This window comes from Nonomuraea sp. NPDC049695 (assembly GCF_040674955.1).
GTDB classification, from domain to species: Bacteria; Actinomycetota; Actinomycetes; order Streptosporangiales; family Streptosporangiaceae; genus Nonomuraea; species Nonomuraea helvata.
On record NZ_JBFANV010000027.1, the window covers coordinates 1 to 57,671 of the forward strand.

At 70.2% G+C, this 57,671-nt stretch carries 47 protein-coding genes and 3 pseudogenes (1 of these 50 running past the window's edge); 24 read left to right on the top strand and 26 right to left on the bottom strand.

Translation table 11 applies throughout. The features are described 5' to 3' along the window. Positions 1–101 precede the first annotated feature (101 nt). Both AB0J64_RS23430 and AB0J64_RS23435 read left to right on the top strand, forming a co-directional pair. Positions 102–875: a DUF4184 family protein gene (locus AB0J64_RS23430; RefSeq protein WP_364030256.1), complete on the top strand. Its 774-nt coding sequence runs from the start codon at positions 102–104 to the stop codon at positions 873–875. A 682-nt stretch (positions 876–1,557) separates the two neighbouring features. After that, positions 1,558–1,713, top strand: a pseudogene (locus tag AB0J64_RS23435) (IS110 family transposase); the annotation flags it as partial. A 107-nt stretch (positions 1,714–1,820) separates the two neighbouring features. Here AB0J64_RS23435 and AB0J64_RS23440 read toward each other — a convergent pair. From AB0J64_RS23440 to AB0J64_RS23480, 9 genes are all read right to left on the bottom strand, one after another. Next, the gene (locus AB0J64_RS23440; protein ID WP_364030259.1) at positions 1,821–5,321 is read right to left on the bottom strand and encodes a hypothetical protein; all 3,501 of its coding nucleotides are present in this window, start codon (positions 5,319–5,321) and stop codon (positions 1,821–1,823) included. 2 nt (positions 5,322–5,323) lie between these two features. Next, positions 5,324–7,129 carry an FAD-dependent oxidoreductase gene (locus tag AB0J64_RS23445; RefSeq protein WP_364030262.1) on the bottom strand — a complete coding sequence of 602 codons (1,806 nt, stop codon included), beginning with the start codon at positions 7,127–7,129 and terminating at the stop codon, positions 5,324–5,326. A gap of 82 nt (positions 7,130–7,211) precedes the next feature. Next, a complete protein-coding gene (locus tag AB0J64_RS23450) occupies positions 7,212–8,651 on the bottom strand; it encodes an ABC transporter substrate-binding protein (RefSeq protein WP_364030265.1) in 1,440 nt (479 codons plus the stop codon). Beyond that, entirely contained in the window at positions 8,633–8,989 is a 357-nt protein-coding gene (locus tag AB0J64_RS23455; RefSeq protein WP_364030268.1) for a metalloregulator ArsR/SmtB family transcription factor, read from the bottom strand. Before AB0J64_RS23455 ends, AB0J64_RS23450 begins: the two co-directional genes overlap by 19 nt. 41 nt (positions 8,990–9,030) lie before the next feature. Next, the gene (locus AB0J64_RS23460; protein WP_364030271.1) at positions 9,031–9,282 is read right to left on the bottom strand and encodes a serine hydrolase domain-containing protein; all 252 of its coding nucleotides are present in this window, start codon (positions 9,280–9,282) and stop codon (positions 9,031–9,033) included. 196 nt (positions 9,283–9,478) lie between these two features. Continuing rightward, positions 9,479–10,516, bottom strand: coding sequence for a Gfo/Idh/MocA family oxidoreductase (locus AB0J64_RS23465; RefSeq protein WP_364030274.1), 1,038 nt, complete (start codon positions 10,514–10,516; stop codon positions 9,479–9,481). A gap of 7 nt (positions 10,517–10,523) precedes the next feature. Continuing rightward, complete coding sequence (locus AB0J64_RS23470) at positions 10,524–11,249, bottom strand: ThuA domain-containing protein (protein ID WP_364030277.1); 726 nt, start codon at positions 11,247–11,249, stop codon at positions 10,524–10,526. A gap of 32 nt (positions 11,250–11,281) precedes the next feature. After that, entirely contained in the window at positions 11,282–13,360 is a 2,079-nt protein-coding gene (locus AB0J64_RS23475; RefSeq protein ID WP_364030280.1) for a beta-galactosidase, read from the bottom strand. 11 nt (positions 13,361–13,371) lie between these two features. Then, positions 13,372–14,412 (bottom strand): LacI family DNA-binding transcriptional regulator, encoded by a 1,041-nt coding sequence (locus tag AB0J64_RS23480; protein ID WP_364030283.1) that lies wholly within the window; start codon positions 14,410–14,412, stop codon positions 13,372–13,374. A 188-nt stretch (positions 14,413–14,600) separates the two neighbouring features. Here AB0J64_RS23480 and AB0J64_RS23485 point away from each other — a divergent pair, with 188 nt between their 5' ends. The 6 genes from AB0J64_RS23485 to AB0J64_RS23510 all read left to right on the top strand — a co-directional run bounded on the left by AB0J64_RS23485 (position 14,601) and on the right by AB0J64_RS23510 (position 22,335). Then, a complete protein-coding gene (locus tag AB0J64_RS23485; protein ID WP_364030286.1) occupies positions 14,601–15,860 on the top strand; it encodes an extracellular solute-binding protein in 1,260 nt (419 codons plus the stop codon). Continuing rightward, the gene (locus tag AB0J64_RS23490) at positions 15,827–16,726 is read left to right on the top strand and encodes a sugar ABC transporter permease (RefSeq protein ID WP_364030580.1); all 900 of its coding nucleotides are present in this window, start codon (positions 15,827–15,829) and stop codon (positions 16,724–16,726) included. The genes AB0J64_RS23485 and AB0J64_RS23490 overlap by 34 nt, the downstream gene beginning before the upstream one ends. Further along, positions 16,716–17,546 (top strand): carbohydrate ABC transporter permease, encoded by an 831-nt coding sequence (locus tag AB0J64_RS23495; protein ID WP_364030289.1) that lies wholly within the window; start codon positions 16,716–16,718, stop codon positions 17,544–17,546. Before AB0J64_RS23490 ends, AB0J64_RS23495 begins: the two co-directional genes overlap by 11 nt. 127 nt (positions 17,547–17,673) lie before the next feature. After that, positions 17,674–18,246 carry an RNA polymerase sigma factor gene (locus tag AB0J64_RS23500; protein ID WP_364030292.1) on the top strand — a complete coding sequence of 191 codons (573 nt, stop codon included), beginning with the start codon at positions 17,674–17,676 and terminating at the stop codon, positions 18,244–18,246. Next, positions 18,239–19,120 carry a CU044_5270 family protein gene (locus AB0J64_RS23505; RefSeq protein ID WP_364030295.1) on the top strand — a complete coding sequence of 294 codons (882 nt, stop codon included), beginning with the start codon at positions 18,239–18,241 and terminating at the stop codon, positions 19,118–19,120. The genes AB0J64_RS23500 and AB0J64_RS23505 overlap by 8 nt, the downstream gene beginning before the upstream one ends. 137 nt (positions 19,121–19,257) lie before the next feature. Then, the gene (locus AB0J64_RS23510; RefSeq protein WP_364030298.1) at positions 19,258–22,335 is read left to right on the top strand and encodes a S8 family serine peptidase; all 3,078 of its coding nucleotides are present in this window, start codon (positions 19,258–19,260) and stop codon (positions 22,333–22,335) included. A 139-nt stretch (positions 22,336–22,474) separates the two neighbouring features. Here the strand turns inward: AB0J64_RS23510 and AB0J64_RS23515 are convergent. From AB0J64_RS23515 to AB0J64_RS23540, 6 genes and pseudogenes are all read right to left on the bottom strand, one after another. Then, positions 22,475–22,621: pseudogene (locus tag AB0J64_RS23515) on the bottom strand (cytochrome P450); the annotation flags it as partial. 27 nt (positions 22,622–22,648) lie between these two features. After that, complete coding sequence (locus AB0J64_RS23520) at positions 22,649–23,764, bottom strand: glycosyl hydrolase 53 family protein (protein ID WP_364030301.1); 1,116 nt, start codon at positions 23,762–23,764, stop codon at positions 22,649–22,651. Positions 23,765–23,950: 186 nt separating this feature from the next. Beyond that, entirely contained in the window at positions 23,951–24,925 is a 975-nt protein-coding gene (locus tag AB0J64_RS23525; protein ID WP_364030304.1) for a glycine betaine ABC transporter substrate-binding protein, read from the bottom strand. A gap of 47 nt (positions 24,926–24,972) precedes the next feature. Beyond that, positions 24,973–25,743, bottom strand: coding sequence for an ABC transporter permease (locus tag AB0J64_RS23530; protein WP_364030307.1), 771 nt, complete (start codon positions 25,741–25,743; stop codon positions 24,973–24,975). Continuing rightward, positions 25,733–26,719 (bottom strand): ATP-binding cassette domain-containing protein, encoded by a 987-nt coding sequence (locus tag AB0J64_RS23535; RefSeq protein WP_364030310.1) that lies wholly within the window; start codon positions 26,717–26,719, stop codon positions 25,733–25,735. Before AB0J64_RS23535 ends, AB0J64_RS23530 begins: the two co-directional genes overlap by 11 nt. Continuing rightward, positions 26,706–27,359, bottom strand: a complete 654-nt coding sequence (locus AB0J64_RS23540) for an ABC transporter permease (protein ID WP_364030313.1) — start codon at positions 27,357–27,359, stop codon at positions 26,706–26,708. The genes AB0J64_RS23535 and AB0J64_RS23540 overlap by 14 nt, the downstream gene beginning before the upstream one ends. A gap of 123 nt (positions 27,360–27,482) precedes the next feature. On the opposite strand from AB0J64_RS23540, the gene AB0J64_RS23545 reads away from it, so the two are divergent. Continuing rightward, a complete protein-coding gene (locus tag AB0J64_RS23545; RefSeq protein WP_364030316.1) occupies positions 27,483–28,298 on the top strand; it encodes an IclR family transcriptional regulator in 816 nt (271 codons plus the stop codon). Positions 28,299–28,364: 66 nt separating this feature from the next. Here the strand turns inward: AB0J64_RS23545 and AB0J64_RS23550 are convergent, their stop codons facing one another. Continuing rightward, complete coding sequence (locus AB0J64_RS23550) at positions 28,365–29,330, bottom strand: Gfo/Idh/MocA family oxidoreductase (RefSeq protein WP_364030319.1); 966 nt, start codon at positions 29,328–29,330, stop codon at positions 28,365–28,367. Between the two features lie 244 nt (positions 29,331–29,574). Here AB0J64_RS23550 and AB0J64_RS23555 point away from each other — a divergent pair, with 244 nt between their 5' ends. The 6 genes from AB0J64_RS23555 to AB0J64_RS23580 all read left to right on the top strand — a co-directional run bounded on the left by AB0J64_RS23555 (position 29,575) and on the right by AB0J64_RS23580 (position 39,816). Next, complete coding sequence (locus AB0J64_RS23555; protein ID WP_364030322.1) at positions 29,575–33,534, top strand: metallophosphoesterase; 3,960 nt, start codon at positions 29,575–29,577, stop codon at positions 33,532–33,534. Positions 33,535–33,599: 65 nt separating this feature from the next. Further along, entirely contained in the window at positions 33,600–34,733 is a 1,134-nt protein-coding gene (locus tag AB0J64_RS23560; RefSeq protein WP_364030325.1) for a HupE/UreJ family protein, read from the top strand. 110 nt (positions 34,734–34,843) lie between these two features. Beyond that, the gene (locus tag AB0J64_RS23565; RefSeq protein ID WP_364030328.1) at positions 34,844–35,614 is read left to right on the top strand and encodes an SDR family oxidoreductase; all 771 of its coding nucleotides are present in this window, start codon (positions 34,844–34,846) and stop codon (positions 35,612–35,614) included. Positions 35,615–35,639: 25 nt separating this feature from the next. Next, positions 35,640–38,546, top strand: a complete 2,907-nt coding sequence (locus AB0J64_RS23570; protein ID WP_364030331.1) for a BTAD domain-containing putative transcriptional regulator — start codon at positions 35,640–35,642, stop codon at positions 38,544–38,546. A 35-nt stretch (positions 38,547–38,581) separates the two neighbouring features. Next, entirely contained in the window at positions 38,582–39,301 is a 720-nt protein-coding gene (locus AB0J64_RS23575; protein WP_364030334.1) for a methyltransferase, read from the top strand. A 38-nt stretch (positions 39,302–39,339) separates the two neighbouring features. Then, the gene (locus tag AB0J64_RS23580) at positions 39,340–39,816 is read left to right on the top strand and encodes a hypothetical protein (protein WP_364030337.1); all 477 of its coding nucleotides are present in this window, start codon (positions 39,340–39,342) and stop codon (positions 39,814–39,816) included. An 18-nt stretch (positions 39,817–39,834) separates the two neighbouring features. On the opposite strand, the gene AB0J64_RS23585 is transcribed toward AB0J64_RS23580, so the two are convergent. Genes AB0J64_RS23585 through AB0J64_RS23595 form a run of 3 tightly spaced genes read right to left on the bottom strand, consistent with a single transcriptional unit; the run spans position 39,835 to position 42,667 of the window. Beyond that, on the bottom strand, positions 39,835–41,241 hold the full coding sequence (locus tag AB0J64_RS23585) for an FAD-dependent oxidoreductase (protein ID WP_364030340.1): 1,407 nt from the start codon (positions 41,239–41,241) through the stop codon (positions 39,835–39,837). 4 nt (positions 41,242–41,245) lie between these two features. After that, positions 41,246–41,440, bottom strand: coding sequence for a ferredoxin (locus AB0J64_RS23590; protein WP_364030343.1), 195 nt, complete (start codon positions 41,438–41,440; stop codon positions 41,246–41,248). Between the two features lie 15 nt (positions 41,441–41,455). Then, positions 41,456–42,667, bottom strand: a complete 1,212-nt coding sequence (locus AB0J64_RS23595; RefSeq protein ID WP_364030346.1) for a cytochrome P450 — start codon at positions 42,665–42,667, stop codon at positions 41,456–41,458. A gap of 154 nt (positions 42,668–42,821) precedes the next feature. On the opposite strand from AB0J64_RS23595, the gene AB0J64_RS23600 reads away from it, so the two are divergent. From AB0J64_RS23600 to AB0J64_RS23610, 3 genes are all read left to right on the top strand, one after another. Then, complete coding sequence (locus AB0J64_RS23600) at positions 42,822–43,376, top strand: TetR family transcriptional regulator (RefSeq protein ID WP_364030349.1); 555 nt, start codon at positions 42,822–42,824, stop codon at positions 43,374–43,376. Positions 43,377–43,929: 553 nt separating this feature from the next. Beyond that, a complete protein-coding gene (locus tag AB0J64_RS23605) occupies positions 43,930–44,934 on the top strand; it encodes a pectinesterase family protein (RefSeq protein WP_364030352.1) in 1,005 nt (334 codons plus the stop codon). Between the two features lie 139 nt (positions 44,935–45,073). Next, entirely contained in the window at positions 45,074–45,541 is a 468-nt protein-coding gene (locus tag AB0J64_RS23610) for a hypothetical protein (protein WP_364030355.1), read from the top strand. A gap of 304 nt (positions 45,542–45,845) precedes the next feature. On the opposite strand, the gene AB0J64_RS23615 is transcribed toward AB0J64_RS23610, so the two are convergent. Further along, positions 45,846–46,169 carry a hypothetical protein gene (locus AB0J64_RS23615; RefSeq protein WP_344988200.1) on the bottom strand — a complete coding sequence of 108 codons (324 nt, stop codon included), beginning with the start codon at positions 46,167–46,169 and terminating at the stop codon, positions 45,846–45,848. 455 nt (positions 46,170–46,624) lie between these two features. Continuing rightward, a complete protein-coding gene (locus AB0J64_RS23620) occupies positions 46,625–47,665 on the bottom strand; it encodes a glycerophosphodiester phosphodiesterase family protein (protein ID WP_364030358.1) in 1,041 nt (346 codons plus the stop codon). A gap of 497 nt (positions 47,666–48,162) precedes the next feature. Between AB0J64_RS23620 and AB0J64_RS23625 the strand changes: the two genes are divergently transcribed. Further along, positions 48,163–49,893 carry a tachylectin-related carbohydrate-binding protein gene (locus AB0J64_RS23625; RefSeq protein WP_364030361.1) on the top strand — a complete coding sequence of 577 codons (1,731 nt, stop codon included), beginning with the start codon at positions 48,163–48,165 and terminating at the stop codon, positions 49,891–49,893. An 82-nt stretch (positions 49,894–49,975) separates the two neighbouring features. Here the strand turns inward: AB0J64_RS23625 and AB0J64_RS23630 are convergent, their stop codons facing one another. From AB0J64_RS23630 to AB0J64_RS23640, 3 genes are all read right to left on the bottom strand, one after another. After that, a complete protein-coding gene (locus tag AB0J64_RS23630) occupies positions 49,976–50,977 on the bottom strand; it encodes an arabinan endo-1,5-alpha-L-arabinosidase (protein ID WP_364030364.1) in 1,002 nt (333 codons plus the stop codon). 159 nt (positions 50,978–51,136) lie between these two features. Beyond that, positions 51,137–52,054: a transglutaminase-like domain-containing protein gene (locus AB0J64_RS23635; RefSeq protein WP_364030367.1), complete on the bottom strand. Its 918-nt coding sequence runs from the start codon at positions 52,052–52,054 to the stop codon at positions 51,137–51,139. Positions 52,055–52,191: 137 nt separating this feature from the next. Beyond that, complete coding sequence (locus AB0J64_RS23640) at positions 52,192–52,665, bottom strand: Rrf2 family transcriptional regulator (RefSeq protein WP_364030370.1); 474 nt, start codon at positions 52,663–52,665, stop codon at positions 52,192–52,194. Positions 52,666–52,760: 95 nt separating this feature from the next. Between AB0J64_RS23640 and AB0J64_RS23645 the strand changes: the two genes are divergently transcribed. Further along, positions 52,761–53,504 (top strand): NAD(P)H-binding protein, encoded by a 744-nt coding sequence (locus tag AB0J64_RS23645; RefSeq protein ID WP_364030373.1) that lies wholly within the window; start codon positions 52,761–52,763, stop codon positions 53,502–53,504. A 10-nt stretch (positions 53,505–53,514) separates the two neighbouring features. On the opposite strand, the gene AB0J64_RS23650 is transcribed toward AB0J64_RS23645, so the two are convergent. Further along, positions 53,515–53,778 carry a hypothetical protein gene (locus tag AB0J64_RS23650; protein ID WP_364030376.1) on the bottom strand — a complete coding sequence of 88 codons (264 nt, stop codon included), beginning with the start codon at positions 53,776–53,778 and terminating at the stop codon, positions 53,515–53,517. Between AB0J64_RS23650 and AB0J64_RS23655 the strand changes: the two genes are divergently transcribed. After that, a complete protein-coding gene (locus AB0J64_RS23655) occupies positions 53,744–54,184 on the top strand; it encodes a MarR family transcriptional regulator (protein ID WP_364030378.1) in 441 nt (146 codons plus the stop codon). The two genes, AB0J64_RS23650 and AB0J64_RS23655, sit on opposite strands and share 35 nt — an antisense overlap. A 64-nt stretch (positions 54,185–54,248) precedes the next feature. On the opposite strand, the gene AB0J64_RS23660 is transcribed toward AB0J64_RS23655, so the two are convergent. Continuing rightward, a complete protein-coding gene (locus AB0J64_RS23660) occupies positions 54,249–54,899 on the bottom strand; it encodes a TetR family transcriptional regulator (protein WP_364030381.1) in 651 nt (216 codons plus the stop codon). Positions 54,900–55,068: 169 nt separating this feature from the next. On the opposite strand from AB0J64_RS23660, the pseudogene AB0J64_RS23665 reads away from it, so the two are divergent. The 3 genes and pseudogenes from AB0J64_RS23665 to AB0J64_RS23675 form a co-directional block, all read left to right on the top strand. After that, positions 55,069–56,472, top strand: a pseudogene (locus AB0J64_RS23665) (MFS transporter); the annotation flags it as partial. A 351-nt stretch (positions 56,473–56,823) separates the two neighbouring features. Next, the gene (locus AB0J64_RS23670; RefSeq protein ID WP_364030583.1) at positions 56,824–57,435 is read left to right on the top strand and encodes a carboxypeptidase regulatory-like domain-containing protein; all 612 of its coding nucleotides are present in this window, start codon (positions 56,824–56,826) and stop codon (positions 57,433–57,435) included. Positions 57,436–57,481: 46 nt separating this feature from the next. Then, positions 57,482–57,671: the start of a YceI family protein gene (locus AB0J64_RS23675; protein ID WP_364030384.1), read on the top strand. Its footprint extends 686 nt past the window's final position; 190 of the gene's 876 nt are visible here — the first part of the coding sequence; the start codon lies at positions 57,482–57,484; the stop codon falls past the right edge of the window.

Here is a 57,671-nt window from a genome sequence, read left to right on the forward strand (position 1 = left end):
GGCCGCAACTGCGGCCGACGCACGGGTGGAGGACGGGGGCGGGGTGCCACAATTTTCCGATAAAGATCATCGTCTCGGGTGGCGACTGCCGATAATGGCGTGTGCCGTTCACACTGAGCCATGTCGCGGCGATCCTGCCGGTGCGGCGGTGGTTGCCGCCGTCGGCGCTGGCGGTTGGGGCTATGGTGCCCGATCTGCCGTACTACCTGCCCCTGCCGTTCTCGTCGGCGAGCACGCACGCATGGTGGGGGCCGCTACTGCTGGGGGTGCCGGTGGGCGCGGTGCTGCTGGTGTTGTTCCACCAGGTGGTCCGGGCGCCGCTGACCGCGCTGGCTCCCGCCGGGCTGCGTGCCCGGCTGCCCGACGCGCCGCGGAGGGTGCCCGCCCGGGCGGTGGCGGAGGCGGTGGCGGCGCTGCTCGTAGGGATGGCCACGCACCTGGTCTGGGATGGGTTCACGCAGACCGGCGGGTTCGCGGTCGCGCACTGGCAGGTGCTACGGCTATCGGTCATCGGCCCGCATCGGGTGTTCAACGTGCTCATGTACGCCAGCTCGGCAGGCGGTCTGGCGGCCCTGGCCGGATGGTTCGCGCTCTGGTACCGGCAGACCCCTGTCCGGCCGGGACGGCTGCCGGGGGTAGCGGGCCGGGTGCGCGGCGCGGTGCTGGTCATGGTCGGGATAGCTGCGATCGTCGGTGCCGCCGCCGGGGCGGGGACCGACCGCGCCGCGGTGAGCGGCTACGACCTGGTTCGGAGCGTGATCCTGGGAGGCGCCGACGGGGCCGCTTTCATACTTGCCTGCTACGTACTCGCCTGGCACGGTCGGAACGTAGTGAAGGCCCGACGGGTGGTGCGTGACGCAGGCCCGCCAGCCTGAGCGCGCAGGGAAGCGCATGACGAGGTCTCGCTGTTCGCCGACCAGCAGCCGCCAGCCAACCCGGTCGCGAGCGGCCGGGTGGGACGCGGGTGTCAGCCGGCGCGTTGGGGCGGCGGTTGAGACTTGACTCGCCCGGGAGAGCCTCAGCCGGGATCATAGGAGTAGCCGTTTGCGGCCTGAGCGGCACTGCAAGCGCGTTCAGCGGGCAGTAGGGGAGGCGCCCATGGCCGCCACGGGCTCCATATCTGCACCCCGGACGGCTGCACTCGGGCGAACAAGCAGTCCCCGTCCGGCTCTTGCAGCGCAATGCCGATCTTGCCGTCGAACTCGGCGACTTCCTGGCGGATCCGCGGGTCCAGGTTCAAGCCACGCACCGCGCGGCGGGCGGACCGGGGTGCCGTCCATCAGCCGGATCTTCTCGGGGTGGACGGGCACGTGACGGCCAGCCAGCGCAACGCGGCCTCCATCAGGTCGGCCGTCTGCCGCAGTCGCAGGTTGTCGGCGCGCAGCTGCGGCATCAGCTATCGTCACGCACCGCTACTAATCACTCTTAACGAGTCCAGCCGCTCCGGCAGACTCGGGCCTGGACAGCCGCCGGTGGGTGAGCACTCATAGCTACTGGACCTTGAGTCCCGCCCAAAGATCGTGCCCCCACTGGTCGGCCGGGAGAGTTGATCGCCGCTACGACCGGCTCCGCGCCCGCGACGTCTGCCATCACGCCGCCCTCCGCCAGGTGGCCAACCGACTCGTCGGCATCCTGCATGGATGCCTGAAGACCAACACTCTCTACGACGAAGCAACCGCCTGGTCACACCACACCAAACCCCTCGCCGCTTGACACCCTAAGCACCTGGGATGTCTTTGGGGCTGGGCGCGAACCCGAGCAACCCGGGGCTGACGGCGACGCTCTCCGGGTCCCCGCCGGGGGGCGGGGACCCGGAGCGGTCAGGACGTGGAGTCGTCCTTGAACGTGCGCTGGTCCATGCTGGTCGTCAGGCCCGCGATCGTGACCTTCTTGGTGCCGTTCGGCAGGTCGATGCGACGCCAGATCTGCCGGGCGACCGCCATCCCCAGGGGGTCGTCGGGCAGGTCGGTCAGCGTCGGCCCCGCCTTGCCGCTGATGGTCAGCGGTTCGGACCAGGGACCGATCGGCGAGGGGCCGCTGTGGTTGGAGAAGGCCACCGCGTAGGAGACCTGGTTGCCGTCCACCCAGTACGTGCCGCGCGGCGTCGTGTACCGCCAGCCGTCCGGGCTGATCGTCGGCGCCTGCGTCGGCCGCTGCGGCGGCAGGTGCTCGTTCCACTGCTCGATGGCCGTCTGCCAGGCCTTGGCGGTGGTGAGGTGCTTGCCGTACTGGGTGTCGAGTTGCTGGTTGACCGTCGCCCTGTGCTGGTCACGGGCGACGTGGACCTCCGAGCGGTGTTCGACCCTGGTGGAGTCGGCGTTGCAGCAGCCGCTGGCTTCGAACGTGTCGACCATGAAGTGCGCCAGGTCGTCCTCGCCCAGTGCGGTGTCGCGATAGGTCCAGCCCCAGTTGTTCTTCGTGAACGACATCGAGCCGGCGGAGACGAACTCGCGGTAGTCGTACCGGTAGGGCCCGATGATCTGGGCGAGGCGGGCGGTCTGGAAGTCGGCGATGTGCCGGCCGACGCGCTGTACCCAGCCGGCGCGGCCGGGGCCGCCCATGACCGCCGCGTGGAAGTTGGCGTAGTCGCTGAGCCAGAGCTGGGTGTACTGGTTGTACAGGGTGGGCTCGACCGACTTGTACGCCGGAGAGGCGAGCACGGCGTCGAGCTGCACGATCATCTTCAGACCGAGCAGGTGCACCGAGACGCCGAGCACCATCAGGTCGAAGGCACCAGGGACATGGAGGTAGTTCTCGAGGTCGTAGACCGCGTCGTACACGCTGTCGTCCCCCGGCGCGGTCATCTTGCGCAGCTCGGGCAGCAGCGTGTCGGTGATGTACTTGGAGTTGTCGCCCTGCGTGACCTTCAGCACCTCTTGCTGCTCGACCATCCAGTCGGCGAAGCCCTTGACCATGGTCGCGTGGCGGTTGATGTCCTGCTGTTTGATGAAGTCCTCCAGCCGGGTCACCACGCTGGTGAACGGGCTGCTGTTGTCGCTCTGCGCGAACAGGAGCTCGATGAGCGTCACACCACCGGCGGCGATCGGGCCCCAGGGCTCAGGCAGGGCCCACACGAGGGTGCCCGCCACCTGGAGCGCCACGTTCGCGGCGTCGCCGAACAGCCGCACCTGGGGCAGCTCGGGCGGGGGCGGGGTGGCAGGGGCTGCGGGCAGGCCGGTGAGCCGGGGCGTGCCGGTGGCCGCGTCCACGACGATGTGCGGGAGCAGGTAGTGGACGGTGGCCAGGTTCGTCTCGCGGACCAGGCAGACCGTGCCGGCGGGCAGGTCTTCTGACGGCGCGGCCAGCGCGGTGATGGTGGAACGTACCAGTCGTTCCCCGTCGAGGACGGGGAAGGTCCGGTTGAGCTTGGCCAGCAGGAGCGCGTACTGGTCGCCGAGCCTGGCCCTGGTCGCCGTGGGCAGCGCCGCCATCACCTTCGCCGTGTCCAGCAGCTCGTACGGCGTGCCCTCCGCCAGGTTGAGGTTCCTGATCGCCTCGGCCGCGCGCGGCGGCAAGTCGGGGTAGAGCCGGGAGAGCAGCGCGCGGGCGTAGTCGTTCCGGTCACCCCCGTCCGTCACGGCCGCGACATGGACCCTCGGCCGCAGATGCTCGGCGTTCTCCAGGGACGCGTCGCGTAACGGGTCAGGGGTGAAGGAGGTCCGGAAGACCCAGGACAGCGCCAGTCGCAGCAGGTCCGCCGTGTCCGCCCTGGGCAGCGGCTTGTCGTGGTAGGTCAGCTTTGCCGCGGCCCGGTACATGTCCGAGGTCTTGCTCCGGTCCTCGTACGCCTTGACGAGCCGGTCGGTGATGTCGGCCTTGTCGGTCGCGCTGTCCCACAGGAAGAACCCGTTCGACTGGGACAGCTGGATCGTGTAATTGCAGAACAGGATCTGGTCGGCGGCGGTGAGCTGCCCCGTGGGGCCGTCGACGTAATCGGCGAAATTGTTCCAGTACGTGGCGTCCGGCTGCGCGTTCCACGCCTGCGCGAGCGCTTCGACCTTGTCCTTGGTGTCCTGCGGGATGGGCGGCAGGTCGTCGCTGGACTGCTTGCGCGCCAGCCGGATCAGGTACTCCATGATCACTGCCGCCGAGGACCCGACGGCGACCAGGCCGATGAAGCGGGCCAGGTAGCGGCGGGTGTTGTTGTTCCCGGCCGCCTCGCTCGCGTCGGCCGTCTTGGCGGCGGCGACGCGGCCCGCCTCTCGCAGTTCGTCCAGACGAGGGCTGGGGTCGGGGTCGCTGATCGCGGTGCTGGTCACCTCGGGCATGGATGTCCGCGCGGCGTCGACCGCCTGGCAGTTCGTGCTGTCGACGGTGAGGCGGCTGACGGCGTCGTCGATGGCTGCGGCGGTCTCCTTGTTCTCCTTGGCGAACTCCTCGCGTTCGCGTGCCACCTCCACCTCCTCCTTGCTCTCCTCGCGCTGAGCGTCGTCGTCCTTGGGCCGGGACAGCTCGCCCTCGTCGCCCTCCTTCCCCTGGATGAAGACGACGGGTTCGAGCAGGACGAGGATCCGGGTGAGCGCGTAGCGCAGCAGCCCGGCGGCCACGGCGCGGGGGAGCGGCTGGTCGCGATAGCGCAGGTCAGGGACGTGCTTGTACATGGCGGGCGGGCTGTTGCCCGCTTTCTGGTAGACGGTGACGAGCTGGTCGACGAAGCTCACGAGGTCGTCGCCAGAGTCCCAGAGGAACGGCTGTCCGCCCGGGAACAGCCCGATCGTGTAGTCCATGAACAGCAGCTGGTCCGCCAGCGTGAGGGGAGTGCCGTGCTTGGCGGACAGCTCGGTGTAGTCGGCCAGGCTCCGCCAGTAGTACGGGTCGGTCTCGTTGCCCCACTGCTTGACCAGAGCGCGGATCCTGGCCGCGGTGTCCGGCGGGATCTCCGGCGGCATCGGCTTGTCGAGCTGGGCGTTGCGCAGCCCGTTGTAGATCAGCGTCGAGACGGCGCCGAGCGAGCTGACGATGCTGAACACGGCCAGGAACCGCGCGAGGTTGTACTGCTTGCGCGGCGTCTCCTGCTCGGCGAACTTCAACGACAGCGCGGCCAGCTTGTCCCGCAGATCCTTGATCACCTTGTCCTCGGTGGCCACGGCTTCGCTGGGGTTCTCGACGACCTCGCCTCCCTGGACGTTCTCCACGACGGGGTCGTCGAAGGTCGTCATTTCGAGGGTCCTGGCGTCCTCGGTGATCTCCTCCCCGGTCTGACGGGCTTGTTCCCTACCTGGATCGTGCTCGGCGTCCAGCCGCTTGAGGTCCTCGATGATCTCTTCCATGTCCTTGTCGAAGTCCGCGCTGGGCCTGGGCAGGTCGGTTTCGCGTGGCATGGTCAGCTCCTCGTCGTGTTGTCGTCGCGGTTGCGCACCTCTGTGGGGTGGATCGGGGCGAACTGCTCCCACATGTCCCCGGGGCCCGGATTGGCGCTGGTGTCGGCGCCGAAGGCGAGCCTGGCGATCCCCCAGGCGGCGTTCAACCCCGACTGCAGCGCGTGGTTCACCCAGCCGGCCGACCAGGAGATGTCGTCGCCGGCCAGGAAGAGGTTGTTGGCCGGCTCGCCGTCGACCTGGTTCTTCATGAAGTGGGAGAACAGGTTCCACTGCAGCTCGTACTGGCCGGGGCGGTTGAACTTGCACAGGCCGCGGAAGTTGGGCTCGTTCTCCCAGGAGATGGTCACCGAGTTGTCGGGGCGGCAGTTCGCCTGGATGTCGTGGGACAACTCGGGGTGGACCCTGGCGAGCTCGCGGCCGAACAGTTGCACCCGCTCGGCCGGCGTGGAGGCGCTGACCTTCATGGCGTCCTCAGCCCAGGTGTAGCTGAGCGCGATGGAGGCGCGGTTGCCGCCCGGTACGCGGCTGTAGCGGCCGTAGTCGAAGACGTAGGTGGCCCGCGGCAGGCTGTCTGACAGGGTCACCCCCATCCGGTACGTTCCCGAGCCGTCCGTCCAGAAGGGCACGGGCATCATGGAGAAGGTCTTGGCCGACTGCCAGTAGCTGGTCTTGTGGATGGAGTTCCACAGCTTGTCGCCGAACAGCGGGAGTTGCCCGGAGTCCGGCGGGAAGTTGCGCGGCAGCGCGATCTGGGTCTCGACGGCGTGCAGTTGCGGGGTGAGCAGGACGGCCTGGTAGGTCTCCGTACGTCCGTCTTCGACTGTGATGTCGATCCAGCCGGACCGCGCGCGGTTGCCCTCCATCGCGACGACCCGGCCGCGCGGCGCGCCGTCGTCGTGCAGGGAGGCCAGGCTGGTGCCCTTCGGCCAGTGGCGGACATCGTCGGGCGCGTGCTTCCAGAAGCCTTCCGCGAACGCGCTCGCGCCCTCGACCAGCAGCATCTGGTCGGTGTCCATGCCGGTCACGAGCAGGCGCAGCATCTCCAGCCAGGAGATGTCGTAGAAGGAGTCCCAGCCACCGGTGCCGAACCCGACCAGGCCGAACACCCGGATCTGATCCGCCGTCATGGCGCCGCTCTGCACGAGGAACTCGTAGAAGCTGATGGTGTTGTAGCGCTGGACGAGGGGGTTCCACAGGCGCTTGACGTCGTCGGTGTCGCCGCTCTCGATGGCCTTGACCAGCGCGCTGAAGTCCACCAGCTCAAGCGCCTGGTTCCAGGCGCGGCCGATCTCGGCGAACTGCGGGTAGCGGGCGTAGAACTCGGTGATGTCGGAGGCCGAGTATTGGCGGCCGTCGATGTCGACGGTGGTCAGGCCCACGGCCTTGGTGACGAACGGGTCGGGAAACAGCTCGTAGGTCAGGCCGAACTCCTCGACGTACTGCCGCTGCAGGGAAGCCGAGGTGGGGAAGCGCATGCAGCCCATCTCGGCCTTGGCCGGGTCGGCGGGGTCGAGGGAGCGGGTGAACATCCGCCCGCCGATCCTGGGCCGCCCCGCGGCGTCGATCTCGGCCTCGAAGACGACCGGCCGCAGGCCCATGCGCATCAGCTCGTACGCGGCGATCAGCCCGGAGGCGCCGGCGCCGATGACCGCGACCTTGTGCCCCTCGGCGGCCGATGGGAGCGTTCCAATGAACTTGCGCTGCCCGGACGGCTCCCGAGCCAGGTAGGCGCCGTAGTCGAAGGGGAAGTCAGGCAGCCGGTCGACGGCTTGGGTGGTGCGGATGGGCTGTGGTCGTGACGGGATCACTGGGTACCTCCGTGGACGGCTCGACTGTCCGTGACGTTATGCGCGCCATCCGAGATATGTCAATGAGTCACGACATATTGAACTATGGGCGTTCGGCGGTCTTCTCGTGCGTGAAACCGCCCGGGATCGCCCGTACCAGGTGCATGTCCTGCTCCAGGAGGTCGGGCTTGGCCACACGGACGTGGCCCCTCGGCCCCCGAAGTGAGCTGCCCGACAGTGCGCGGCCGACCTCGGCGGGCTCGCCGCCGCCCGTCTGCCGGGCCGCGGCCACGTACAGGAGGATCGCTTCGTACAGCGACTCGCTGATGCTCGACACCGGCGGGGCCATGCAGCCGTAACGTGCGCGGTAGCGGTCGAGGAAGGCCCGGTTCTCGGAGGTGGGCAGCTGCTGGTAGTAGCCGAAGGCCGTGTAGAGGCCCGTCCCCGCCGCGTCGCCCACGTGCTCGCGGGTCGCTTCGTCCAGGGCGAGCGAGAGCGTGCGCACGCGCGCACGCAGTCCTGCCTCGTGGCAGGCCCGCTCGAAGGCGACCTCGTCCGCGCCCACGAACGTGGAGAGGATCAGGTCGGCCCGCGACCGCTCGATGTCCTCAAGGAGCCGGTCGAAGCGGCGCGTGCCGAGCCCGGCGTACCGCTCGGCCGTGACCTCGCCGCCGTAGCCCGCGATGATCCGCCGCGCCTGCCGGTTGCTCGCCCGCGGCCACACGTAATCGTTGCCCGCCAGATACCAGCGCCGCCCGCCGGAGTCTCGCATCAGGTACGGCACCGCGAGCGAAAGCTGCCCCTCCGGCCGCTCTCCCAGGCGCAGCAGCCCGTGGCCGGCTCGCCCGCCCTCGTTCACCGGCGTGTAGATCAGCAGGACACCGGCGGCGCGCGCGATGGGGTCGATGGCGTCGAATGTCGCCGAGGTGACGTTCGTGAACACCGCCTGGCAACCCGCCCGGACCAGCCGCCGCATCCGAGCCGCGCCCACGCGCACGTCGGTGGCGTCGTCGGCCACCACCAGCCGCAGCGGACTGCCGCGCACACCGCCATCGACGTTGGCCTCCGCCACGGCCATACGGGCGACGTTCTCGCTGGCCGCGGCGAACACACTGGCCGAGCCCGACAGGCTGACCAGCAGGCCGATCGGGTGTGTGCCCGGCTCGGCCGCCGGCTCAGGCGGATCGAGGCCGTGCAGGGCCTGCAGCCATTCGATCCCCGTGTCGTCGATCTCGGCCACCACCCTGACCCTGGTGCCGGAGCCCGACGGGGTGAGCGTGCAGACGACCCTGCCGCGCCACGGCGTCTCGTGGGCCAGCACGATGCGGCTGTCCTGCCGTACGGCGACGATCCGTCCCGTGGCCTCCAGCGTGCCGTCTCCGTACGGCCAGGGGATGCGGAAGCGCACCACGGCGCCCGGCCGCAGCGCGTCGAAGGTCGCGTCGAACAGCCATCCGGCTCCCGTGCCGTGCCCGAACAGCGCGAACACGTCCCGCGGTCGCGCGTTGACGTGGGTCTCGTCGGTTACGAAGATTGCGCCCAATCGGTCGCCTCGCTGTGGTCAGCCGAAGCCTGATGCTCCGCGCTGTCTCTGAGGTCGGCGAGCGATCCCTGATACAACCGCTGAAGAAAATCCACCATGTCCTGAGCGGGTCTGCGGGCGAGCGAGTAATAGCGGAAGCGTCCGTCGCGGCGCTCGGCCACCAGATTGGCCATGCGCAGCACCCGGAGGTGGCTCGACACCGTGGTGCGGCCGACATGGGTGATGGCGTCGGAGATCTCGGAGGCGGTGCATTCGCCCCGCTCGGCGAGCAGGCCCAGGATCTGCCGCCGGGTGCTGTCTGCCAGTGCCTCGAACGCAAGATCCTTGGGGTCCGGCATCTCATTCCCATTGTGACGACGCTTCGCGAACTATTGACATATTAGAACGCTGCCGCCGCCCCCAACAACTTTGCCTGATCCCCCAGTTTGCCTTCCTTGACCAGTTGCAGGACCGCGGTGGCGGTCATGGTCTTGGTCTGCGAGCCGATCCGGTAGCGGGCGGTCGAGGGGATCGCACCGCCCTCGCCGTTGAGCAGGCGGGACCCGGCCGATCCCTTCCCGACCCGCTTGCCGTCCACGTACACCGAGCCGATGGCGCCCACCACGTGGCCCGGCTTCACCAAGTTTTCCATCGCCGAAGGCCAGGGATGGAGCCTGATCGGCGGGCTCGGCGCCGACCCGGTCGCCTGCGTACTTCTGGACGCGTGCTCGGGCCGAGGTCCGTCGACCACGGGGGAGATGCCGCCGGTGGGATGATCCCTTCCCCGCGGACCGGACGCGCCCGGCAGCGCGGCCCCCATCATAACGTCCGGGGGCCGCGCCGCGGAGTCAGAGCGTGATCGGGACCCGCATGCCCGTGCGGGCCGATTCGAGGGCGGCGGTCACCATGGCCAGGCTGCGGATGTTGTCGTGGCACTCGCCCTGCGGCGCCCGCCCCGTACGCAGCCCCGTCACGAACTCCTCCAGCCCCTCGGCCAGCCCGCCGAAGCGCCGGCGCCCGGGGAACGGGTCGGAGCCGGGAGCGTACGCCCGCACCACCTGACCGTCGGCCGCCTCGGCCGTCGGTGCATGGCCGTCACCGCCCCACAGCGCCGTCCCGCGCGTGCCGGCGGCCCGCCAGCTGCCCGTCCACGACGTCGGCTGCCCGGGCGCCGACCAGCTCCCGGCGAACGTGTAGCGCAGGCCGCCGGTCATCTCGAAGATCGCGGTGGCCGAGCAGGCCCCGGCGTACCACGTCCACGAGGGACGGAACGACTCGCAGTAGACGGAGACCGGATCGGCCCCCGACACCGCCCGCGCCGCGTCGAACAGGTGGATCGCCATGTCCTGTAACAGCGGATGCTCCAGGGTGTCGAGGAAATTCTTGTTCCGGTACGGCATGAAGAACTCCGACGTCAGCAGCCCCAGCGGTCCCAGATCGGCCACCGTGCGCCGGAAGGCCACCAGCGTGGGCATGAAGCGGCGGTTCTGGTTGACCGCGAACAGCCGCCGGGACTCGTCGGCGGCCCGCACCATGGAGCGGGCCTCGTCCAGGCTGACCGCCATGGGCTTCTCGCTCAGCACCGACACCCCGCGCCGCAGCGCCGTGACCGTCACGTCGTGGTGGGCCTGGGGGACGGTGCAGTTGACGATGAAGTCGGGCTCCTCGCCGTCCAGCACGGCGGTGAGCGAGGCGCTGACGGGCAGGTCGTCGAGGCCGAGCTTGCCGGCGGCGGCGCGGGCGCGCTCCTCGTCAACGTCCACCCAGCCGGCCAGCGAGGTCTGGGGGTGGGCGAGCAGCTCGGGCGCCCACTGGCCGCCGATGAAGCCGGCGCCGACCACCACGCCGCGCAGCGGCCTGTCCGCTGCGATCGTGTCGAAAGTCATGCCGCGCCTACCACGTGATGGGGGTGTGGGCGTTCTGCAGGGGCTCGCCGACGCCGTCGGACGGGGCGGCCCACAGGACCGCGTTGGCCAGCACGCGCCGGACATCGGGGTGGTGGTAGATCGGATATTCCTGGTCGCCGGGGCTGAAGTAGAAGATGCGGCCCAGGCCCCTGCGGAAGCAGCAGCCGCTGCGGAACACCTCGCCGCCGCTGAAGTTGCTGATGAACACGAGCTCGTCCGGCTCCGGGATGCCGAACGGCTCGCCGTACGTCTCCTGCTGCTCGATGACCAGCGGGCGGGGCACGCCGCGCGCGATGGGGTGGCCGGGCGCGACCGTCCAGACCAGCTCGCGCTCGGCCGCGTCGCGCCAGGTGATCGTGCAGGTGGAGCCCATCAGCACACGGAAGATCTTGGAGTAGTGGCCCGAGTGCAGCACCAGCAGGCCCATCCCGCCGAGCACGCGCCGCCGCACGCGCTCCACGACCTTGTCGTTCACCTCCTCGTGCGCCATGTGGCCCCACCAGGTCAGCACGTCGGTGCCGGCCAGCACCTCGTCGGTCAGGCCGTGCTCGGGCTCGTCGAGCACGGCGGTGCGCACGCGCACCTGGTCGCCCAGCACCTCGGTCAGCCCCTCCGCGATGGCGCCGTGGATGCCGTCGGGGTAGATGCGGCGCACCGCCTCCTCGCGTGGCTCGTGGTAGTACTCGCTCCAGACAGTGACGTTGACGGCCATGCGGTTCCTTCCTGGCACGTACGGGCGCGTGATCAGCGTACGTCGCCGCCCGCCGTCTCCAACAGCACCCGTACGTCCCACGGGCCGAGTCGCACCTCCGCCCCGGCCTCCAGGTCGGCATCACCGAGCACGTCCCTGACCTGCACGGGCACCCGTACGGACGCGGGTTCCCACCCCCAGTTGTGCAGGAAGCGCACGCGCCGCCCGTCGGGTGCGGTGGCGCCGGTCGAGGTGACGCCGGCCGGCAGGTCCGCCCACGGCCCTGGCGATGGCACGAGCCGGCGGAACAGCGCCTCGGCCAGCGCCGGGTTCGGCACGGTGCCGACGTAGGTGATGCGGCCCTGGCCGTGCGCCTGCGTGGTGATCGCCGCGAACTGCCCGAAATGCGGGTGCTCGTACGAGGCCAGCACCTGCGCCCCGTCCGTCTGCAGGCCGTCCGCCCACCGGGTGCCCGCGGCGCCGTCCGGGAGCTTCGGACCTCGGACGGGCAGCTCGCCGTCGAGGTTGCTGAACTCGTCGTACCAGGCGCCCGCGGCCTCGGCGAGCCGGCCCGGCTGCACCTCCCTGCGCGCCCGCGCCTCCGCGTCGGCGTACCCCGTGCGCGGGCCGAGCACCAGGTGCCCGCCGGCGGCCGCGTACGCCGTGAGCCAGTCCAGCGTGGCGTCGTCGGCCACGTACAGTCCGGCGGCCACGAGCACCGGGTGCCGCCCGGCCAGCGCGGCCGGGTCCTCGGCGACGGCCTGGGCGGCGTGCAGCACCCGCACCTGGCAGCCCGCGTCGAACGCCCCCCGGTAGAACGGCTCGAAGATGCCCTGGTAGGACCGCTCGTCCGGGCCGCCGTCCGGATGGGCGAGCGCGGGCTGCGCGGCCAGTGCCCACTTGCTCGGCGTGGAGTAGAGCATCGCCACGTCGGCGTCGGGGATCAGCCCGGCGACCAGGTCCCCGGCCGTCTCCAGCTCGGCGCCGAGCCGGGCGATCTCCCGGTACGTGCGCCCGGGCCGTCCGCTGTGCGGCAGCACGCCGCCCCAGTACGTCTCGGTGCCGAACACCAGCGTCCGCCACTGCCAGTACTCGATCATGGAGGCCCCGCGGGAGACCAGCGCCCAGGCGGCCTGCCGCCACTGCCCGTCGTAGGCAGGCTGGTTCACCCAGGAGGGGCCGATGGCCTGCGCGTTCGTCTCGGTGACCAGGAACGGCTCCTGCCGCGAGGAGAACATCCGGTCCGCGCTGAGATACAGCGCCCAGGTGTTCCTGCTCATCCAGCTCTGCGGCCCGTCCTGCGGCGCGGGCAGCGCGAAGCCGTCCTGCATCGTGTAGTACGGGTTGCCCGCCGTGACGTCGAGCCGCCGGGTCAGGTCCTCGTCGGCCACGGCAGGCCGGTCGTAGGCGATGCAGGTGGTGACGAACTGCTCAGGCCGGGCGTACTCGCGCACGATGTCGGCCTGCCAGGCGATGAACTCGGTCACCTGGTCGGCCTGGAAGCGCCGCCACGCCTGCGTGTACTGGGGCTGGGCGTTGCCGTCCGGCCGCCACAGGTCGGACCAGTCCGACAACCGGTGCGACCAGTAGACCAGGCCCCACTCCCGGTTGAGCGTCTCCACATCGCCGTACGTGTCGCGCAGCCGGTCCACGAAGCGCTGGAAGACGGCGTGGTTGTGCAGCAGGTGCAGGCCCGGCTCGTTGTCGACCTGGAAGCCGACGACCGACGGGTGATCCGCGTACCGCTCCACGACCTTGCGGATGATCCGCTCGGCGTGGAAGCGGAAGGCGGGATGCGTGAAGTCCATCTCCTGGCGGGCGCCCCAGGGGAGGCGCTGCCCGGTGGCCCGCTCGCCGGCGATCTCCGGGTACAGCCGGGCCAGCCACGGCGGCACCGCGTATGTCGGCGTGCCCAGGATGACGGAGATGCCGCGCTCGTGCGCGCCGTCCAGGGCCGGTCGCAGCCAGTCGAGGTCGAAGCGCCCGTTCTCGGGCTCCCAGGTGGACCAGACGGACTCGCCGACCCTGATCACCGAGAAGCGCGCCTCGGCCATCAGGTCGAGGTCGGTCTTCAGCAGCTCGGCGGGGTGGTACTCGGGGTAGTAGGCGGCGCCGAAGAGCACTCGTGACACGGGTCTTCCTCTCATGGCTCGGCCCCAGGAGGGGGCGCGGTCGGGGGTGCGGTCGACCGGCGCACCACGAGGCGCGCGGGCAGGTCGTCGTGGGCACGCGGGCCCGGGGAGCGTTCGATCTGCTCGACGAGCAGTGCCAGGCCGCGGCGGGCGACGGCCTCGAAGTCCTGGCGGACGGTGGTCAGGGGCGGCGACAGGTACGCGGCGGCCGGGATGTCGTCCATGCCGGCCACGCTGACCTCTCCGGGCACCGCGCGCCCAGCCTCGGCCAGCGCGCGCAGCACGCCGATCGCCATGTCGTCGTTCGCCGCGAACACCGCCGTGACCTCCGGGTCGGCCGCCAGGATCCGACCGGCGGCGTATCCGGACGCGGGGGACCAGTCGCCCTCCAGCGGCGGCGGCTCGGCGGCCCCCGCCGCGGCCAGCGCCTCCCGCCAGCCGCGCGCCCGATCGCGCGCCGCCCACCAGCGGCTCGGCCCGGCGACGTGCCAGACGGTGGCGTGCCCGAGGCCGAGGAGGTGCTCGGTCGCCTGCCGGCCCGCGTCCACGCCGGACGATCCGGCGACCACCACGCGCGGCCCGTCGAGCCCGGGGATCGGTCTGAAGCTGAGCACGGGCACGTCCCGGTCGAGGCGGGGCGCCTGACCTTCATCGATCGGGTCGGACACCACGACGGCGTCCACGCCCTGCCCGAGCAGCTCTTCGACGGCGCTCATGAGGCCGCCGTCCTCGCCTTCGAGCGTGTTGACCACGGAGAGCGCGTACCCGATCTCCCTGGCGGCCCGCTCCAGGGCGACGAGCAGGGAGGACGGGCCGTAGAGGGAGGAGCCGAGCGCGGCGACGCCGATGCGGTGGAAGCGGCCCAGGTGGAGCGCGCGGGCCGCGGTGTTGCGCCGGTAGCCGAGCTCGCGCGCCGCCGCCAGCACCCGCTCGCGAACCTCTTCGCTCACGTACGGCTCGCCGTTCAGCACCCGGGAGACCGTCTTCTGCGACACGCCCGCAAGCCGAGCCACGTCGGTGCTGCTCGGTGGCCTGCTTCCCGGCCCGGACATCGCGGCTCCTTGTCCCTGACTACGTAGTCAGGTTCCGCGCCGCGCGGCCGTCTGTCAAGAGCAGGACGAACGTGGCAGAGCGTCACGAACCTGCAACCGTTTGAGGCGGGGCGTTGACGTGATCGTTACGGCGCAATTAACGTCCTGAGTTAAATATTTGGCACGGTTCATGGACGGACACCCCCCGCATGAGCGATCTCAGCAGACGAGGATTCCTCCAGGTCGGCGCAGTCGCGGCCACCCTCACCCTGGCCGGCTGCGCCGGAGGCGGAAGCTCGGGCGCCGGCCTCCAGTTCGCCTGGTGGGGCAGCACGGCACGGCACACCGCGACGCAGAAGGCCATCGACGCCTTCAAGAAGAAGAAGCCCGGCCTCCAGATCAGGACCCAGTTCTCCGGCTGGGAAGGCTACTGGGAGAAGCTGGCGACCCAGACCGCGGGCGGCAACGCCCCCGACGTGATCCAGATGGACTACTCCTACCTCGGCGAGTACGCCAGGCGCGGCAGCCTGCTGGACCTGGGCCCGTACGTAGGCAAGGGCCTGGACCTGTCCGGCTTCGAGCCCGACGTGGTGAACGCCGGGAAGATCGACGGCAAGCAGTACGCGGTGACGTTCGGCGTCAACTCCATGGGCCTCATCGTCAACAAGACCCTGGCGGCCGAGCGCGGCGTGGAGATCCCCGACACCTTCACCTGGCCCGAGTACGGCGAGCTGGCCAAGAAACTCGCGGGCAAGGGCGTCTTCGGCACCGAGGACGGCGCCCAGGACGGCGGCGCGCTGGAGAACTGGCTGCTGACGCGGGGCAAGATGTTCTTCACCGCCGACGGCAAGCTCGCCTACGACGAGAGCGACCTGAAGGAGTGGTTCACGTTCTGGGACGGTCTGCGCAAGTCGGGCGCGGCCACACCGCCGGACGTCCAGGCCACCGCGGCAGGCGACGTGCAGAACAGCCTGGTCGCCACCCGTAAGGCGGTCATGGACTTCGCCTGGTCCAACCAGCTCACCGCCTACACCTCGCTCACCAAGGACGAGATCGGCATCCACGCCTACCCGACGGGCGACAAACCCGGCCAGTACTACAAGCCGTCCATGCTGCTGACCGTCAGCGCCGGCAGCAAGGCCAAGGATGACGCGGTGGCCCTGGTCAACGCGCTGGTCGCGGACGTGGACGTGGCCGGCCCGCTCGGCTCCGAACGCGGCATCCCGCCCGCGGCTCCCGTCCGTGACGCGCTGCGGCCCAAGGCGTCGCCGTCCGAGCAGCTCGTGTACGGCTACATCGACGCGCTCAAGCCGAAGATCGGTCCGCTCCCTCCACCGCAGCCGCTCGGCGCCGGTGAGCTGCACAACAAGGTGCTCACCAACATCAACCAGCAGATCGGCTTCGGCAAGCTCACGATCGATGAGGGGGTGTCCCGATTCTTCGAAGAAGCCCGACGCCTGCTCAAGTAGAGGGACGCTCGGCCTACCTGCTGTTGCTGCCGTGGTTCGCCGGTCTGCTCCTGCTGACCGGCGGGCCGATCCTGGCCTCGCTGGCGCTGTCGTTCACCGACTTCGACCTGCTCACCACCCCGTCCTTCGTGGGACTGGACAACTACGCCAGGATGCTCACCGACGACCCGCACTTCGTCAACGCCGTCCGGGTCACGCTGATCTACGTCGTCTTCTCCGTGCCGCTGTCCGGCGCGTTCGCGTTGCTGGTCGCGGTGCTGCTGAACAGGCCCATGCGCGGCATCGGGGTGTACCGCGCCGCGTACTACCTGCCCTCGCTCCTGGGCGGCAGCGTCGCGGTGGCGATCCTCTGGCGGCAGATCTTCGGGGCGGACGGCCTGATCAACGACGCCCTCCGGTACTTCGGGATCGTGGGGCCGAGCTGGATCTCCACTCCCCAGTACGCGATCTACACGCTGATCCTGCTGCACATCTGGCAGTTCGGCTCACCCATGCTGATCTTCCTGGCCGGGTTGAAGCAGATCCCCGCCGAGCTCTACGACGCCGCCGCGGTGGACGGCGCCGGCCGGGTACGCGCGTTCTTCCGCATCACGCTGCCCATGCTCAGCCCGATCATCTTCTTCAACCTGGTGCTGCAGACGGTCAACTCCTTCAAGGCGTTCACGCCCGCGTTCATCATCAGCGGCGGCACCGGGGGACCAGCGGACTCCACGCTGTTCTACACGCTCTTCATCTACCAGGAGGGCTTCGGCAACTTCCGGATGGGCTACGCCTCCGCGCTGGCCTGGGTGCTCCTCCTGGTGACCGCGGTCTTCACCGCGCTGGCCTTCCGCTCCGCGAAGTACTGGGTGCACTATGCCGACTAAGCGCCGCTGGGCCGTCCACCTGCTGGTCGTGGTGGGCGCGCTCGTCATGCTCTATCCGCTCTTCTGGCTGATCAGCTCCTCGTTCAAGCCCGCCGACGAGATCTTCACCGATCCCGGGCTGGTGCCCGGCACCGTGGTCGCGGACAACTACGCCACCGGGTGGACCGCGCTGGGAGTGCCCTTCAGCGGGTTCTTCGCGAACTCGTTCGTCATCGCCGCGGCGGCCGTGGCCGGGAACGTGATGTCGTGCTCGATGGCGGCCTACGCCTTCGCCCGGCTGAGCTTCCGGTTCAGGAAGCTCTGGTTCGCGATCATGCTGATGTCGATCATGCTGCCGATCCACGTGCTGATCGTGCCGCAGTACACGCTGTTCAAGTATCTCGGCTGGGTGGACACGTTCCTGCCGTTGATCGTGCCGAAGTTCCTGGCCGTGGACGGGTTCTTCATCTTCCTGATGGTGCAGTTCATCCGGTCGCTGCCGCGCGAGCTCGACGACGCGGCCCGCATCGACGGGTGCGGGCCCATCCTGGTGTACTGGCGGGTCATCCTGCCGCTGTCGCGGCCCGCGCTGATCACGACCGCCATCTTCACCTTCATCTGGACCTGGGACGACTTCTTCAGCCAGCTCGTCTATCTGAGCGATGTGTCCACCTACACGGTGCCACTCGCGCTCCGGGCGTTCCTCGACTCCAGCAGCGGCTCCACGTGGGGCCCGATGCTCGCGATGGCGGTGCTGTCGCTGATCCCGATCCTGGGCTTCTTCCTGATCTTCCAGCGTCGCATCACCGAGGGCATCTCGACCACGGGGCTCAAGGGCTAGGAGGCTCATCGGCGACGTTCCCGGCTCCGGCCACCCGCACCCTTGGGAAGACGATCCCGGCTTGCGGCGAAGGATGGATGATCGTTGTTCACCATCCGGAAGGCACACTTATGACGGAGACGGGAACGTGACCGCCGAAGTCGGCGAGCGGATGACCGACGCCGAGCTCGTCGCCGGGTACCGGCGCGACCCCGAGCTGTTCACCGCGGTGCACGACCGTTATTTCCGCGACATCTACCTGTATGTGGCAGGCCGCCTCGACACCCAGGTGGCCGAGGACATCACGGCCGAGACGTTCTTGCTGGCCTTCGACCGGCGCGACCGGTTCGACCCGGAACGCGGGGGCCTGCGGCCCTGGCTGTTCGGCTTCGCCACCAATCTGGTGGCCAGACACCGCCGCAAAGAGGCACGCCACTACCGGGCGCTGGCTCAGCTGGCCCCCGAACCCGCCGTGGAAGGACACGAGAACCGGGTCGTCACCTCTGTCGCGGCTCAGCGCATGCAGCCGCGCCTGGCCAAGGCGCTCGCCGCGCTGACCGGCGGCGAGCGCGACGTGCTGCTGCTCGTGGCCCTGGCCCAGCTCAGCTACGACGAGGTGGCACAGGCGCTCGGCATCTCCACCGGCACGGTGGGCTCACGGCTGAGCCGGGCCCGCGCGAAGATCCACGCCCTCATCGACAAGGAGACCGTTCATGGATGACCTGGAAGGGCGGCTCGCCGCTCTGCTGGACAAGCCCGAGCCGTCCGCCGAGACGGCCGCCCGCAGCAGGAGCCGGCTCCAGGACAGGGCGCGTGGCCGCGCGCGCAGGCGCATCGGCTGGCTCGCGCCGGCGACCGCGCTGGCCGCCGCGGCGGCCGTGACCGCGGTCGTGGTCTCCACGGGGGCGACGACGACCGTCGGCACCACCACGGTGACGGCGACGACCGCCGCCGCACCGGCCTCTGCGAGGGAGATCCTGCTCGTGGCCGCCGCCAGCGCGGAACGCACGCCGCAGGGCTCCGGGAAGTACTGGCACGTCAGACGTGACTGGCTGAACAGCGACATTCCGCCGGCGGAGACCTGGACCGGGCGCGACGGCCGGCGCTGGTCCAAGAACCAGCCGGAAGACCCTCCCGGCGCCGTCGTACCGGACCCGAACCCGCTCAAGCTCAAGGGCGCCAAGGTCAGCTTCGAGGACCTCGAAAGCCTGCCGACGGATCCCGAGGCGCTGAAGGCGTGGATCGCCGAGCGTAAAGGGCGCGACAGCGGCATGCTCCCATCCGAAAAGCGAGGTGACCCGGTCATCACCCTGATCGCGCTGATCACAGCGCTGCCGGTGCCGTCGGAGGTTCGTTCCGCGGCGTTCCAGGCGCTCGCCGCGCTGCCGGGAGTCCAGAACGCGGGCGCGGTCGAAGGCGGGCAGGAACTGCGGATCCCTGATCCCGAGGGGTATCGGGAGATCAAGCTGGTCATCGATCCCGAGACCTCTCGGGTGACTCGCACCAACCTCTTCCTTGGCGACGACGGAGGCTTGGGGATGACCAAGGGACTCATGTCGGTGACCACCGACTGGACGGACCAGATTCCCCAGTAGCGTCCTTCTCCGCACAGACGAGGTTGATCATGACTTTAGGCAAGTCGTTCCTCGCCGCTCTGCTGGCGGGGACGGTCGGCGTGACGCCGACACCGGCACCGCCACCGGCATCGACAACGGCACCACAGTCTCAGCCGGTGAACGGGGTGACCCTGATCACCGGTGACCGTGTCGTGGTCATGGGCCGGGGGCACCGCGTCGAGCCCGGGCCGGGCAGGCAGGTGGACTTCTCGAGCCAGGTGCTCGCAGGTCACCTGTACGTGACCCCTTCCGACGCCATGCCGCTGATCGCCCAGGGCGTGCTGGACCGGCGGTTGTTCGACGTCACCCAGCTGCTGGCCTGGCACTACGGGGACGCCGACACTCCGGACATCCCCGTCATCTCCCAGGGGACCACGGGCCCGCAGGGTTTCCGGCAGGTCCGGCAGCTGTCCAGCCTCGGGATGAACGCGGCACGCGTGCCCAAGGCGAACGCCGCCCAGACGTGGCGGGAGCTCACCGGTGCCCGCACGCCGGCGGCGGGCCGCACCAAGCTCTGGCTGGACGGACGCAGGTCCTTCTCTCTGGACGAGAGCGTCAAGCAGATCGGCGCCCCGCAGGCGTGGCAGCAGGGCCTGACGGGCAAGGGCGTCACCGTCGCGGTCCTCGACTCGGGCTACGACCCCGACCATCCGGACCTCAAGGACGCGGTCGCGCAGGAGCGGAACTTCAGCGACGAACCCGATATCCGCGACAACCTCGGCCACGGCACCCACGTCGCCTCGATCGTGGCGGGCCGGGGTGAGAAGTACCGAGGGGTGGCGCCGGAGGCGCGGCTGGCCATCGGGAAGGTGGGTGGTCCGCAGGGCCCGACGGACTCGGCCATCCTCGCCGGCATGGAATGGGCGGCCGTCGAGGTCAAGGCCAAGGTCGTCAACATGAGCTTCGGCGACGTGGACGGCCCGGACCTGGACCCGCTGGAGCAGGCCGTCAACAGGCTGTCCGAGCAGACCGGCACGCTGTTCGTCGCGGGGGCCGGCAACGCGGGCGCCGACCGTACGGTGAGCAGCCCCGGCAGCGCCGAGGCGGCGCTCACCGTCGGCGCGGTGGACAAGCAGGGCCGCATGGCCGAGTTCTCCAGCCGAGGGCTGCGCGTCAGCGATCACGCGATCAAACCCGACGTGACCGCGCCGGGCGTGAACATCGTGGCCGCCGCGGCCGCGGGCACCGCCGACGGTCCGTACCAGACGATGAGTGGCACCTCGATGGCCTCCCCGCACGTGGCGGGGGCGGCGGCGATCCTGGCCCAGCGCCATCCCGACTGGACGGGCGCGCAGCTGAAGTCCGCGCTGATCGGCAGCGCCGCGCCGGTTCAGGACGCGCCGCTCTACCAGCAGGGGGCCGGGCTGATCGACCTGAGGCGCGTGCTCGCGCAGCCGGTCACGGCCGATCAGGGCAACGTCTGGGCCGCCTTCCCCTGGAACGGCTCCGGCGAGCGGGTGGCGACCAAGACGATCACCTATTCCAACGAGGGCGACGCTCCGGTCAGGCTCGATCTGACGGCCGACGGTGAGGTGCTGAAGCTGTCGGCCGATCGGCTGGAGGTCCCGGCCGAGGGCAAGGCGTCGATAACGCTCACCATCGACGCGGCCGGTAAGGCTCCGGGCGACTACCCGGGAACGGTCACCGCCAGGTCGGGCGAGACGGTGGTGCGCACGCTGGCCGGCGCCTACGTCGAGCCCGAGTCATACGACGTCACCATCACCGCCCTCGGCAGGCAGGGTCAGCCGGTCAACCCCCTGGACAGCCAGATCTACGACGCCAAGACCGGGACCGTCCATATGCCGGCCTTCCGCGACGGCGTGGCCAAGGTGCGGCTGCTCGAGGGCGACTGGAACGTCTTCACCGAGATCATGGAGAAGATCGACGGCACGTACGTCCGGACCCTCGCCGACTCCCCGCTGCGGGTCGACGGCGCCGACCAGCGGCTGACGGTGGACGCCCGTCAGGGTAAACAGGCCAAGGTCACCCTCGACGACCCGACCGCCACGCCCAGGCGCGGCTACGACTACAGGCTGGCCCACGGCGCGTGGAACCGCTGGGCGCTGACCGGTGGCACGGACGTCAACTCCGGGCTCTTCGTCGTCCCCGTCCGCCGGCCCGGCCTGACGTACACGCTGACGACCACGTGGCTCAGCAAGGACGCCACCCCCAGCCCGTACGTCTACAGCCTCGTCGACCAGCGCACCGACGGCATCCCCGAAGACCCCGCCTACAACGTGAGGCAGCGGGACCTGGCCAAGGTCACCGCGACCTACCGGGCCTCCGGAACGGCCGCCACGGGCTTGCCGATGGCCGGGCCGGACCTCGCCGGCGAGTCCCCGGGCTTCGTCCTGGGATGGCTGGTCGGCGACATCCCCTTGCCGGGCACGCTCGTCCAGTACCGGACCCCGGGGCTGACCTACCAGAGCGGGCTCCAGATCGGCACCTCACTGATCTTCGACGGAGGCAGGCGCGCCGAGCGCGGCGAGACCGGCGAGGTCTGGAACGCGGCGGTCACCGGGCCGTCGTTCCTGCTGCCGGGCGGGAACCGCAACGGGAACAAGCTGACCTTCTCCGCGGTCGGCCTGTTCTCCGACAGCGCTCCGGGGAGGTCGGGTTCGGACACCGCCGCCACCGGCGCCGCCACCCTCGCGAAGAACGGGCAGGTGCTGGCCACGGCCCAGCTCGCCGACTGCGAGGTCTACCAGACCGAAGGATGCGAGCTCCGCGCCGACCTGCCCGCCGGGACCGGCGCCTACACGCTGACCGCGTCGATGCGCAGGCAGGTCCCGTACTCGGCGCTGTCCACCGGGGTGGAGTCGGTGTGGACGTTCCGCTCCGCGGCCACGGCCAAGGAGCAGCCGCTGCCGCTGATGGCGGTCCGCTACAGCCCCGCCGGCCTGGACACGTCGAACCGCGCCGCACCGGGCAGCGTGACTCGCCTGCCCCTGCGGGTCGAACGCAACCCCGGCTCCGCGCAGGCGGAGGTGACGTCGGTACGGCTGGAGATGTCCGTCGACGACGGCGCGACCTGGCGTCCGGTCGCGGTCGCCCGCACCGGCTCCGGCTGGACGGCGGTGCTGCCGAACCCGCGTACGGCCGGCTTCGTCTCCCTCCGTGCCGCGGTGGCCGACTCGGCGGGCGCCCGGCTGACGCAGACGATCGTCCGGGCGTACGCCGTCGGCGGACCCTGATGATCGTCCGCGGGGACGCCGTCGGCTGATCCGCGAACCGCCGGCCGGCGCGATCGATGCCACGGCCCTGGCCATTGCCTCCTCGGCCGAGGAGGCAGGGGCCGGACGGCATCGTCGCGCCGGCCTTCGTCACCCGTGGCTACCAAGTCACCGGCAACCGGCGCACGCCGTAAATGGTCATGTCCGTGCGCATCGGCACCTCCTCCGGCGGTGCGGCCGGCCGCAGGTCCGGGAAGCGGTCGAACAGCGCCCGGTACGCCACGCGCAGCTCGATCCTGGCCAGCTGAATGGACAGCGTGACCTCAGCCGGGGTCTACGGGGTCCACCTGATGGTGGGGTTGATGCCGCCGGTCCAGTTGAAGGTGGCCATGTTGTCCCACTGGTCGCCGGTGCCGTTGATGTTGGCGGGGTCCCAGCCGTTGCCCGCGATGGCGTACCAGGTCGGTTCCCAGTAGAAGACGCCGATCGCCCCGGCGCTGCGGGCGGTGTTCTGGACCGCGGTGAAGTTGTTCGCCTGGCCTGTCCAGGTGGCCGGGTAGCCCGAGCACGGCGCCGAGCCGCCGATCACGTTCGGCTCACTGTCGGCGTTGGAGGCGGTGAACGGGTAGGCGGTCTCCGCCACGATGACCGGCTTCCCGTAGCGGGAGCGCACGTCGTTGAGGACCGTGGACAGGTTGGACAGCGAGCCGTGCCACATGCAGTAGTACGACAGCGCGGTGATGTCCCACGGCACGCCCTTGGCACGGATCCCGTCGTAGAACCAGCGGGCGTTCGCGAGGCTGTCGGCGTCGGCGGTGTGAATGATCACCTGGGTGCCGCTGTTGCACGCCTTGGTCGCGTTGTAGCCCGCCTTGAGCAGCAGGCTCAGGTTGGTGAAGTCGTTGTTGACGACCTTGCCGTCGTTCCAGAGCATCCCGACGTTGATCTCGTTGCCGATCTGCACGCTGTCCGGCGTGGTGCCCTGCGCCTTCAGGCTGTTGCAGACGTCGTAGGTGTAGTTGTAGACGTCGGTCTGGAGTTGGCTGATGCCGTGGCTCGCCCACGCCGCCGGCTTGAACTGCTTGCCCGGGTCGGCCCAGGTGTCCGAATAGTGGAAGTCGATCATCAGGCCGAGGCCCTTGGCCTTGACCGTCCTCGCGTACGCCAGGACCTTGGCCTTGTTGTTGTAGCCGCTCGCCGGGTTGTTCCAGATGCGCAGCCGGACGTAGTTGACTCCGGCGCCCTTGAGGATGTCCAGGGGGTCCGCGGCCGTCCCGGCGGCGTTGTAGTACTTGGCCCCGAGGTCCAGGCTCCGCTGGAGCGAGGAGACGTCGGCGCCGCGCATGGACAGCGTGGCGGCGGAGGCGGGCGCGGGACTCAACGGTATGACCGCGAGCAGCGTCGCGAGCGTGAGCAGGAGCGTTACCCGGATCCTTGGTAAGACGGCCATCCGATCTCCTTGGCTTGTGTGAACGCTCACAGACAGATGTGGCGGTGATATGCCCGAAGAATGCGCCTATGAGGACAGAATCCGGCCTTCCTTTGGCTGTGAACGTTCACAGACTCTTTGGGCACGAGGATAAAGAAGAATCCGGCACCCGGGAAGAGTCCCTGACGGCCCGCGACGTTCGCGCCGTCAGGTCTTGTCGGCGCCGAGGAAGCCTTCCTTGCCCAGCCAGTCGGCGGAGACCTTGCCCGGCTCCTCACCGTCGACGTCGATGCGGGCGTTGAGCCGCTGCATGGTGGCGTCGTCCAGCTTGGCGATCACCGGCTGGAGCACCTTCTCGAGCGCCGGGTACTTGTCGTACGTCTCCTGGCGCAACGTCACGGCCGCGTTGTAGATCGGGAAGAACTTCTTGTCGTCCTGCAGGACGGTGAGGCCGAGTGCGGCGATGCGGCCGTCGGTGGTGAACACCTCACCGAAGTTGCACGTCTGGCCCTTGTCCGTCTCGGTGTAGACGACGCCGGTGTCGAGCAGGCTGACGCGGTCCTTCGGGATGGTCATGCCGTACGTCTTGGAGAGGCCGGACAGCCCGTCGTCACGGGTGGAGAACTCGGTCTCGATGCAGGCCGTGACCTCGTGGGGCTTGGTCCTGGCCAGCTCGGCCACGTCCGAGACCGTCTTGACACCCAGCTCCTTGGCCTTCTCGGAGCGGATGGCCAGGGCGTAGGTGTTGTTCAGGGGAGTGGGCCCGATCCAGTGGATCTTGTTCTTCTTCAGGTCCGTCTCCGCCGTGGCCTTGAACTGCTTGGCCGAGTCCTGGATGGGCGTGGTGTTCTTGAGGTGCTCGATCCAGCCGGTGCCGGAGTACTCCCAGTACAGGTCGATCTCGCCCGACTCCAGGGCCTTGCGGTTCGGCACGGTCCCGCCGAGGTTGGTCTTGTCGACGACCTCGGCCCCATGCGCCTTGAGCAGCTGTACGGCGATCTTGCCGAGCACGATGTTCTCGGTGAAGTCCTTGGAACCGATGACGAACTTGGCGCCGGCCAGTTCGTTACCCGCGCTGGAGGCTTCGACGGCGTCGGCGGAGCCGCACGCGCTCACGGTCGTCACGGTCAACGCCGCTGCGGCGAGCAGGGCGAACGTCTGTCCAAGGGGACGGGAGAGCATTACAGGGACACCTCTTGAATGTGATCGGTAACTGCTGGATGGGGAGGTCACATGCCGCGCGGCTTGAGCACTTTCTCTGCCAGGCCGCCCAGCCAGTCGATGAAGAAGGCGATGCACGCGGTCAGCACACCGCCGACGATGGTCACGGGCATGCGGTTCAGCTTGAGCCCGTTGATGATGAGCTCGCCGAAGCCGCCGGCGGCGACGAACGCGCCCAGCGTGGCGACACCGACGGTCAGCACGAGCGCGGTACGCAGCCCGGCCAGGATCGCGGGCACGGCGAGCTTGAGCTCCACCCGGCGCAGGATCTGACCCTTGGTCATGCCCATGCCGCGGGCGGCCTGGATGAGGGCCGGATCGACCTGCTGCACGCCGACCATCGTGTTGCGCAGCACCGGGAGCACCGCGTAGGAGACGAGGCCGACCAGCGCGGTCTGGAAGCCCACGCCCATCAGGAAGGTGCACAGCACGAGCAGGCCGATGCACGGGACCGCCTGGCCCAGGTTGCCCACGGTGAGGATGGCCGGCGCGATGAACCGGTTCCTGGCCCGGGAGGCCACCACGCCGAGCGGGATCGCGATGACCACGACGAGGGCCGTGGCGGCGAGCGTCATCTGCAGGTGCTCGACGGCCTTGGCCAGGATCACCGACCGGTTGAGGCTGCGCCGCTCGATGGAGTCGAGCTCCAGCGTTCCGATCCAGACGTACAGCGCGGCCAGCGCGACGCAGATGGCGGCGGGCGTGATGACGTGGCGAAGGCCGCCGGCAGTACGCGCCACGGTCCGGGCTGGGACGGCGGCCAGCGTTTCAGCGGTCACTGGAGACCACCTCCTCGGGCCGGCTGTCCACGGCGGCGCACAGCATGGCGTAGGTGAGCACGCCGGAGGGCGAGCTGCAGCGATCGGTGCCGTGCGCCAGCATGAGGTCCAGTGCCTCTCGCAGGCTCGCGTCCACGGTGATCTGCGGCAGCAGGCTGTCCGGCAGCGGGCTCGTGACCGGCACGTCCGCCACGCGCAGCAGCGCGAGCCGCTTGAGCGTGGCGTCCTGGCCGATGAAGCCGGCGACATAGTCGTCGGCGGGGTTGCTCAGGATCGCCGCGGGCGTGTCGTACTGGGCGATGTGTGACCCTTCTCGCAGCACTGCGATGCGATCACCCAGCTTGATGGCCTCCTCGAAGTCGTGGGTGACGAAGATGATGGTCTTGCGCAGCTGTTTCTGCAGCTTGACGAACTCGTTCTGAAGGTGCTCGCGGGTGATCGGGTCGGTGGCCCCGAACGGCTCGTCCATGAGCATCACGGGCGGGTCGGCGGCCAGCGCCCGGGCGACGCCCACGCGCTGCTGCTGGCCGCCGGAGAGCTGGCGCGGGTATCGGTCGTGGAAGGCGGACGGCTCCAGGCTCACCAGCGCCAGCAGCTCCTCGACCCGCGCGGCGATCCTCTCCCGCGGCCAGCCGAGCAGTTTGGGGACCATGGCGATGTTCTGGGCGATGGTCAGGTGCGGGAACAGCCCCACCTGCTGGATGGCGTACCCGACGTGCCTGCGCAGCTCGTCCGGGTCCAGGGTCAGCGCGTCCTCGCCGCCGATGCGGATCTCGCCCGAGGTGGGCTCGACCAGACGATTGATCATTTTCATGGTGGTCGTCTTGCCGCAACCCGACGGCCCGACGAAGACGACGAGCTCCCCTGCGGGGATGTCCATGCTGACGTTGTCGACCGCTGGGGCCGGCTGGCCCGGATAGTGCTTGGTCAGCGAGCGCAGCTCGATGCGCACGCCCTCGGTTTCACGCTCGAACACGAAGCCCCCTCGGGGTGGTCAGCTGATGGACGGCGAAGAAGAACAGGTCGAACAGGACGGCGATGATCACGATGCCGAGCGTTCCCGCGAGGGTGGCGTTGAGCGAGTTCACCGACCCCAGCCGGGACAGCCCCTCGAAGATCTGCGTGCCCAGGCCGGGCCCGTCGACGAAGGCGGCGACGGCGGCGATTCCGATCATCATCTGCGCCGAGATGCGTATCCCGGCCAGGATCAGCGGCCAGGCGAGCGGCAGCTGCACCCGCAGCAGCAGCCGCGCACGGCTCAGGCCCATCCCGCGGCCGGCCTCGACGGTGGCCGCGTCCAGGCCGCGCAGCCCGGTGACCGTGTTGCGGATGATCGGCAGGAAGGCGTACGCGGTGAGGGCGACCAGCGTGGATCCCCAACCGAGCCCGGTGATCGGGATGAGCAGGGTGAGCAGTGCGAGCGACGGGACCGTCAGGATGGCGGCGGAGATCGTGATCGAGCCGCTCCGCGCTCTCGGGGAATCGTAGGTGAGCAGTCCGATGCCGACCCCGACGACGGTGGCGATGGCGATGGCGATCATCACGACCAGGGCGTGCTCGGCGGCTGCCAGCGAGAGGGTGTCCCAGCGCGAGACCACGTACTCGCTGAAATTCATGGTGGTACCGCCTTCGCTACGCTTGCATGGGTACGCAAACGTACGCGAACTGTTGCGGTCAGTGCAAAATAAGGTGCAACCAGTGCAACGGTAGTGCAATACTTCTGTCACGAACGGATGGGGATGAGCGAGAAGCCGCCAGTGTCGTCGGCCGGGTTGCGCCGGGACATGGAGATCCTCGATGTGCTCGCTGGTCACGGCGATGGCCGGGATGCTGACGGGTTCGGGGTCACCTGGATCGCACAACGGCTGGGCAGGGAGAAGAGTCAGGTCTCCCGAGCTCTGCGCGCACTCGAACTCGAGGGCATGGTCGAACGGGATCCGCTCACCCGGCGCTACCATCTCGGCTGGCGGTTGTTCGCGCTCGCCGCCAGGACCCAGCAGTCCCGGCTCGTCCAGGTGGCCGCGCCCTTCCTGCGACGCCTGGCCACCGCCTTCGACGATGACGCCTATCTCTGCGTGCTGCGCGGCAACAGGGTGCTGACGCTGATGTCGGTGCCGTCATCGCGGGCTCACCACCGGGTCTGGGAGGGCGTCTCGGTGCCGGTGATCATGGCGGCCGCGGGACGATCGCTGCTCGCGGAGTGGGATGACCGGCAGGTCCTGGCGCTCCTGCGGGCCACCCTGCCCTCCGGGCTGGATACCGCGGTCGGCAGCGAGGAGAAGTGGCTGGCCGACCTCGCTCATGTGCGTTCGGCGGGTTACGCGATCTCGGACGTCGAGCTGGACGACGGTGCCGCCGGGGTGTCGGCACCCGTGCGGGACCACAGAGGCCTGATCGCGGCGGCGATCAGCGTGTCCGTCACGCGCGCGGCCTCGTCGTCCCGCCTGCACGAGATGGGCGGCGCCGTCCGGCAGGCCGCACGCGAGCTCTCCACCGCGCTGGGCCTGCCGCCCACGGGACAGCCGGCGACATTCGAGGGCGAGGCGAGCCCGTAGCCCCCCCGCCACACGGTCCAGGCGATCCGCCGCTGTCCCCCACGTGGGCGCCGTGGGGGACGACCCTCACCGGGGCGACAATCCGGCCGCGCGGTAGATGGCGTCGATGACCGACATGTTCGCGACGGAGTCGGCCGGCGGGGTGAGGTTGCCCGTGCCGGTGCGCACGGCCGACTCGAAGGCACGCAACTGGCAGGTGTAGGTGGCCTCGCCGGGGACCTTCTCGCGCCGGCTGACGCCGTCCACCGTGTACGCCAGCCGGTGGAAGAGCTGCGGCGCGACGAAGTTGCCCACCCGCATCTCTCCGCGCGTGCCGCGCACCCGTACGCCGAGCTTGAGCAGCATCCCCGACCACATCGACGAGTGCACCCGCCCGGAGGCCCCCGAGGGGAAGCGCAGGGCGGCGCTCATGGCGCGGTCGACGCCCGGCGAGCGCTCCAGCGCCCGCGCCTCGACGACCGCCGGCTCGCCACCGCCCAGCAATCTGGCCACATGCACGGCGTACGACCCGGCGTCCATCATCGACCCGCCCGCCAGCTCCAGCGAATAGCGAATGTCGGAGAAGCGCGGCAGCGGGAAGCACATCCACGCCTCGACCAGGCGCAGCTCGCCCAGCTCCGCCACGATGTTCCGCATGCGCTCGGCCAGCGGGTGATAGCGGTAGTGGAACGCCTCCATCACCACCGTGCCGCTCTTCTCCGCGGCCTCGGCCACCTCGCGCGCCTCGGCCTCGTTCGAGGTGAACGGCTTCTCGCACAGCACGTGCTTGCCCGCCTCCAGCGCCCGGATCGTCCAGGGGGCGTGCAGGGCGTTGGGCAGCGGGTTGTAGATCGCGTCGAGCGCCGGGTCGGCGATCAGCTCGTCGTACGAGGCGTGGACCTTGGGGATGCCGTGCTTGGCGGCGAACGCCTCGGCCCTTGACCGGTCACGGGCGGCAATGGCGGCGACCTCGACCCCTGGCACGAGGCGGCCGGGCTTGACCAGGGCGGCCGGCGCGATCCGCGCGGCCCCCAGAACTCCGATGCGCAGCATAGGCCGATCGTAAGTCCTCATCCGCGATCGTGATCGCGCTGGACAGGCGGGGGTGTTCTGTGGGCTGTGTGACCCAGTTGTTCCTGTTTCGTGACAAATGACCAGAATGAAGGGACAGTTTCTTTTCACTTCACTCTCTCCATGCACTCTGTTCACTCGTGCGCTCCAAAGTGTCCGCCCGAGAGCACGCCGCCTTATCGGCTGCTTATGCGCGACATGGAAGGGACTGCACCTGATGCAGCCAATGGCAGCACGAAATCTCCTGGGCGGCTTACGGAGCCGAGGGCGTCTCGCCGCGGTCGTCGCGGCCGCGGCGCTGCTCGCCGGCAGCCTCGTGACGGCGGCGTACGCCGACCCGGGACAGGGCGAGCAGAACCGGGGACGGCCCACCCCGACGCCGACCGCCTCCCAGAGCCCTCCGGCGCTCACCCCGGCGGGCGGTTCGTACCTCGAGGGCACGGTGAAGGTCGCGGCCGTCCCGACCGCGGCCGGTGACAGCGTCACGAAACTCGCCGTCGACGACGCCGCACTCGACGCCACCCGGACGGTGGGCGTCTCCAAACTCAGCTTCGACGTCGGCCCGAACTCGACGGAGGCCCAGTACCACAGCTACGTGCTGGTCAACGGGGCGTACCGCGGCGACATCGGCGACCACGTGAACGAGCGGGCGACGATGGAGATCCCGAACGAGCACCTCGTCAAGGGAGAGAACACCGTCGAGATCGTCGTCGGGACGATCCAGTCGTCGTGCGGCACCAACTACGACGACTTCGTGCTGTCCGACGTGGGCCTCGAACTGCTCGGTGAGGTCGCGGACGGCGAGGACAACCCGTACACCTTCTCCTTCGGCGACGGCAGCTGCGGCACGAACACCACGCTGCTGAAGCGCGCCACGCTCAAGTTCTTCGTCCAGGGCGACCCGCAGGGCACCACGGGCCTCACCGCGGACGTGGACACCACCAAGCTGGCCAACGGAGAGCACGCCATCACCGCCACGACCGCGGCCGGCGTGACCGTCAAGAACACCGTGACCGTGAACAACGCCGCTGCCGGGGCGCCGCGGCTGCTGCCCACGGACGGCACGCTCGTGGCAGGCACCAAGGCGGTCTTCGCGACGGTACCGGCCGGCAGCGAGGGCGGCGTCAAGTCCCTCACCGTCGACGGCGCCGACCCCGCCACGAAGCCCACGCTCGGCAACGGCGCCGCCAAGCTCGCCTTCGACGTGGGCGCGGACCCGATCGACGACAAGTTCGACAACTTCCTGCTGGTCAACGGCAAGCGCATCGACCTGGGCGGCTCCTGGGCGAACCAGCGGGTGACCGTCGCGGTCCCGGCCCGGTTCCTGGTGCCCGGCGACAACACGATCAAGGTCGTCACCGGGGACTACAAGGAGTCCTGCGGCAACGGCCGCGACGACTTCGCGATCTCGAACATCGCCCTCACCCTGGACGGCGCCACCGTGACCGGCCAGGACGTCAAGCCGTCGTACGAGATGGGCGACGGCACCTGCGGCAGCAGCCAGACCCTCCTCCGCGAGGCCGAGCTGCGCTACACGATCGACGCTCCGGCGGTGCACGTCGTCGAGACGCTCGGCTCGGGCGAGGCCACCCTCAGCTTCAACGTGGGCAGCAACTCGATCGAGGCGCGCTACCAGAACTTCGTGCTCGTCAACGGCCAGAAGGTCGTCCTCGACGGTGACTTCGTGAGCAAGCGCGTCGATCTCACGATCCCGAACGAGTTCCTGGTGCCCGGCTGGAACACGATCGACTTCGTGGCCGGCACCTTCCCGACGTCGTGCGGAAAGAACCGCGACGACTTCGCGATCTCGAACATCGCCCTCACCCCGGCGAAGGGCACGGCGACCGGACAGATGCTCAAGGCCTCGTACGGCATGGGCGACGGCAACTGCGGCGACAACGTGAACCCGCTCACCGAGATCGACCTCGAATTCCTCGTGGACGCGCCGGCCCGCGGCCTGCGCGCCGACCTCGACACCACGGCCATCAAGGACGGCAAGCACACCCTGGCCGCCGCCTCGGCCACGGGCGAGACCGCCACCCGCATCCTGATCAGCGACAACTCGGCGCCGAAGGTCGCCAGGAGCGTCCCCGCCGCGGGGGTGAAGATCACCGCCTCGGTCGTGCTGGACGTCAAGCTCGAGGACGCCTCCGGCATCGTCTCCGGGCCGGACGTCAAGCTCGACGGTCAGCCGATCCAGCTGGGCGCCCAGGTGGGCCCCGGGCTGCACGCCGGTAAGCACACCCTGGCCGTGAGCGGCGCCGACGGGCTCGGCAACACCGCGACCCGCGAGGTCGTGTTCGAGTCCGCCGGCATTCCCGACGTCCCCGCCGAGCTGACCCCGGCGCTGGGGGCCGTCGACGTGTCGGACCCCGTCAAGCTCTCGGCGAAGGTGGCCGAGCCCGACGGCGGCAAGGTGACGGCGACGTTCTCGCAGGCCGAGATCCTGACCCCGAACGAGGTGTTCCAGGGCACGGCCCCGTCCGTCCCGACGACCCTGCGGGTCCCGGGCGAGAAGCGCGTCAAGGCAGACGCGCTCGAGCCCGCCGACGGCCGGACACTCGACGCGCCCGCCGGCCAGGATCTCGTCTACCAGCGGTACGACGTCCAGGTCGAGGGGCACGTGGACTCCCCGGTCCTGCGCTGGGAGGGCGCCATCGACCCCGAGCGCCTGGCGTCGCTGCGCGTGTGGAACACCAGGACCAAGGCGTGGGACCTCCTGACGAGCGCCCGCGGCGCCGCCCAGGGCAAGACCGTCCTCACGGCCGTCGTCGACCGTGGGTACGTGGACAAGCAGCAGGTCCACGTCATGGTGACGGGCGAGGACCCGTTCGCCGACGACATCGAGCCCGGCGACCCGAACGGCTTCGCCGACCCCGCGAGCTACGACTTCTCGATCGTCCACTACACCGACACGCAGTACCTCTCCGAGGGCGCGGTGGAGCAGGAGACCCCCGAGGAGCGCGGGGTGTGGGAGTCCGGCTACTCCAAGGTCATGGACTGGATCAAGGAGAACAAGGACCAGCGCAAGATCTCGTACGTCGCCCACACCGGCGACATCATCGAGAACAACATCCGCAAGCCCGCCGACGAGGCCACGCAGAAGCAGGTCGCCGGCGAGTTCGAGCTGTCCTCGAGGCTGCAGAAGGTGCTGGACGACGCGGGCATCCCCAACGGCGTCATCGCCGGCAACCACGACAACCAGTCCGGCACCGAGGACGGGCCCGGCGCCATCTACAACAAGTACTACGGTCCCAGCCGGTACCAGGACCTGTCCCAGGGCTGGCAGCACGCCAAGTACGGCGGGCCGTGGAAGGAAGGCGACAACCAGAACCACTACGACCTGTTCTCCGCGGGCGGTCTGGACTTCGTCGTGGTCGGCCTGTCGTACGGCGTGACGAGGGACGAGGCCGAATGGGCCGACTCCATCTTCAAGAAGTACGCGGGCCGCAACGGCATCCTGCTCTCCCACGACTATCTGGTGCCGAGCACCAACCCCGACGGACGCGGCACCGGATTCTCCGCCCCCGACGGTTCGATGCTGTACAAGACGGTGGTCGAGAAGAACCCGAACGTCTTCCTGATCCTCGCCGGGCACGAGCACGGCGTGGGCACCAACGTGAAGCCGAAGGTCGGGCAGGTCGGCAACGGCGTGGTCGAGCTCCTGGCCGACTACCAGTTCTACACGGTGTCGGCCGACCGGCTGGGGCTCACCCAGATCGGCGGGTACAACCCGCAGGACCAGCTCCAGTTCGGCGCGAGCTTCTTCCGGCTGCTGCAGTTCAACGTCAAGCGGGCGGAGCTGAGCGTGGACACCTACTCGCCGCTGCTCAACGACTTCGGCGCCACCGAGTTCGACCCGCTGCGCCGCTACGACGGGCGCGAGGACAACATGGTGCTGCCGGTCGATCTCACCTCCCGTACGACGACGTTCCAGACCGACTCGCTGGCGCTCTACAAGCCCACGCGGACCATCGGCAGGAGCACGGTCGCCTCCGGCCAGGTCGCCTCGGTGACCTGGGACCGCCTGAAGGACGACACGGCCTACGCCTGGTTCGTCACGGCGAGGTCCGAGGGCGGCGGCGTGACCGCCTCCGAGCCGAGCGTCTTCGTCACCAAGGACGAGCACGGCAGGCCGGGCACGTGGGGGCCTGACACGCCCATGTACCACTGGTTCAACCGCTAGCCCGCCATCGCCGCCCCGGACCTGGTCCGGGGCGGCGTTCCCCCTTCTGATCTGGAGAAACAGACATGCCCCGCAGGCAGTGGCTGTTCGCCGTCGTCCTCGCCTTCATCGTGGGCGGCGTGCTGGCCGACCTGGTCCACCCCGCCCCGGCGGCGGCGCACGACGCGACCACGACCGCCCACGCCGAGGTGACCGGCTCGGGCGCGAACGTCAGGGTCGTGCTCGACCTCGAGTACGACCTGCTCATGAAGTCGGCCTGGCTCTACGCGGAGGCCTATGAGGCGAAGGAGCGGGCCGAGCAGCTCCGCCAGCTCAAGCTCAACCGGGACGCCGTCATCGACTACGTGACGCGCCGCTTCGACGTGGCGTACGACGACAAGCCGTGCGCGCCCACGACGGTGGGCGACGCGGACGTGCGCCTCCGCGGCGAGACGACCTTCGCGGTGCTCACCCTCGCCTACTCCTGCCGGGGCGAGGAGAGGGGAGTGCACGCGATCTCGAGCGCGCTCTTCCCCGACAATGAGAGTTTCGTCCACAGCACGAAGACGATGGTCCGGTACGACCTCGACGGCGAGACGAGCTCCGCGGTCCTGGACGCCGCGAACCCGACGGTGCGCGTCGGCGAGCGCCCGGCCTCGCACCAGGTCTGGGAGTTCTTCCTGCTCGGCGCCGAGCACCTGCTGTCCGGCCTCGACCACATCCTCTTCCTCATCGCCCTGCTCATCGGCGCGCGGCGCCTGCGCGACGTCGTCGTCACGGCCTCCGCCTTCACGGTCGCCCACAGCATCACGTTCCTGCTGGCGGCGATGGGGGTCGTGGACGTACCGGGAGCGATCGTCGAGCCGGTCATCGCGGCGTCGATCATCGTGGTGGCGGTCGCCAACCTCCTGGGCCGCCAGGAGGACAAACTGGGCAAATGGCGGCTGCCGATCGTCTTCGCCTTCGGCCTGATCCACGGGCTCGGCTTCGCGGGCGCGCTGGACATCAAGGAGAGCGGGTCGTGGCACCTGCTCCTGTCGCTCCTGAGCTTCAACGTCGGCATCGAGGTGACGCAGCTCGCGATCATTGCGGTGCTCTTCCCGCTGCTGGTGCTGCTGCGCCGGACCTCCGCGGCCCGGTGGGCGGTGGCCGCGATGTCGGTCCCCATCGTGGCGGTCAGCCTGTACTGGTTCTTCGACCGCATCCCGCTGCCGCTGTGAGTGTCCCGGGCGGGGCGGTGAGCGGGCGGTGAGCCGCCGGTGAGCGGTCGACGCCATCGTCATTCCATCGCCGGATCCACCGAGGACCGGCCATGGAATGAGGAGTGGACATGAACGTTCTGGCCGGCAAGACCGCGCTGGTGACGGGTGGATCGCGTGGCATCGGCCGGGCGGTCGCGCTGCGGCTGGCCGCCGACGGCGCCGAGGTCGCGGTCCACTACGGCGGCAACGAGGAGGCCGCCAAGGAGACCGTGGCGCGGATCGAGGAGGCGGGCGGCCGGGCGTTCGCCATCCGGGCGCGGTTCGGCGAGGTCGGTGCGATGGACGAGCTGTTCGAGGGCCTGACCGCCGGGCTGGCGGGACGCGGGCTGGACATCCTGGTCAACAACGCGGGCATCGCCTCGGTCAACCCGATCTCACAGGTCACCCCCGAGGAGCTGGACCGCGTGCTGGCGATCAACGTCGCCACGCCGTTCTTCGTCATTCAGCGGGCGCTGCCGCTGCTGAACGACGGCGGCCGCATCATCAACATGGGCTCGACGGCCAGCCGGTTCGCCGTCACCATGCAGATCGGCTACACCATCAGCAAGGCCGCCCTGGAGTCGATGGCCCCCACGCTGGCCAACGAGCTCGGCCGGCGCGGCATCACGGTGAACACGGTCGCGCCCGGCGCGGTGCGGACCGACATGACCGCCGGATACAACTCCATCCCCGAGGTGGTGGCCGAGCTGGAGGCGATCACCGCCCTCGGGCGGCTCGGCGAGCCGGAGGACGTGGCCGACGTCGTCGGCTTCCTGGCGGGCCCGCAGGGCCGGTGGGTGACCGGCCAGACCGTCGACGTGTCCGGCGGGACCTACCTCGGCCCGATCGCCAGGGCGTGATCCTGGCCGGTGGATAATCACCGGCATGCGGTTTGCAATCCTGGGTGAGACCCGGGCGTGGCGTGACGACGGGGCGGAAGTGCCGCTGGGCGGCCCGGCCCGGCGCGCGCTGCTGGCCCTGCTGCTGGTCCGGCCCGGCGAGGTCGTGTCGGCCGACCGGCTGGCCGACGAGATCGACCCCGACGGGGCGCTGTCGGCGCACGCGCTGCAGTCCCAGGTGTCCCGGCTGCGCACGGCACTGGGCTCGGCGTCCTTGATCGAGCGTGCCGGGGCGGGCTACCGGATCGCGGCCGACGACGATGACGTGGACGCCTGCCGGTTCGAGCGGCTGGCGCAGGAGGGCCGGGCCGCGCTGCGCGACGGCGACGCCGGGCGGGCGGTCGCGCTGCTGCGCGAGGCGCTGGAGCTGTGGCAGGGGCCCGCGCTGGCCGGCCTGGCCGAGAGCCGCACCGCCCAGGCCGCCGCCGTACGGCTGGAGGAGCGCCGGCTCGGAGCGCTCGAGGACCGGATCGAGGGCGAGCTGCGGCTCGGCGAGCATCGCGCGGCCGTGGCGGAACTCCGCGAGCTGGTCGGCCGGCATCCGCTCCGGGAACGGCTGGCGGGGCTGCTGATGCGGGCGCTGTTCGCCGAGGGCGGCCAGGCCGAGGCGCTGGTGGTGTTCGAGGAGACCAGGCGGCACCTGGCCGACGAACTGGGCGCCGATCCCTCTGCCGAGCTGGTCGCGCTCCACCGGGAGCTGCTGAGCGCCGACCCGTCGCCGTCGCTCGCCGCGCCGCCCGCCCAGCTGACGTCCTTCGTCGGCCGTGCCGGGGAGGTGGCCGAGGTCGCCGAGCTGCTGCGCGTGGCCCGGCTGGTCACCCTGGCCGGTCCCGGCGGGGTCGGCAAGACCCGGCTGTCGGTCGAGGTGGCCGCCGTCGCGGCGGACGACGTGTGCTTCGTGGAGCTAGCGCCGCTCCGTGACGGCGCCGCGCTGGCGCAGGTGCTGCTGGGCGCGCTCGGCCTGCGGGAGAACGGCCTCCACCTGGGGGACGGCGGGCAGAATCCGGTCGATCGCCTCATCGGGGCGCTGTCGGACCGGCTGCTCCTGCTCGTCATGGACAACTGCGAGCACCTGGTCGAAGAGGCCGCCGCGCTGGTGGCGCGGCTGCTGGCGGCCTGCCCACGGCTGCGGGTCCTGACGACGAGCAGGGAGCCGCTCGGCATCATCGGCGAGAACCTCTGGCAGGTGCGGCCGCTCGACGACGAGGCGGCCGCGCGGCTGTTCACCGATCGGGCCCGGGCCGTGCAGCGTGGCTTCGCGGGCGACCCCCGGACGGTGCGGCGGATCTGCGCGGCCCTCGACAACCTGCCGCTGGCCATCGAACTGGCGGCGGCGCGGCTGCGTACGCTGCACATCGACGACCTCGCGGGACGGCTCGACGACCGGCTCGCCGTCGCGGCGCGCGGCAGCCGTACGGCCGACGGGCGGCATCGGACGCTCCGCTCGGTGGTGGCGTGGAGCTGGGAGCTGCTGTCCGAGCCCGAGCAGCGCGCCGCGCGGTGGTTCACGGTCTTCGCCGGTGGCGCGACGGCCGAGTCCGCGCTGCGGGTGTGCGGCACCGACGGCGAGACGCTGGAGTCGCTGGCCGACAAGTCGCTGCTGGAGGTCTCGGGCGGCCGCTACCGCATGCTGGAGACGATCCGCGCGTACGGGGCCGAACAGCTCGACGCGGCCGGCGAGCGTGAGCCGGCCCGCCGTGCCCACGCCCGGCACGTTCTGGAGCTGGTGCGGGCGGCGGACCCGCGGCTCCGGCAGGCCGGACAGCTGGAGTGGCTGGCGGTCCTGGCGGCCGAGCACGCCGACCTGCTGGCGGCCGTGCGCTGGGCGGTCGAGGCACGGGAGGTGGAGACGGCCCTGCGGCTGCTCGCCTCGGCCTCGACGTACCTGTGGATCCGCGGCGCGGCCGCCTCGGTGGCGCCACAGGCGATCATGCTGCTGAACCACTTGGGCGCTGCGGATTCCGTAGGCGCCGCGGTCCCGGACGGGCTCGGCGAGGAGTACGTGGCGTGCGTCCTGCTGGCGGCGTCCGGCGAGACCGGGCGGCCGGTGTGGCAGCGGCACCGCGCCCAGGCCGAGAAGGCGCTGGCCGCCGCGTGGTCAGGTGCCGAGCCGGGCCGGTATCCGGCCGTCCTGCTGCCCTGGATGATGCGGAACGCCAGTGAGGCGGACCCGCACGGCGCGTTCGCGCTCGTGTCGTCCCAGCGCGGCCGCTCGGAGCCGTGGGTACGGGCGGTGGCCGAGTACGTGTGGGGATTCGGGCTCCTCGGTGAGGGCGATGGCACGGAGGCCGAGCGCGGCTTCGGCGCGGCCGCCGAGGGTTTCCGTTCGCTCGGAGACCGGTGGGGCACCGCGCTGGCGCTGGACACGCTCGCGAGCCTGGCGGGCGCGCGCGGTGACCGCGCGACGGCCATCGCGCTCACCGACGAGGCGCTCACCCTCACCGAGGAACTCGGCGCCCTGGAGGACGCCGCCGACCTGCTGGTCAACCGGGGCGATCATCTCGCCGGCGATGACGCGGCGGCGGCCCGCGCCGACTACGCGAAGGCCGCCGACCTCGCCCGCCGCGCCGGCAGCGCCACCAGCCTGGCGGCCGCCGTCCGCGGGCTCGGTGACATCGCCCTGCTGGAGCAGGATCTGACCGAGGCGGAGCGGCTGTACACGGAGGCTCTTGAACGGATCGACCCGTACTGGATCAGAAGCCTCGGCAACCGGGTGCGCGCGCTCGCCGGGCTCGGCCGCGTGGCCGAGGCGCGCGGCGACGGCGCCGCGGCCCGGTCGCGATACCGGGAGATCGCCGAGTCGGCGGCCGTGATCGGGGCCTCCACCACGGACGCGCTGCGCCTGATGGGCCTGCCGGAAAGCCTCGTCGAGGCGGTGATTCTGCTGCGGTGAGCCCCGCCGGGGCGGCGATCGTCTAGGTTCTGGTCATGGGCCACCACGAGGAAGATCCGCACCCCGCCGGTTACACCCCCATGGTCGCTCCGGAGCAGGCCGAGCTCATCCGCCGCTGGCACGAGCGGGCCTACCAGGCCGCCAGGGCCGAGGGCGCCACCGAGCAGACGTTCACCTATCTGGGCAGGACCGTGGTCGTCCCGCCGCAGGTGCAGCCGATCACGGGGATGTCGCACCTGCTGGGCGAGGCCGTCCTGGCCGAGGTACGGGCGGGGGACCGCGTCCTGGACATGGGCACCGGCAGCGGCGTCAACGCCATCTTGGCCGCCTCGACCGCGAAACAGGTGCTGGCGGTCGACATCAATCCCGTGGCCGTCGAGGCCGCACGTGGCAATGCCGAGCGCAACGGCGTCGCCGACCGGGTCGAGGTCAGGCTCAGTGACGTGTTCGCCGACGTCGACGGGCGGTTCGACCTGATCGTCTTCGATCCGCCGTTCCGCTGGTTCGCCCCGCGCGATCTGCTCGAGGCCGCCACGACCGACGAGAACTACCGGGCCATGACCTCCTTCTTCCGCCAGGCCAGAGAGCATCTCACCCCGGCGGGCAGAATGCTGATCTTCTTCGGCAGCTCCGGAGACCTGGCGTACCTCAGGCATCTGATGGACGAGCAGGGCTTCGACGTGGAGGTCGTCGCCCGGCAGGAGCTGACCAAGGACGGCCAGTCGGTCAGCTACTACACCTTCCGCCTGACCTGACCCATGACCATCAGTCCCCTCCCGAGATGGAAGCCTGCATGACCGTCACTCCCGCGCAATTGCGTGCCTTGGCGAGCCGCGCCGAGGCGCTCACCGCCGAGATCAGGGAACTCTGCGGCAGCGCCCCTGCCGAACCGGCCGAGCGCGCCCACCTCCAGGCCGCCCTGCACGCGGCGGACTGGCTGGCCAGAGGCGCCGAGGACCTGCAGCACGCGGCCGAGGACCTGGCCAGGCTCAGGTCCCAGCCGCTGTGCGGCTTCGGATGGGGTGTCTGTCCGGAGCACGGCAACACCCTCTCCTCGCGCGCCGGCGTCGCCACGTGCCGGGTGTGCCGCCGTACGTGGAACTACGACCGGCTGGGCCAGCCGTGCCGCGAGCCGGTGACGTGGAAGGTGACCGATCCGGCCGGGACGGAGACGAGGATGTGCGACGGGCACGTTCTCGGCGCCCGCGCGGCCATGGGGGGCGCCACCTTCACCCGCCTCGACGCGGGGGCCTTCGACGAGCAGGTGTGACCCCTTGGTGGCGTTCCCTCAGGTGAGGGCCTGGCGGTGCAGGCGGGCGGCCTTGGCCATGTTCCAGCCCAGCACCCCGGTGACCGTGCCGTTGAGGCGGTAGAGGGCGACGAAGCGGTTCTGCTCAGGATCGCCCTCCACCACCTCGACGTCGGCGCCGGGGGACAGGTAGCCGTGGGCCTGGATCTTGACGTCGTACTGGTCGGTCCAGAAGTAGGGGACAGGCGTGTACGCGCGGTCCTCGCCGAGGATGTTGGCCGCCACGACCTGGGCCTGCTCGACGGCGTTGGTCCGGTTCTCCAGCCGCAGCCTGCGGCCGAGCTTCTCGTGGTGCCAGGAGGCCAGGTCGCCGACGGCGTAGACGCCGTCGGCGGCGCGCAGCCGGGCGTCGCACTCCACGCCGTCGCCCAGCGACAGCCCGCTGCCGTCTAGCCAGGCGGTCGCCGGGCGGGAGCCGATCGCCACCACGACCGCGTCGGCGGGCAGCAACTCGCCGGAGGCGAGGCGTACCCCCGTGACCCGGCCGCCCCCGGCGGTGAGGCTCTCGACGGCGAGGCTTTCGGCGGTGAGGCTCTGGGCGGTGAGGCTCTCGACGGCGACGCCGAGACGCAGCCGGACGCCGCGCTCGGCGTGCAGGCGGGTGAGCAGTGTGGCGGCCGGGTCGCCGAGCAGGTCCCCCATCACGGCGCGGCCCAGGCCGACCAGGGTGACGTCGAGGCCCATCCCGCGCGCGGTGGCGGCGACCTCGGCGCCCAGCACGCCCTCTCCCACGACCACCAGCCGGGGACGGTCGAGCAGGTGGGCCCGAAGGGCGAGCGCGTCGTCCAGGGTGCGCAGCACGTGCACGCCCGCCAGTCCGTCCTGGCCGGGGAGGCGGTACGGGGTCAGCCCGGTGGCCAGGACCACGGCGTCGGCGCGCAGGATCCGCCCGGACGCGGTCACCACCTCGTGCGCCGCGGCACCGCCCGCCGGTCCACCCGTCCGGCCGACCGCGATGGCGAGGCCCGCGAGCTCGGCCGCGGAGGCGGTGGCCGAGGCGGGATTCGCGAGCGCGGAGGCGGCGCCCGCAACCCCGGACGCGGCGCCCGGGAGTCCGGTGGCGGGGCCCGGGAGCCCGGACGCCGTCGCCGCGCCAGGGAGCCCCGGTGCCGTGGTCGCCTTGCGGGCCGCAGGGGTCAGCCGTACCGCCGGATCTCCCAGGATGAACTCGGCGCCCAGCTCGGCCAACTGGGCCTCGCCCCGCAGGCGCGCTCTCTCGCTCTCCCACACCCCGGACAGCACCTGCTTGGACAGGGGCGGCCGATCGTAGGGCAGGTGGGGTTCGGCGCCGAGGAGGGTCAGGCCGCCTTGGTGGCCCTTGCGGCGCAGCGCCTCCGCGACGGCCAGGCCGCCCGCGGAGGCGCCCACGATCAGGACGTCGGTCAAGAGGTCAGCCCTCCACGACGATCGCGGCGGCCGGGCAGACGTCGGCGGCCTCGCGCACCGCGGCGTGGTGCTCCTCGGCCGGGGAGGCGTCCAGCAGGATCACGATGCCGTCGTCCTCGCCCTGGTCGAACACCTCGGGCGCGAGCAGTACGCACTGGCCCGCGCCGCAGCACTTGTCGGCGTCAACGGTGATGTTCATCGGGGTTCCCTTCGATTACCAGGTGACCGGGACCTGCTCCAGGCCTCCGACCAGGAGCCCTTCGCGGCGGGTGAGGGCGTCGGCGGGCACGGCCAGCTCCAGCGTGGGGAGACGGTCGAGCAGCACCTTGAGCACGGTCTGCAGCTCGGTGCGGGCCAGCGACTGGCCGAGGCAGGCGTACGGCCCGGCGCCGAAGATCAGGTGCGGGTTGGGGGAGCGGGTCAGGTCCATCTCGGCGGCGTTCTCGAACGCGTCCTCGTCACGGTTGGCCGCGGACAGGCTGCAGACGACGGTGGTGCCCTTCGTCAGCGTGGTGTCGGCTACCTCCACCTCCTCGCTGATGTAGCGGGGGATGCCGAAGCCGAAGTTGGCGTCGTAGCGCAGGCACTCCTCGACCGCCGAGCGGATCAGCGTACGGTCGGCCACCAGCCGCTCCCAGCGGGTGCGGTCGGACAGCAGCATCGCGACCATCTTGCCGATCATGTTGGCGGTGGTCTCGTGCCCGGCGACCAGGAGTCCCTGGGCGGTCATCAGCATGACCTCCTCGGTGACCTCGCCGTCGAGCGCGCCGATCATCGAGATCAGCTCGCTGATCAGGTCGTCGCCAGGCTCGGCGCGCTTGGCCGCCACGTGGGCGCGCATATACTCGCTGAACTCGGCCTGCGCGGCGTTGATCTCGTCCTGGGTGTACTTGGTCAGGCTGAGCAGCGTGTCGGACCAGTACGCGAACCTGTCGCGGTCGGAGTCGGGCACGCCGAGCAGGTCGCAGATCACCCATACGGGCAGCGGGAAGCCGAGGGCCGTGACCAGGTCGGCCGGTGAGCCCTGCTTGACCATCTCGTCCACCAGGTGGCCGGCCATCGCCTCGATCCCGGGCTGCATGTTCGACACCCGCTTGGCGGTGAACGCCTTGCCGAGCGGTTTGCGCCACTCCCGGTGGGAGTCGTCCTTCACGCGGCTGCCGCCGGCGTTGCCGAACACGCCGCCGGACTCGTTCGAGGTGAGGTTGGCGGCGTCGTCGGTGACCAGGTGGTGGGTGAAGCGGGGGTCCGACAGCAACTGCTTCACGTCGGCGTACCGGGTGAGCAGCAGCGCCTGGTCGCCGCTGGCCAGCCGGATCGGCGCCACGGGACAGCCCTGACGCAGCTCGGCCCACTCCTGCGGCGGCTCCAGAGCGCTGGGTGCGGGGAACGGGTACGGCGGTACCTGCTGGGTGGTGTCGCTCACGTCTCCTCCAAAGGCATGCGGAACCAGGGGCCGAGCTCTAACCGGACAACGCTGTCCGGTATCACCGGAGCTTGCTGGCTCGGAAGATGTCGAGTAAAGGAGAAGTCAATGCTGAAAAATCGGACTTCGGTGTCCGGTTGCTATCGTTGCCGTCATGTCTGACGCGCGCCGTACGAACCGAGGCCCCGGCGCCGCGGCGCGCAACCGGGCGGCGCTGATCGCGGCGGCCCGCGAGGTCTTCGCCGCCGCCGGCTACGACGCGCCGCTCAGCGCGGTCGCCCGCGCGGCGGGGGTCGGCCAGGGCAGCCTCTACCGGCACTTCCCCGACCGCGTCAGCCTCGCCGTGGCCGTGTTCGAGGACGCCGTCAACGAGGTGGAGGCGCTGGCCGCCGAGCCCGGTGCCACGCTCGACGACGTGCTGGCACTGATCATCGAGCAGGCCATCGCCTCGACCGCGTTCATCGACATGGTCAGCGTGGCCCCTGCCGACCCTCGGATCGTCGCGGTGCGCCGCCGTGTGGCGGAGGTGCTGGCGGGCAAGCTCGGCGAGGCGCGGAGCGCCGGACGTGTCCGCGCGGACCTCACCGCCGAGGACCTGGTCCTGGCGGTGAGCATGCTCGCCGCGGCCCTGGTCAGGAGGCCGGCGCCCGCCCGGCGCGTCGCCGCCGCACGCGCGTGGACGCTGTTGCGCAAGGGCCTCGGGCCTTAGAACCGTCTGGCTGAAATGATTCGGGACTTTGCCCGAGCTCGTGGCGGTGAACATTTCATCGGCTGTGGCGCTTGCCTGGCGACGCTGCCGCAGTTTAGAGCCGACATCGGTGTACAGGCGCCCACAGAGCAATGCTCGCGCCTTGACTTGACCCGCTGCATCGGTATTCGCTACGCCTCGCGCACCGTCGCCACCAACCCTGAATAAGGAGGCATCGGAAGCCGCGAAACAATGTTAACGATAGCAAGCGCCTGACGTGGTCTGTTGCTCTTCAAGACGAAACTTGATCATCATCAGCCCATCGACCGTCCGCGCGCACTCGGCACGGAGGGCCCCGACGAACGCCGGATCGGGTCCCCGGGTGCAGCTGTAGGACTGCCACGGCAACAGCAACCAGCAGGGGCACTTCAACGCCTCCGGGACGGTCCCCAACACGGCCGGCGGGCTGCGCCCGGACATCAACGGCACGTCGAACACGGCAGGCGTGATCGCCCCGTCCGCCCGCCACCCTCTGTCGTCGGCAACATCCCCGAAGATCGATGAAAGGCCACACATGCAGCCGCTCGACAAACGCCGGACCACTGTGGTCGGCGTCGCCGCCTTATCCCTGGCCGCCCTCACGCTGACCACCCCGGCGCACGCCGCCACCACGATCACCGTGGCGGCTGACGGCTCCGGAAATTACACCACCATCCAGGCCGCGCTCGCGGCAGCCTCGTCCGACACGGTCATCAACATCAAGCCAGGCACCTACCACGGCCAGGTGTCCGTCCCGTCGAGCAAGCCCGGCATCACCCTGCAAGGTACGACCGGGAACGCGACCGACGTCGTGATCACCGGAAACACTCCCCAATCCACCGCCGGTGCCGCGGGCAGCGCGACCGTGCTCAACATGGCCAAGAACACCACAGTCAAGGGAGTGACCATCGCCAACACCTACGCCGCGCACGACAGTCAGGCACTGGCCCTGTACGCCGGCGGCGACCGGCAGGTCTACCGCAACGTACGCCTGCTGGGCTACCAGGACACGTTCCTGTCCTGGGGCGGCACCGGAAGCTCGCAGGTCCGCCAGTACGTGTACCAGAGCTACATCGAAGGCGCCGTTGACTTCATCTACGGCAACGGCGCCCTGGTCATCGACTCCACGACCATCCGCTCGCTGGACCGCGGCAGCACCAACAACGGCTACATCACCGCCGCGGCCACCAACTCCCGCAACACGTACGGCATCCTGATCACCAGATCGACGCTGGCGAGCTCGGCCGCGGCGCGGACCGTCGCCCTGGGCCGCTGCTGGCACGCCGGTGGCGCAGCCGACGCGATCGGTCAGGTGCTGATCCGCGACTCGACGCTGGGCGCGCACATCCGCCAAACCGGAGCCTGGCAGGACATGAGCGGCTTCTCCTGGAAGACGTGCCGGTTCAACGAATACAACAACAGCGGCGCCGGAGCCAGCACCGGCACCAGCGACCGCCCGCAGATGAGCAGCGCAACCGCGGCGAACTACACCCCACAGAAGTACCTGGCCGGCAGCGACGGCTGGAACCCGGTGCAGTAGCCCGTCGGCGTTCACCAGACCGCTCATCCTCACGCTCTCCGTCCATGAGGACATCGCCAGGTGAACCGAGGGCGCGTCATCCTGGTGCCAACCGAACGCGCGTGGTGAACCCGGCACGCCTGGCGTTCGTCTGAGGAATGTGCGTCGACTCGCTTTGCTGACCCTTCTGCTCGCCGCCGGCTGTTCGTCCGAGGCGGTGTGTACCGCGATCGGCACCCCTGTCGGTGTGGCCCTGCACATCGCAAGGCCGCTCGCCGCCGAGGTGAGCGACGCCACGATGGAGGTGTGCTGGGACGGTGCCTGCAAACAGGTCGGCGTCGAGTTGAGGCCGTCCACGCGGGCGGCCAGGGAGACCTGTTCCGGCGACAGTTGCAGGGCGGAGGAAGTGCAGACCGGCGAGAAGAACGGGTTCGGTGACGTGGCGGGGCTGCCCGAACGGCCGGTGACGATCCGGCTGACGCTGCGTGGAGCCGGCGCGAAGCCGCTGCTGGAACGGAGGCTCGAGGTCACACCGAAGGGGCGTTTCCCGAACGGCCCAGAGTGCGGGGAAGGCGGCCCCAACGTTGTCCTCACGGTGGCGGCGGACGGGTCGGTACGAGAGAGCTGACAGTGATCGGTCTGCGAATGTCCTGGTGTCAGGCCGCCTGTACGACCCGTTGCTGAGGGCCCTTCCTCCAACGGCCGCACTGAAGCCGGCAGCCTTGCTGAAACAGGCGCCACCCCGCCCGGGAGACCCGGATGGGGTGGCGTGGGTCGGCGCCAAGCCGACCGGGACCAGCTCGGGACGGGACCAGCCCGTGCCCAGGACTCCCCAGGGAGCCCGTCCGTCGGCCGTGGGCGCCTTGGTCAGCGGCCCGAGCTGGAGGAAAATGCTGTGGAGCACGGGAACGGTCGGCCCGCCGATCTATCGGTTAGCAAATGCCCCAGACCGGGTTCCAGAGCTTGTTGTAGTAGCGCGTGCCCTTGTAGTAGATCCTGAGGCCGCACGGCTTGCGCGCGCTGCCCCCCTCGAAAGTGCGCGTCCGCTTGGCGTTGATCAGCTTGTAGCCGGAGTCGGGCCCGGTCTGGATCATGTTGACCTTGACGCGCCCGGCGCAGCCGTTCCTCACCTTCAGGTAGCGGGTGTTGCCCTTGACCCACGTCGTGTGCGTGACGCACCTCAGCTTCGCGTCGGCGCTGGCGGCTGCGTTGGCCGGGGGCGCGCCGCTGACGAGCGTGCCCGCGATTCCGGTCATCAGTGCAGCTACTACCAGTTTCTTTCGCATAACTCCTCATCGTTCCACTTTGAGGGATAAAAGCCGCTCAGGAGGCTAGCATGATCGTCATGACACAGTCGGTGCGAAAACGCCACATCACCGCGTTAAGGGGGGCGGACCAAGCACGGGGAAAGGGGGCAGTGAGCCACTGAACCGCTGGTCAAAAGGGTTTTGATCGTCAGCAGATGTGACCCTCCGCATAGGTTTGGTTGCGATTTGGTGAACAAGGCGGTTCGGCGTGGCGCTCCGGTCTCGGCATCTCGACGCCGAAACCTCTCGACGCCCCGACGGCCACGGGCGGGAATGGCGGTGCCCAACGCTCGCCTGGAGTGACGACGCCGGACTCGTAGGCCAGGACCACCGACAGGAACAGATCGGCCCCGATCACGGCATTGGACGCCCCCCGCGCCAGGCCGGGGAAGACCTCGGAGGGGTCAGCGCGTTGCGTAGGCCTTCGGCAGTCGCATGCCACGGTCAGCCATGATCTGTCGGACGCGGTTGGGATAGTCCGTGATGATGCCATCGATGCCCATGTCCATGAGGGCCTCGATGGTCGCGGGGTCGTCGCAGGTCCAGGGGATGACCTTCAGGCCACGTGCGTGCGCCTCGGACACCATCGTCGAGTCGACGTAGAAGCGGAAGCCGGGGTCGCTGATCTTTCCGTTCTGCGGGAAACCGTACACGGGAGACAGCGCGGTGACACCTGGGATGCCGGCGGCGGCCTTGACGAAGTCGCCGCCGAAGTCGTCGGCGTCGATCCCGCCGAGCCACGGCGAGGCGCCGGGCTTGCCGACCTGGAGGAAGTCGTAGTTGGTCAGCGCCACCAGTGGCCAGGACGGCGCCAGCCGGTGCATTTCCGTCAGCGCACCCCAGTCGAAGGACTGGATGGTGACCTGGTCCTCGATGCCAGAGGCGTGGATCTCCTCGTACACCCGGCGGACGAACAGCTCACGCGGCTGGGTCTGCTGCGGCGCGCCCGCCTCGACCTTGGTTTCGATGTTCAGTTCGACCTGCTTGGCGTGGAAGCTCTCGACGAGGTGCAGCACGTCCTTGAGCTCGACCATCCGGAAGCCGTGGATCACCTCCTGCTCGGGGAAACCGGGCAGCTGCTGGTATCCGCAGTCCATGGTTCTGATCTGGGCGAGGGTCAGGTCCTTGATGAACTTGCCGACGTAGGGGTACATCGGGTCGCCCGGTGTGACTGGAGCGGTGTCGCGGCACTTCTGGGCACTGATCTGCCGGTCGTGATTGACGACGACCTTCTCGTCCTTGGTGACATGGGTGTCCAGCTCAAGGGTGCTGACCCCGAGGCGCAGGGCCTTGGTGAAGCCCTCCAGCGACTCCTCGGTGGTCAAGCCGAGGCCACCTCGGTGGGCCTGCAGGTCGAAATGGGTCTTCTGGGGCAGCGCACCGGGATCAGCGGCGGTCGACGCGTGGGCGGCTGCCGGGGCGGCAAGTGCCGGCAAGAATGCCAAGCTTGCCAGTGCATGGCGAAGGTACACGGGAGGCTCTCCTCAGGCAGGTCAAGATGACCTCGCGAAGGTAGATCGTCCGCGGACCCGCGCTACGGCCGTAGCGTGATGGCGTCGTGAACGTTCGCCGAACGCTTCCAGCGACGCCTGGAGGCCCGCTGCCTCGCCGACAAGTGCCAAGCCATCGGCAAGCTCGCGACCCTCAGTGGATCAACGGCACTGGCCACCCCGCCCTGCGAGCACAACCACCGCGGGGCGTTGCCACGTTTCCAGCCCCTGTGTGAATCTCCGACATCGCCTCGCGCGTCAGCACACTCGCGGGAGAAGGTGGCCGCCGGCGCTGCGGACAGAACCTCTCCAGGGGACTGACGCCGGCCAGCGGGTCGGCGGCGGCAGGCGGCGGTGGAAGAGCGACATCCGTGAGATCATTTTCCCCGGATCAGTCCGGCGGCGTTGACCGTGCGGAATCCGTCCCGGCGTGCGATCGAAGGGTTGTGGACATGCTCCGTACACACCTGGCCGTCCTGGCCGCGGCAATCGTCGGAGCCTCCCTGCTGTCCACGATCGATCCGCGACCGGCGGTGGCCGCCTCCGCCCTGACCTGCTCGGCGGTCGTGCCCGTGTACGGCATCGATGGTGAGGGCAAACTGCGCTGGTACGGGCACCGCGCCGGTGCCTCCGGCGAGGATTCCTGGGTCGCCGACAGCGGCAAGGAGATCGGCTACGGCTGGAACACGCTGGCCAAGGTGTTCTCCGGTGGCGACGGCGTGATCTATGCGGTCGATGGCGACGGGGACCTGAAATGGTACCGTCACCTGGATCCGGCGACCGGAGAGCGCGGCTGGGCTCCTGGCGAGCGCACGGTCATCGGCCACGGCTGGGGCGACTTCGTGGACATCGTGTCGGCCGGCTCCGGGGTCATCTACGCCCTTGACAAAGCCGGAGACCTGCACTGGTACCGCCATCTTTCGCCGACGACCGGCGAGGCCCGGTGGGCGCAGGGGAGCGGCAAGGTCATCCGCTCGGGCTGGACAGCGATCACCACTCTGGTGACCGGGCGCGACGGCACACTGTACGGCGTCAACACCAAGGGACAGATCCGCTGGTACGACCACACCGATCCGGCCACAGGCGGCACCGCCTTCGGCCCGGGCACGGGACTGGTAGCCGGTGAGGGCTGGGGGGATTACCGCAGTCCGTCCGGCGCCGGAGCGGGAGTCGTCTACGCGCTCGACGCGTCCGGCCGGATGTGGTGGCAGCACCATGCCGACCCCCTGGCCGGGGCACCGGTCTGGCAGGACCGCCACCCCTTGAAGGACGGATTCGCCTCCTTCACCACCCTGTTCGCCGACGCCACCGCCTGCTCGCCGGGGCAGTCCTTCACCGGTTACGCCCCCGGCAGATCCGGACAGGACCTCTACTACAGCCAAGGCCGGGTCGGCGCTGTCCTGACGGAAGGCGCCCGAACTGCCGTCACCTACGGTCAGCAACGTAAGTTCGCCGAGACGACGACCGAGGCGACCGTCTCGACCCGGGCCTGGGTCCGCCTGCTGCCCGGCCCATGGTCACCCTCCGAGCCATGGGCGGCCTCATGGCCGGCGGCCAACATCGCCAGGACCGACGAGGATCTGCTGGATATCGCCACGCAGTACCTCGCGGGCGCCCCCGCCAAGGTCCGCGATGGTGTGCGCTACGCGGGCGATGCCCACTACGGTCCCCTGCTCCCGGACGGCACCCGGGAAGAGGGCTCGGACTTCAACGACTACCTCGGTCTCGCATGGACCTACGACGACAAGATCGACCCCCCGGAAGCCCGCCAGAAGGAATCGCTGGACTGTTCCGGTTTCGTCAGAATGGTCCTTGGCTACCGCGGCGGATACCCTCTCGGCATCGGCGACACGCTGAGCAAGTCCGCCCTTCCCCGCCGAGCCGTACAGATGGCCGATGAGAACGCCCCGGGGATCACCGTGATCGACGGTGGAACGGCCAAACCCACGTCCTACGCGGACCTGCAGACGGGCGACCTGCTGTTCTGGGACGCCAGCACGGACGACGGCACAGCCCTCGACCACGTCGGCATTTATTTGGGAATCGACTCCACCGGCAAACACCGGTTCATCTCCAGCCGCAAAACGGTCGACGGTCCTACGCTGGGCGACGAAGGCGGCCCCTCAACCCTCGACAGCGCCACCCTCTACGACCGTTCATGGCGCAAGGCCAAGCGCGCCTGACCTCTGCCGTCGCCGAGCTGATCGCCAGAAGCCAGGCGGCGCTACGACTCCTCGGCACCTGATGCCCGGTGGCACTCCGCGATCAGTAGACGAAGGGCCAGCCCGCGCTGTCGTATCCGAGGAGGTTGATGCCGAGCAGCGAAGCGCCGTTGTCGGCGTAGTAGTGGTAGAAGAGCACCTCGGCGTCGACGTCGGGGATCACCGCCTGGTGGCCCGGCCCGTGGATGCTGCCGTGCCCGGCCAGGACCTGGGTGCCGCCGCCCGAGGTCATGGCGACGCCGTTGCGGTCCACGTACGGGCCGGTGATGCTGGCCGAACGGCCGACCATGATCCGGTAGGTGCTGCTCGCACCCTGGCAGCAGGCGTCGAAGGACACCCACAGGTAGTAGTACGAGCCGTGCCGGAAGACGAACGGCGCCTCGATCGCGGTGGTGCCGCCGGTGCGCTGGGCCAGGCCGGTGATCGAGGTGCCGAGGCGCTTGCCGGTGGCGGGGTCGAGCTGGATGAGTTTGATCCCGGTCCAGAAGGACCCGAAGGCGAGCCACCAGCGGCCCTGGGCGTCCACGATGAGGTTGGGGTCGATGGCGTTGTAGTTGCTCGACGACGTGGTGGAGATGATCAGGCCCTGGTTCGTCCAGGTGCCTGAGGCGCCCGTGGGGCTGGTGGCCAGGAAGATCGCCGAATTGCGCGAGCCGAACGTCGAGGCCGAGTAGTAGAGGTAGTACCGCCCGTTGCGGTAGGAGATGTCGGGCGCCCACAGGTTGGCGCTGCCGCCGGTGTAGGAGGTGGTCCACGGCGCGCCGTTGGGGAAGGCCACGCCGGCGTTGCGCCAGGCGGTCCTGTCGGTGGACGTCTTGATCGCGATGTTGTTGCCGGTGTGCACCAGCAGGTACGTGCCGTCCGGCTTCTTGACCACGCTCGGGTCGTGCACGCCCACGTCACCCGTCACGCGGCCTGGCCCGGGATAGGACAGCGGGGGAGTGGTCGGTGTGGCGAGGGGCTCGGGTAGAGGCGGGGCCGCCTGCGCCGGTCGTACGACGGAGGCGGCGAGCAGAAGGGCGACGGCGAGAGCTCGTTTCCACATGTCGGGATCTCCTAAGAGATGGGCCGGATGGGCCACTGTCGGCAGGCGCTGTTGAGCCGGCTCCAAGAGGGATGTGAGCGTTAACACCCGACCGTCGTCGCTCACCTGGGAGGTGTCAAGCGTGCCTGCCACCCACGCAGGTCGTCGGGCGTGAAACTTTCACCGGAGCTCGCGGAGGGTCACTTCGCGAGGGCCGTTGAAGGGGGTCCGTGACAGCACCGTTCGCGGTATCCGCAGCCGGTCCTCCTGGAGATACATCGTCCTGGCCTCGGCGAAGTCCCCTTCTCCGGCCGTCGCCTTCGCGATCCGGTCGTAGAACTCCCGGTCCGATTCGGTGATCCCGTGGTCGATGCCGGCTATCGCGCCCCAGACATCCCAGACCAGCGGTTCCACCTTGTTCAGGGTGGCGATGTCGAACAGCAGGTTCGCGGCCACGAAGTTCTCCCCGGATGTGATCCCGTCCGGGAGCTTGAGCCCGAACGTCGCCGGGTCCGCCTCGCCCGCGCGGATCGTCTGCCAGGCGGTGCCGGCGTCCATGAAGCGGGCGCGCGGGATGTCGACGGGGTCGAAGTCCACGTCGAGCGGGCCGGCGATCACGGGATCGGTGAGCTGCGGGTCGGCCAGGCGCCATCCGCGCCGCTCGTCCCAGTACTCGGCGATCATGTGGTCGTAGTGGAAGCCGTCCCGGCCGAAATAGTCGGCGAACCCGTACCGGACCCGGGCGGGGGTGCCCTGGTGGCGCAGGAACGAGCAGAACAGCAGCGCGAAGTCGCGGCACGTGCCGACGAAGCGGTCGTGGAGGGCGCGGGGCCGCGTCAACGGGGCGTCGTCGCGCTCCACGATGATGGCCAGGATGTCGTCGATGTAGCGGGTCTCGGCGTCGTTGTGCAGCCGCTCGCGCGGGATGTCGTAGCGGTAGTCGCGGCCCTCCCATCGGTGGATCATCAGGTCGCGGGTGACGCGTGCGAGCCGGGCCGGGTCGGAGGGCAGGTCGGCGTAGAGCGCGGCGAAGGCGCCCGGCGCCGAGAAGCTGCTGTGGGTGGCGTAGAAGGCCGCGACGCCGGATAAGTCGGACATGTGGTCCTCTCCAAGGTGCTCGGGTGGGCGGGGGTCAAGCGAGGGCAGCCGGAGGGTGGCTGATGTCGGGACGGTGGCTGGTGGCGGGAGGGTGACTGGTGGCGGGAGGGTGGCTGGTGTCCGGACGGTGGCTGGTGTCAGGACGTGCCCGCGAGGCGTGATCGGGTGCGGGCCGGCGCCGACGGCGGCAGGGAGGCGAGGATGTCGGCGAGCGAGACTCCGGTCAGGCTGCGCCGCCACGCGTCGTGCGCGTCGGCCATCTTCTCGGCGAGGACGCAGGTGTTCCGGCAGTCCTCGGGCGGCAGCGCGCCGCGTCCCCGCCGGCGGATCTCGCGGCACTCGTACGGTGAGGACGTGCCGTCGACGGCCTCGACGATCTGCAGGAGCGTGATCTCCGAGGCGGGCCGCGCGAGCCGGAACCCGCCCCGCGGGCCGGTCGTCGCGGCCAGCACGCCGGCCTTGACCAGCGCCTGCAGCTGCTTGGCGAGATAGGGCGCGGGAAGGTCGTAGTACTGCGCGAGCTGTGCCGTCGACGCGGTGACTCCCGGCTCGAGCTGCGCCAGCGTCGTGGCGCAGTGCAACACCCATTCGGTGCTCACAGGCAGCTTCACGTACCCGAGCTTATCGCAGATATTGTGGACCTATAAGGTCCATGATAGCGTCCGTCCGCCAACGAGACGGCGCCCACAAGACAGGGGAGATCATCATGCGGATCGCAGTCGCCGGCGCGACCGGGAACATCGGGGCCCTCACTGTCGCCGCACTCGAACGGGGCGGGCACGACGTCGTGCGCGTCAGCCGTTCGCTCGGCGTGGACCTGGTGACCGGTGACGGGCTCGACGACGCCCTCACCGGCGTCGAGGCGGTCATCGACGTCACCAACGGGCCGGCCACCGATCCGGCGGAGGTGGTGGCGTACTTCGGCGCCGCCACGCGGAACCTGCTCGCCGCCGAGCAGCGGGCGGGCGTCCGTCACCACGTGCTGCTGTCGATCGTCGGGATCGATCGGGTCGAGGGCAACGCGCACTACGCCGGCAAGCGGGAGCAGGAGCGGCTGGTGGCCGCCGGCCCGGTGCCGTGGACGATCGTCCCGGCCACCCAGTTCCACGACTTCGCCGCGATGGTGGCGAGCTGGACCCAGCAGGACGGCGTGGCCACGATCGCGCCGCTGCTCGTGCAGCCGATCGCGCCCGCGGACGTGGCCGACGTCCTCGCCGAGATCGCGGTGGGCGACCCGAAGGGCCGCTACGCCGACGTGGCCGGGCCTGAGACGCAGGACCTGGTCGACATGGCCCGGCGCACCAACCAGGCGCTCGGCCGAGAGGTGAAGCTCGTGCCGACGTGGTCGGGGCTGTTCGGCCCGTCGATGGCCGGCAACGTGCTGCTGCCCGGCGAGGGCGCCCGCATCGCGCCGACCACGTTCGACGAGTGGCTCGCCGCTCAGCGATAGGGCCGCAGGATCAGGGGGTGGCCGCGCGCAGCCAGGTCTCGGCGTCGTCGTGGAGGGCGGCCACCAGGTCCGGCCGGTCGTCGCCGGGGATGTCGGCCGGCAGGTGGCCGCGGCCGCCGTAGGCCAGGAACTGATACGAACGCCGATAGGGGGCGGTGTCCTGCCGGGAGATGGCCAGCCGGTCGGCGGGGTAGACGGGGGTGGAAGTGAATAGGGCAATGCAAGCACATGATCCGGCGATGGCGGCGGTGGCCGCGTTCCGGAATCTGGCCACCACCCTGGACCTCCTCGACCAGGTCGCCGCGGCCCGGCTCGGGATCGCGCGAAGCGACCTGCGCTGCCTCGACATACTGTCCACGCGGGGCCCGTTGCCGGCCGGGGCGCTCGCGGAGGCGGTCGGCCTCTCGGCGCCCGCGCTCAGCGCCGCCCTGCGCCGGCTCGAGAAGCACGATTACGTGCGACGGACCCACGACGAGCACGACCGTCGTACCGTACGGGTCAGCCTGACCGAGTCCGCCGCGACGGCGACCGCCTCGCTGTTCGCCGAGGTACGCGCCGCGACCGCCACGTTGCTCCAGGAGCTCAGTCCGGCGGAGCTGACGACCGTCGCCAAGGTCGCCGACGACCTGGCCGGGGTCATCAGGGCCATCGCGACGCGCGATACCCAGTCGCCACTCTGATCGCGCGGCGCGCCATCAGGATCATCGCGACGCCCACCCGCCGCCAGCGCCGGGCCGCGCGCCGTCAGGAGCCGGGGGTCACGGGTGCCAGCCACAGCCCCACGAGCGCGTCGATCAGGCCGGTGGCCGCGTCGTGCCAGCTGGCCCGGGGTGTGGGGGTGCCTTCGGCGAGAGCGCGTTCGCGCTCGGCGCACATGTGCGTGATCAGCTGGCGGGCCATGTCGCCGCGCTCGGCACGCACTTCTGCGGGCAGTTCGGGCAGGCACCGGTGAAACCCCTCGAGAGTCCGCCTCAGCGAAGGGGAGGAGCGGGTCTCCTCGGCGACGATCGCGCGTAGCGAGGGGTCGGTCACCACCTGCGCGATGAACCGGGCGTGCCAGGTGGGGGAGCCCAGGGCGGCCAGATGCTCGGTGACCGGGCGGACGAGGCAGGCGGCCCAGTCGCGTACGTCCGCGGAGTCGCCCATGTCGGCCAGCATCCGCTCGCGTATCCGCTCGACCGGCTCGGCGTGTTTGCGCATGATCGCGCGTACCAGGTGGGTCTTCGTCCCGAAGTGGTAGCCGACGGCGGCGTTGTTGCCCTGCCCGGCGGCCTCGCTGACCTGGCGGTTGGACACGGCGAACACGCCGTGCTCGGCGAACAGCCGCTCCGCCGCCGTCAGGATGCGCTCGCGGGTGACGCTGACCCGATCGGCCCGCTCGGTCTTGCCCGTCATCGTCACCACCGTACCGGAATCTGCCGCGGCTTCCGGCGATCTTGGCTCACTGTGGAACCTCTCCTTCGGATCTGACCGCGGAATCGATGCTGTTAGTCTTAAGTCAAGCGACTGATTTACCGTATACCTCATCGTTCGCTTCCCCCAACCCCCGTAACGGAGTCCTCGCATGGCCAACAGCGCAGCCCGCGCCGCACACGCGGCCGGTCCTCCGCGATCGAGCACCTTCGTGGTGGTGCTCGCCTTCGCCGGCATCGTGGTGTCATTGATGCAGACCCTGGTGATCCCGCTGATCCCCGAACTTCCCAAGCTGCTGCGGGCCTCGGCCTCCGACACCACCTGGGCGGTCACCGCGACGCTGCTCGCGAGCGCGGTCGCCACGCCGGTGTGGGGACGGCTGGGGGACATGTACGGCAAACGGCGCATGCTCCTGGTCAACCTGGTCCTGCTGGTCATCGGATCGGCCGTGTGCGCCTTCAGCGACACCCTGACGCCCCTGATCGTCGGGCGGTGCCTGCAGGGTCTGTCCTCCGGCGTCATCCCGCTCGGCATCAGCATCATGCGCGACGAGCTGCCCACCGACCGGCTCGGCTCCGCCACCGCGCTCATGAGCGCCTCGCTCGGCGTGGGCGGCGCCCTGGGCCTGCCGGCCGCCGCCCTCATCGCCGAGAACGCCGACTGGCACGTGCTGTTCTGGACCGCGGCCGGCCTCGGCGCGGTGGCCCTCATCTTCGTGATCACGCTGGTGCCCGAATCGCCGGTCCGCAGCGGCGGGCGGTTCGACGTGGTCGGCGCCGCCGGGCTGTCGGCCGCGCTGGTGTGCCTGCTTCTGGCCATCTCCAAGGGCGCCGACTGGGGCTGGGGCGACCCCCTCACGATCGGCCTGTTCGCCGCGGCGGTCGTGGTGCTGCTGCTCTGGGGCTGGTGGGAGCTGAGCACCCGGGAGCCGATGGTGGACCTGCGCACCACCGCGCGGCGTCAGGTGCTGTTCACCAACCTCGCCTCCACCATGATGGGCTTCTCGATGTTCGCAATGTCCCTGGTGCTGCCGCAGGTGCTGCAGCTGCCCGCGGCCACCGGGTACGGGCTGGGGCAGTCGATGCTGGCCGCGGGCCTGGTGATGGCGCCGTCCGGCCTGGTGATGATGATCATGGCGCCCCTGTCCGCACGGGTGTCCGCGACCATGGGGCCAAAGGTGACCTTGATGATCGGCGCCGTCATCGTCGCCGCCGGCTACGGCCTCAACATCGCGCTGATGTCCGAGATCTGGCATCTCGTCCTTGTCTCCTGCGTCATCGGGGCCGGCATCGGATTCGCGTACGCCTCCATGCCCGCCCTCGTCATGGGGGCCGTGCCGGTCACCGAGACCGCCGCCGCCAACAGCCTCAACACCCTCATGCGCGCCGTCGGCACCTCGGTCTCCAGCGCCGTGGCCGGTGTCGTCCTGGCCCAGCTGACCACCCGGTTCGGCCCCGTCGCCCTTCCCTCCCAGGACGGGTTCCGCGTCGTCATGGGCATCGGCGCCGGCGCGGCCCTGCTCGCCTTCGTGCTCGCCTCCTTCCTCCCACGCCGGAGCGCCGCCGCCGCGGCGAGCCCGCACGGCGCCACCGCCGGTCCCCACGGCGCCACAGCCGGCCCGCACGGCACCGCGACCGGCCCGCACGGCACCGCCGCGAGCCCGGACGCCGCCACTCCCGCTGCGGTGACCGCCGCCACACCCTTCGAGGCCGAGTCCGCGTACGCGCCGGCGGGTGGCTCCTGGACGGACAGGCCGGACGACGGCGTCGAAATCCGCGGCTTCGTCAGAGGCGACGACGGCCACGCGCTCGGCCACGCCACACTCACGCTGGTCGACGTGCGTGGCCACCAGCTCGGCCGGTCCGTGGCCGTGGCCGACGGCGGCTACAGCATCTGGACGCCCGGCATGGGGACCTACGTCCTGATCGCATCGGCCGCCGACCGCGACCCGCAGGTGGCCACCCTCGTGGTGGGGGACCAGCCGGTCGACTTCAACCTGGTGCTCGCCGGCTCCAGCAAGCTGACCGGTGTCGTACGCGACCTCGAGGGCAAGCCGGTGCCCGGCGCGGTGGCCGTGCTGACCGACGTCCGCGGCGAGGTCGTCACCACGGGCACGACCGACGCGGAGGGCACCTACGGCTTCTCCGGGGTGCGTCCCGGCGGGTACACGCTCGCGGTCAGCGCCGACTCCTACCGCCCGGCCGCCGTTCCCGTCGAGGTCGTCGGCACCGGCCAGACCAGGCAGGACGTCGAGCTGCGGCCCGGCGCCCGGCTGCGGGGCACCGTACGGGTGCGTCACGGCGGCCCGCTGACCGACGCGCGGGTGACGCTGCTGGACGCGGCCGGGAACGTGGTCGGCACGACGACCACCGGCGACGACGGCGCGTACGCCTTCGCCGACCTGACCGGCGGCCAGTACACCCTCATCGCCACCGGATACCCGCCCGTGGCCGACACCGTGACCGTCAACGGCCGGGATGAGGACGACCGGGACCTGTGGCTGGCCCACACCGAATGACACCGCGGCACCACCGCGAGGAAGCGACGAGCAGAGCAGGAGCACCATGTACACCAGCCACGAGGCCGCCCATCCCAGCCGGCAGGCCGAGCCGGGCGGCCCGGCCGCTCGCCGGGGGCTGCGTGCCCTGATCCGGACGAAGGACGGATGGCCCGTGCGCCAGGCCGTCGTCACGGTGACCGACATGACCGGGCAGCAGGTCGCACGGGCCGAGGCCGACGCCGACGGCGTCGTGT

Coding starts and splice junctions, on each gene's coding strand:
- AB0J64_RS23440 (WP_364030259.1), bottom strand. CDS start 5,321: ATGCCACGCGAAACCGACCTGCCCAGGCCCAGCGCGGACTTCGACAAG.
- AB0J64_RS23455 (WP_364030268.1), bottom strand. CDS start 8,989: ATGCCGGACCCCAAGGATCTTGCGTTCGAGGCACTGGCAGACAGCACC.
- AB0J64_RS23460 (WP_364030271.1), bottom strand. CDS start 9,282: ATGGAAAACTTGGTGAAGCCGGGCCACGTGGTGGGCGCCATCGGCTCG.
- AB0J64_RS23465 (WP_364030274.1), bottom strand. CDS start 10,516: ATGACTTTCGACACGATCGCAGCGGACAGGCCGCTGCGCGGCGTGGTG.
- AB0J64_RS23470 (WP_364030277.1), bottom strand. CDS start 11,249: ATGGCCGTCAACGTCACTGTCTGGAGCGAGTACTACCACGAGCCACGC.
- AB0J64_RS23480 (WP_364030283.1), bottom strand. CDS start 14,412: ATGTCCGGGCCGGGAAGCAGGCCACCGAGCAGCACCGACGTGGCTCGG.
- AB0J64_RS23485 (WP_364030286.1), top strand. CDS start 14,601: ATGAGCGATCTCAGCAGACGAGGATTCCTCCAGGTCGGCGCAGTCGCG.
- AB0J64_RS23495 (WP_364030289.1), top strand. CDS start 16,716: ATGCCGACTAAGCGCCGCTGGGCCGTCCACCTGCTGGTCGTGGTGGGC.
- AB0J64_RS23505 (WP_364030295.1), top strand. CDS start 18,239: ATGGATGACCTGGAAGGGCGGCTCGCCGCTCTGCTGGACAAGCCCGAG.
- AB0J64_RS23520 (WP_364030301.1), bottom strand. CDS start 23,764: ATGGCCGTCTTACCAAGGATCCGGGTAACGCTCCTGCTCACGCTCGCG.
- AB0J64_RS23525 (WP_364030304.1), bottom strand. CDS start 24,925: ATGCTCTCCCGTCCCCTTGGACAGACGTTCGCCCTGCTCGCCGCAGCG.
- AB0J64_RS23540 (WP_364030313.1), bottom strand. CDS start 27,359: ATGAATTTCAGCGAGTACGTGGTCTCGCGCTGGGACACCCTCTCGCTG.
- AB0J64_RS23545 (WP_364030316.1), top strand. CDS start 27,483: ATGAGCGAGAAGCCGCCAGTGTCGTCGGCCGGGTTGCGCCGGGACATG.
- AB0J64_RS23550 (WP_364030319.1), bottom strand. CDS start 29,330: ATGCTGCGCATCGGAGTTCTGGGGGCCGCGCGGATCGCGCCGGCCGCC.
- AB0J64_RS23555 (WP_364030322.1), top strand. CDS start 29,575: ATGGCAGCACGAAATCTCCTGGGCGGCTTACGGAGCCGAGGGCGTCTC.
- AB0J64_RS23560 (WP_364030325.1), top strand. CDS start 33,600: ATGCCCCGCAGGCAGTGGCTGTTCGCCGTCGTCCTCGCCTTCATCGTG.
- AB0J64_RS23565 (WP_364030328.1), top strand. CDS start 34,844: ATGAACGTTCTGGCCGGCAAGACCGCGCTGGTGACGGGTGGATCGCGT.
- AB0J64_RS23570 (WP_364030331.1), top strand. CDS start 35,640: ATGCGGTTTGCAATCCTGGGTGAGACCCGGGCGTGGCGTGACGACGGG.
- AB0J64_RS23575 (WP_364030334.1), top strand. CDS start 38,582: ATGGGCCACCACGAGGAAGATCCGCACCCCGCCGGTTACACCCCCATG.
- AB0J64_RS23580 (WP_364030337.1), top strand. CDS start 39,340: ATGACCGTCACTCCCGCGCAATTGCGTGCCTTGGCGAGCCGCGCCGAG.
- AB0J64_RS23590 (WP_364030343.1), bottom strand. CDS start 41,440: ATGAACATCACCGTTGACGCCGACAAGTGCTGCGGCGCGGGCCAGTGC.
- AB0J64_RS23600 (WP_364030349.1), top strand. CDS start 42,822: ATGTCTGACGCGCGCCGTACGAACCGAGGCCCCGGCGCCGCGGCGCGC.
- AB0J64_RS23605 (WP_364030352.1), top strand. CDS start 43,930: ATGCAGCCGCTCGACAAACGCCGGACCACTGTGGTCGGCGTCGCCGCC.
- AB0J64_RS23615 (WP_344988200.1), bottom strand. CDS start 46,169: ATGACCGGAATCGCGGGCACGCTCGTCAGCGGCGCGCCCCCGGCCAAC.
- AB0J64_RS23625 (WP_364030361.1), top strand. CDS start 48,163: ATGCTCCGTACACACCTGGCCGTCCTGGCCGCGGCAATCGTCGGAGCC.
- AB0J64_RS23630 (WP_364030364.1), bottom strand. CDS start 50,977: ATGTGGAAACGAGCTCTCGCCGTCGCCCTTCTGCTCGCCGCCTCCGTC.
- AB0J64_RS23635 (WP_364030367.1), bottom strand. CDS start 52,054: ATGTCCGACTTATCCGGCGTCGCGGCCTTCTACGCCACCCACAGCAGC.
- AB0J64_RS23645 (WP_364030373.1), top strand. CDS start 52,761: ATGCGGATCGCAGTCGCCGGCGCGACCGGGAACATCGGGGCCCTCACT.
- AB0J64_RS23655 (WP_364030378.1), top strand. CDS start 53,744: ATGGCGGCGGTGGCCGCGTTCCGGAATCTGGCCACCACCCTGGACCTC.
- AB0J64_RS23660 (WP_364030381.1), bottom strand. CDS start 54,899: ATGACGGGCAAGACCGAGCGGGCCGATCGGGTCAGCGTCACCCGCGAG.
- AB0J64_RS23670 (WP_364030583.1), top strand. CDS start 56,824: ATGGGGACCTACGTCCTGATCGCATCGGCCGCCGACCGCGACCCGCAG.